Source organism: Gulosibacter macacae (assembly GCF_003865375.1).
GTDB lineage: Bacteria > Actinomycetota > Actinomycetes > Actinomycetales > Microbacteriaceae > Gulosibacter > Gulosibacter macacae.
The window spans coordinates 113,469-171,139 of record NZ_RQVS01000008.1 but is presented as its reverse complement, the minus strand read 5'-3'; the positions used below and the strand labels follow the sequence as shown (position 1 = coordinate 171,139).

General features: G+C 61.9%; 53 protein-coding genes and 1 pseudogene (3 of these 54 running past the window's edge). 18 read left to right on the top strand and 36 right to left on the bottom strand.

Annotated elements, in window-relative coordinates:
* The 4 genes in view from EG850_RS08375 to EG850_RS08360 are tightly spaced (at most 8 nt apart) and all read right to left on the bottom strand, a layout consistent with a single transcriptional unit that may run on beyond the window.
* Nucleotides 1–1,128 carry the 5' portion of an AIPR family protein gene (locus EG850_RS08375; protein WP_124972443.1) on the bottom strand. It extends 969 nt beyond the left edge of the window, so only the first 1,128 of its 2,097 coding nucleotides appear in the window; the start codon lies at nt 1,126–1,128; its stop codon lies beyond the left edge, outside the window.
* Nucleotides 1,125–2,135: a PD-(D/E)XK motif protein gene (locus tag EG850_RS08370; RefSeq protein WP_124972441.1), complete on the bottom strand. Its 1,011-nt coding sequence runs from the start codon at nt 2,133–2,135 to the stop codon at nt 1,125–1,127. Before EG850_RS08370 ends, EG850_RS08375 begins: the two co-directional genes overlap by 4 nt.
* Nucleotides 2,132–4,978, bottom strand: a complete 2,847-nt coding sequence (locus tag EG850_RS08365) for a Z1 domain-containing protein (RefSeq protein ID WP_185714997.1) — start codon at nt 4,976–4,978, stop codon at nt 2,132–2,134. The genes EG850_RS08370 and EG850_RS08365 overlap by 4 nt, the downstream gene beginning before the upstream one ends.
* An 8-nt stretch (nt 4,979–4,986) precedes the next feature.
* Entirely contained in the window at nt 4,987–6,465 is a 1,479-nt protein-coding gene (locus EG850_RS08360; protein WP_268878157.1) for an ATP-binding protein, read from the bottom strand.
* A 200-nt stretch (nt 6,466–6,665) separates the two neighbouring features.
* Between EG850_RS08360 and nucS the strand changes: the two genes are divergently transcribed.
* Nucleotides 6,666–7,361, top strand: a complete 696-nt coding sequence (nucS, locus tag EG850_RS08355; RefSeq protein ID WP_124972460.1) for an endonuclease NucS — start codon at nt 6,666–6,668, stop codon at nt 7,359–7,361.
* Between the two features lie 3 nt (nt 7,362–7,364).
* Here nucS and EG850_RS08350 read toward each other — a convergent pair whose 3' ends face one another.
* On the bottom strand, nt 7,365–8,042 hold the full coding sequence (locus EG850_RS08350; protein ID WP_124972435.1) for a DUF2461 domain-containing protein: 678 nt from the start codon (nt 8,040–8,042) through the stop codon (nt 7,365–7,367).
* Between the two features lie 70 nt (nt 8,043–8,112).
* Between EG850_RS08350 and EG850_RS08345 the strand changes: the two genes are divergently transcribed.
* Genes EG850_RS08345 through EG850_RS08325 form a run of 5 tightly spaced genes read left to right on the top strand, consistent with a single transcriptional unit; the run spans nt 8,113 to nt 12,550 of the window.
* The gene (locus EG850_RS08345) at nt 8,113–8,514 is read left to right on the top strand and encodes a hypothetical protein (RefSeq protein ID WP_124972433.1); all 402 of its coding nucleotides are present in this window, start codon (nt 8,113–8,115) and stop codon (nt 8,512–8,514) included.
* Between the two features lie 10 nt (nt 8,515–8,524).
* Nucleotides 8,525–9,622 (top strand): glycosyltransferase, encoded by a 1,098-nt coding sequence (locus EG850_RS08340; RefSeq protein WP_124972431.1) that lies wholly within the window; start codon nt 8,525–8,527, stop codon nt 9,620–9,622.
* 24 nt (nt 9,623–9,646) lie between these two features.
* Complete coding sequence (locus EG850_RS08335) at nt 9,647–10,678, top strand: HAD hydrolase-like protein (protein ID WP_235829257.1); 1,032 nt, start codon at nt 9,647–9,649, stop codon at nt 10,676–10,678.
* Nucleotides 10,675–11,454, top strand: coding sequence for an HNH endonuclease family protein (locus EG850_RS08330; RefSeq protein ID WP_124972429.1), 780 nt, complete (start codon nt 10,675–10,677; stop codon nt 11,452–11,454). The genes EG850_RS08335 and EG850_RS08330 overlap by 4 nt, the downstream gene beginning before the upstream one ends.
* 28 nt (nt 11,455–11,482) lie before the next feature.
* A complete protein-coding gene (locus EG850_RS08325; RefSeq protein ID WP_124972427.1) occupies nt 11,483–12,550 on the top strand; it encodes a hypothetical protein in 1,068 nt (355 codons plus the stop codon).
* Between the two features lie 24 nt (nt 12,551–12,574).
* On the opposite strand, the gene EG850_RS13270 is transcribed toward EG850_RS08325, so the two are convergent.
* The 5 genes from EG850_RS13270 to dnaK are packed head-to-tail and all read right to left on the bottom strand — an operon-like array spanning nt 12,575 to nt 17,598.
* Nucleotides 12,575–13,504 (bottom strand): M15 family metallopeptidase, encoded by a 930-nt coding sequence (locus EG850_RS13270; RefSeq protein ID WP_185714995.1) that lies wholly within the window; start codon nt 13,502–13,504, stop codon nt 12,575–12,577.
* Between the two features lie 36 nt (nt 13,505–13,540).
* Entirely contained in the window at nt 13,541–14,008 is a 468-nt protein-coding gene (locus EG850_RS08310) for a heat shock protein transcriptional repressor HspR (protein WP_124972421.1), read from the bottom strand.
* 3 nt (nt 14,009–14,011) lie between these two features.
* A complete protein-coding gene (locus EG850_RS08305; protein WP_124972458.1) occupies nt 14,012–15,025 on the bottom strand; it encodes a DnaJ C-terminal domain-containing protein in 1,014 nt (337 codons plus the stop codon).
* Between the two features lie 50 nt (nt 15,026–15,075).
* A complete protein-coding gene (locus tag EG850_RS08300; RefSeq protein WP_124972419.1) occupies nt 15,076–15,723 on the bottom strand; it encodes a nucleotide exchange factor GrpE in 648 nt (215 codons plus the stop codon).
* A 9-nt stretch (nt 15,724–15,732) separates the two neighbouring features.
* Nucleotides 15,733–17,598 (bottom strand): molecular chaperone DnaK, encoded by a 1,866-nt coding sequence (gene dnaK, locus EG850_RS08295; protein ID WP_124972417.1) that lies wholly within the window; start codon nt 17,596–17,598, stop codon nt 15,733–15,735.
* Nucleotides 17,599–17,860: 262 nt separating this feature from the next.
* On the opposite strand from dnaK, the gene EG850_RS08290 reads away from it, so the two are divergent.
* Nucleotides 17,861–18,700: an SDR family oxidoreductase gene (locus EG850_RS08290; RefSeq protein ID WP_124972415.1), complete on the top strand. Its 840-nt coding sequence runs from the start codon at nt 17,861–17,863 to the stop codon at nt 18,698–18,700.
* Nucleotides 18,701–18,704: 4 nt separating this feature from the next.
* Here the strand turns inward: EG850_RS08290 and EG850_RS08285 are convergent, their stop codons facing one another.
* Both EG850_RS08285 and EG850_RS08280 read right to left on the bottom strand, forming a co-directional pair.
* Nucleotides 18,705–19,241, bottom strand: coding sequence for a DUF421 domain-containing protein (locus EG850_RS08285; RefSeq protein WP_124972413.1), 537 nt, complete (start codon nt 19,239–19,241; stop codon nt 18,705–18,707).
* Nucleotides 19,242–19,283: 42 nt separating this feature from the next.
* A complete protein-coding gene (locus EG850_RS08280) occupies nt 19,284–21,431 on the bottom strand; it encodes an HNH endonuclease signature motif containing protein (RefSeq protein ID WP_124972411.1) in 2,148 nt (715 codons plus the stop codon).
* Between the two features lie 330 nt (nt 21,432–21,761).
* On the opposite strand from EG850_RS08280, the gene EG850_RS08275 reads away from it, so the two are divergent.
* The 3 genes from EG850_RS08275 (at nt 21,762) to EG850_RS08265 (ending at nt 24,416) form a co-directional block, all read left to right on the top strand.
* Nucleotides 21,762–22,184 carry an arsenate-mycothiol transferase ArsC gene (locus EG850_RS08275; RefSeq protein WP_124972409.1) on the top strand — a complete coding sequence of 141 codons (423 nt, stop codon included), beginning with the start codon at nt 21,762–21,764 and terminating at the stop codon, nt 22,182–22,184.
* A 121-nt stretch (nt 22,185–22,305) separates the two neighbouring features.
* A complete protein-coding gene (locus EG850_RS08270) occupies nt 22,306–22,935 on the top strand; it encodes a cation transporter (protein WP_124972407.1) in 630 nt (209 codons plus the stop codon).
* A 47-nt stretch (nt 22,936–22,982) separates the two neighbouring features.
* Nucleotides 22,983–24,416, top strand: a complete 1,434-nt coding sequence (locus EG850_RS08265; RefSeq protein ID WP_235829256.1) for an MFS transporter — start codon at nt 22,983–22,985, stop codon at nt 24,414–24,416.
* Between the two features lie 3 nt (nt 24,417–24,419).
* On the opposite strand, the gene EG850_RS08260 is transcribed toward EG850_RS08265, so the two are convergent.
* Complete coding sequence (locus tag EG850_RS08260; protein ID WP_124972405.1) at nt 24,420–25,907, bottom strand: amino acid permease; 1,488 nt, start codon at nt 25,905–25,907, stop codon at nt 24,420–24,422.
* A gap of 106 nt (nt 25,908–26,013) precedes the next feature.
* On the opposite strand from EG850_RS08260, the gene EG850_RS08255 reads away from it, so the two are divergent.
* Entirely contained in the window at nt 26,014–26,904 is an 891-nt protein-coding gene (locus EG850_RS08255; protein WP_124972403.1) for a LysR family transcriptional regulator, read from the top strand.
* Nucleotides 26,905–26,933: 29 nt separating this feature from the next.
* Here EG850_RS08255 and EG850_RS08250 read toward each other — a convergent pair whose 3' ends face one another.
* The 6 genes and pseudogenes from EG850_RS08250 to EG850_RS08220 all read right to left on the bottom strand — a co-directional run bounded on the left by EG850_RS08250 (nt 26,934) and on the right by EG850_RS08220 (nt 33,885).
* Complete coding sequence (locus EG850_RS08250; protein WP_124972401.1) at nt 26,934–27,212, bottom strand: LPXTG cell wall anchor domain-containing protein; 279 nt, start codon at nt 27,210–27,212, stop codon at nt 26,934–26,936.
* A 91-nt stretch (nt 27,213–27,303) separates the two neighbouring features.
* Complete coding sequence (locus tag EG850_RS08245) at nt 27,304–27,810, bottom strand: GNAT family N-acetyltransferase (RefSeq protein WP_124972399.1); 507 nt, start codon at nt 27,808–27,810, stop codon at nt 27,304–27,306.
* Between the two features lie 50 nt (nt 27,811–27,860).
* Nucleotides 27,861–28,673, bottom strand: a complete 813-nt coding sequence (gene pflA, locus EG850_RS08240; protein ID WP_124972397.1) for a pyruvate formate-lyase-activating protein — start codon at nt 28,671–28,673, stop codon at nt 27,861–27,863.
* Nucleotides 28,674–28,712: 39 nt separating this feature from the next.
* A pseudogene (grcA2, locus tag EG850_RS08230) lies at nt 28,713–31,109 on the bottom strand (autonomous glycyl radical cofactor GrcA2).
* 118 nt (nt 31,110–31,227) lie between these two features.
* Nucleotides 31,228–32,856 carry a DUF7059 domain-containing protein gene (locus EG850_RS08225; RefSeq protein WP_235829255.1) on the bottom strand — a complete coding sequence of 543 codons (1,629 nt, stop codon included), beginning with the start codon at nt 32,854–32,856 and terminating at the stop codon, nt 31,228–31,230.
* Between the two features lie 30 nt (nt 32,857–32,886).
* Nucleotides 32,887–33,885 carry an LLM class flavin-dependent oxidoreductase gene (locus EG850_RS08220; protein ID WP_124972389.1) on the bottom strand — a complete coding sequence of 333 codons (999 nt, stop codon included), beginning with the start codon at nt 33,883–33,885 and terminating at the stop codon, nt 32,887–32,889.
* 152 nt (nt 33,886–34,037) lie between these two features.
* On the opposite strand from EG850_RS08220, the gene EG850_RS08215 reads away from it, so the two are divergent.
* The 3 genes from EG850_RS08215 to EG850_RS08205 are packed head-to-tail and all read left to right on the top strand — an operon-like array spanning nt 34,038 to nt 36,906.
* Complete coding sequence (locus EG850_RS08215) at nt 34,038–35,111, top strand: trypsin-like serine peptidase (protein ID WP_124972387.1); 1,074 nt, start codon at nt 34,038–34,040, stop codon at nt 35,109–35,111.
* Nucleotides 35,112–35,119: 8 nt separating this feature from the next.
* Nucleotides 35,120–36,046 carry a hypothetical protein gene (locus tag EG850_RS08210; protein WP_124972385.1) on the top strand — a complete coding sequence of 309 codons (927 nt, stop codon included), beginning with the start codon at nt 35,120–35,122 and terminating at the stop codon, nt 36,044–36,046.
* 17 nt (nt 36,047–36,063) lie between these two features.
* Nucleotides 36,064–36,906: a DUF4333 domain-containing protein gene (locus tag EG850_RS08205; RefSeq protein WP_124972383.1), complete on the top strand. Its 843-nt coding sequence runs from the start codon at nt 36,064–36,066 to the stop codon at nt 36,904–36,906.
* Nucleotides 36,907–36,961: 55 nt separating this feature from the next.
* On the opposite strand, the gene EG850_RS08200 is transcribed toward EG850_RS08205, so the two are convergent.
* From EG850_RS08200 to EG850_RS08155, 11 genes are all read right to left on the bottom strand, one after another.
* Complete coding sequence (locus EG850_RS08200) at nt 36,962–37,597, bottom strand: NUDIX hydrolase (protein WP_124972381.1); 636 nt, start codon at nt 37,595–37,597, stop codon at nt 36,962–36,964.
* A 35-nt stretch (nt 37,598–37,632) separates the two neighbouring features.
* On the bottom strand, nt 37,633–38,742 hold the full coding sequence (locus EG850_RS08195; protein ID WP_124972379.1) for a VIT1/CCC1 transporter family protein: 1,110 nt from the start codon (nt 38,740–38,742) through the stop codon (nt 37,633–37,635).
* An 89-nt stretch (nt 38,743–38,831) separates the two neighbouring features.
* Nucleotides 38,832–39,527 carry a zinc-binding dehydrogenase gene (locus EG850_RS08190; protein ID WP_328588379.1) on the bottom strand — a complete coding sequence of 232 codons (696 nt, stop codon included), beginning with the start codon at nt 39,525–39,527 and terminating at the stop codon, nt 38,832–38,834.
* A 63-nt stretch (nt 39,528–39,590) separates the two neighbouring features.
* Nucleotides 39,591–39,878 carry an alcohol dehydrogenase catalytic domain-containing protein gene (locus tag EG850_RS13700; protein ID WP_328588378.1) on the bottom strand — a complete coding sequence of 96 codons (288 nt, stop codon included), beginning with the start codon at nt 39,876–39,878 and terminating at the stop codon, nt 39,591–39,593.
* Nucleotides 39,879–39,954: 76 nt separating this feature from the next.
* Complete coding sequence (gene dcd / locus EG850_RS08185; RefSeq protein WP_124972377.1) at nt 39,955–40,560, bottom strand: dCTP deaminase; 606 nt, start codon at nt 40,558–40,560, stop codon at nt 39,955–39,957.
* 26 nt (nt 40,561–40,586) lie between these two features.
* Nucleotides 40,587–41,351: a fumarylacetoacetate hydrolase family protein gene (locus EG850_RS08180; RefSeq protein WP_268878158.1), complete on the bottom strand. Its 765-nt coding sequence runs from the start codon at nt 41,349–41,351 to the stop codon at nt 40,587–40,589.
* A 579-nt stretch (nt 41,352–41,930) separates the two neighbouring features.
* Nucleotides 41,931–42,509, bottom strand: coding sequence for a TetR/AcrR family transcriptional regulator (locus EG850_RS08175; RefSeq protein ID WP_124972373.1), 579 nt, complete (start codon nt 42,507–42,509; stop codon nt 41,931–41,933).
* Between the two features lie 88 nt (nt 42,510–42,597).
* A complete protein-coding gene (locus tag EG850_RS08170; RefSeq protein ID WP_214609539.1) occupies nt 42,598–44,577 on the bottom strand; it encodes an acetoacetate--CoA ligase in 1,980 nt (659 codons plus the stop codon).
* Nucleotides 44,574–45,182, bottom strand: coding sequence for a cupin domain-containing protein (locus EG850_RS08165; protein ID WP_124972371.1), 609 nt, complete (start codon nt 45,180–45,182; stop codon nt 44,574–44,576). The genes EG850_RS08170 and EG850_RS08165 overlap by 4 nt, the downstream gene beginning before the upstream one ends.
* Entirely contained in the window at nt 45,179–46,192 is a 1,014-nt protein-coding gene (locus EG850_RS08160) for a fumarylacetoacetate hydrolase family protein (RefSeq protein ID WP_124972369.1), read from the bottom strand. Before EG850_RS08160 ends, EG850_RS08165 begins: the two co-directional genes overlap by 4 nt.
* A gap of 119 nt (nt 46,193–46,311) precedes the next feature.
* Complete coding sequence (locus tag EG850_RS08155; RefSeq protein WP_124972367.1) at nt 46,312–47,088, bottom strand: SDR family NAD(P)-dependent oxidoreductase; 777 nt, start codon at nt 47,086–47,088, stop codon at nt 46,312–46,314.
* A gap of 194 nt (nt 47,089–47,282) precedes the next feature.
* Between EG850_RS08155 and EG850_RS08150 the strand changes: the two genes are divergently transcribed.
* Complete coding sequence (locus tag EG850_RS08150; RefSeq protein ID WP_124972365.1) at nt 47,283–48,887, top strand: FAD-binding oxidoreductase; 1,605 nt, start codon at nt 47,283–47,285, stop codon at nt 48,885–48,887.
* Between the two features lie 57 nt (nt 48,888–48,944).
* Here EG850_RS08150 and EG850_RS08145 read toward each other — a convergent pair whose 3' ends face one another.
* Nucleotides 48,945–49,916 carry a helix-turn-helix domain-containing protein gene (locus EG850_RS08145; RefSeq protein WP_185714993.1) on the bottom strand — a complete coding sequence of 324 codons (972 nt, stop codon included), beginning with the start codon at nt 49,914–49,916 and terminating at the stop codon, nt 48,945–48,947.
* Nucleotides 49,917–49,986: 70 nt separating this feature from the next.
* On the bottom strand, nt 49,987–51,222 hold the full coding sequence (locus tag EG850_RS08140; protein WP_185714992.1) for a substrate-binding domain-containing protein: 1,236 nt from the start codon (nt 51,220–51,222) through the stop codon (nt 49,987–49,989).
* A 158-nt stretch (nt 51,223–51,380) separates the two neighbouring features.
* Between EG850_RS08140 and EG850_RS08135 the strand changes: the two genes are divergently transcribed.
* Genes EG850_RS08135 through EG850_RS08125 form a run of 3 tightly spaced genes read left to right on the top strand, consistent with a single transcriptional unit; the run spans nt 51,381 to nt 54,867 of the window.
* Nucleotides 51,381–52,886, top strand: a complete 1,506-nt coding sequence (locus tag EG850_RS08135; protein WP_124972359.1) for a sugar ABC transporter ATP-binding protein — start codon at nt 51,381–51,383, stop codon at nt 52,884–52,886.
* Nucleotides 52,883–53,842, top strand: coding sequence for an ABC transporter permease (locus EG850_RS08130; protein ID WP_124972357.1), 960 nt, complete (start codon nt 52,883–52,885; stop codon nt 53,840–53,842). Before EG850_RS08135 ends, EG850_RS08130 begins: the two co-directional genes overlap by 4 nt.
* The gene (locus EG850_RS08125) at nt 53,839–54,867 is read left to right on the top strand and encodes an ABC transporter permease (RefSeq protein ID WP_124972355.1); all 1,029 of its coding nucleotides are present in this window, start codon (nt 53,839–53,841) and stop codon (nt 54,865–54,867) included. Before EG850_RS08130 ends, EG850_RS08125 begins: the two co-directional genes overlap by 4 nt.
* Before the next feature lie 67 nt (nt 54,868–54,934).
* Here the strand turns inward: EG850_RS08125 and EG850_RS08120 are convergent, their stop codons facing one another.
* Nucleotides 54,935–55,642 carry an EthD domain-containing protein gene (locus EG850_RS08120; protein WP_124972353.1) on the bottom strand — a complete coding sequence of 236 codons (708 nt, stop codon included), beginning with the start codon at nt 55,640–55,642 and terminating at the stop codon, nt 54,935–54,937.
* Nucleotides 55,639–56,907 (bottom strand): NADH:flavin oxidoreductase, encoded by a 1,269-nt coding sequence (locus EG850_RS08115; RefSeq protein ID WP_185714991.1) that lies wholly within the window; start codon nt 56,905–56,907, stop codon nt 55,639–55,641. Before EG850_RS08115 ends, EG850_RS08120 begins: the two co-directional genes overlap by 4 nt.
* 10 nt (nt 56,908–56,917) lie before the next feature.
* A protein-coding gene (locus tag EG850_RS08110) for an ABC transporter substrate-binding protein (protein WP_185714990.1) crosses the window boundary here: on the bottom strand, nt 56,918–57,671 show its 3' portion. Its footprint extends 14 nt past the window's final position; only the last 754 of its 768 coding nucleotides appear in the window; its start codon lies off the right edge, out of view; it ends in the stop codon at nt 56,918–56,920.
* A protein-coding gene (locus EG850_RS08105; RefSeq protein ID WP_124972347.1) for a VOC family protein crosses the window boundary here: on the bottom strand, nt 57,654–57,671 show its final stretch. The gene runs 924 nt beyond the window's last position; 18 of the gene's 942 nt are visible here — the last part of the coding sequence; the start codon falls outside the window, past its right edge; the stop codon is at nt 57,654–57,656. The genes EG850_RS08110 and EG850_RS08105 overlap by 32 nt, the downstream gene beginning before the upstream one ends.

Sequence of the window (57,671 nt, the reverse complement as noted above, 5' to 3'; positions counted from 1 at the left end):
AGAGAACAAGTCCGACACGCTAACTTTATTCTGACTGTTGGCATATTTCGCAATGAGCGGCACGAGATGCAGAGCGGATTGCTTGGAAACAACAACAAGCTTTACCTGAATGAACACCCTGTCTAGATTTTTCGCCAACTCTGGATTTCTCTTCTTGATTCGATTCAAGAAGTACCACATCGAAGCAGTCGTTTGGCCGCCATTGACGATTTGCCAACCATCAAGTGATCTAAGAACTAGCTTCCCCCCGACGCGGCGAATCGAGACGCCAGTTGCGGTAGTGGTCAACCCATTGTTGAATGCAAGGAATAAATCAGGGTCCGTTTCAAGCGTCCACTGTATTCCCCTATTGACTGCCCCTCGAACACTAAGGAAACCGCGAACGTTTGATTCGAGGACACGAGATCCAAATTCGTCATAAATACTCGCTAGCGTCTGCCCAGGTAATGTGAAGAGATAGGTCGTCGTCCCAGATTCATCTGCAACGCCACCTTCAACAAAAGCCACACCACCACCCGGCAGCCCCGAGAGGTCAATTACGACCGGCTCCATTCCATCCGGTGAACTAATCGCCTTGTGGAGGCGTGCCAAGTCCCAAACTTGAAAGGAAACCGGGATTTCATTGAGCTTCCCACTTGGAATTGACTTCACGCCACTCGAAAGTCGACCATTAGTCACCACGAAAACACGAATCTTCTCAAAGTTCTCGCGAGAGAGCCGATCGGCGAAGTAAGCAGCCAAATCATATTCTGTTGAGCTTTCGTCCAGCCGACCCTGGAGCCATCCGTCGAGCGACAACTGCACGTAATCAAGCGCACCGGAAGTGATCCGATTTATCTCAGTACGCGTCAAACTTGTGTCGAATTCGGGCATGACCTTGGCAATAACAATCGACAAGCTGGCGTCGGCGTCATCCTCACCCACAGCCACAATGTCTAGAGACTTATTGTGCGGACCGCGAGCATGTGCATGGAAGTACTGGAGGTCCGTGACGACCTCAAACTCTTCAAGGTAGCGCGCTAGGACAGTGCCCATCGCATCAGGTGTCGTTAGATTTGCGTCGGCTGCTTCGAGTCGTGACTTTTGCCCCAACTCGGAGAATAGTTCTCGAATTCCAGTCTCGCTCATAATCCCTCCAAGATATCTAATGGCCGACGGCCATGACGAGCCAATTGTTCGATGCTTATTTCGTACCGAACATTCCTCACGCCGGGTGGCAACTCGCCAGAAGTGATTCTTGGGACCCCAGGCTCAATTGCATACCAATCGACACCCGACGAAATGAAGTAGAAATCAAGCAGTTCCGGGCTCTGCTCGTCAATATTGATTGCATGCAATTGCGCTTCAAATTCGGCAAGTCCGGCGGCATCGAACTTTGTTGATAAGCGACGTATTTCGCCCGAAAGCTGCTTCGCATTCGACGCGCTTGGCCTCGCTTCTTGAATTCCCACGTGAAGCAGATAGAGCGGTAGCGCACCTGCTTCGAGCTGAAACTCGTTTGAAATTTGGAGCCTCGCCGATGTTGGGTTAGTCGCTTTTACTTCGAGATCAAAATAACCAGGGATGCTAAAGTCATGGTCAGCTCCCGCAGGTCCTCTCCACCAAGAAACGACTTCAGCAGGACCGTTCCGTTTCACTGTGTCGACCAAATACTCGAGCACGGTCAGTTCACCAGCAAGTCCGATCAATTCCGCCTTCGAAAGTGTCGGCGGCTTCTCCGCAAACGCACGCCGCCACGATTCAAGCGTGTTTCTAACTGCGCGGGCCGCCGCGCGCTCATCTCTAGCGTCACCTAAATTCCGCACTAACGCCGTGAAGAATGGAAGCAGTTTCTCGTCGTCCCGTGAGTGCTCGCTCAAGCGGATGTGGGTGTCATCAGGTCCCGATTGATAACTAATGTCGATCGCGCCGCGACCTTGATTCGCGGGCTTCGGCTGGTCCGCAAGGTCCACGGCCACAGTGAGTCGTTCACCATCGAACAGTTGAATAGCCAGTGACAGGGTCGGATGTGGAATCCTCATGCCCTCCCAATCACGACCGTCTCGAATGAAAGCGGCGATCCTCGCCGTCTCCGCTACGTTCCACTCGCCAGGCACGCGAATCGGCGGGTCGATTGACCGATGCTCGTTGATCACTCCTCATCCTCCGAGGTCCTGTCTCGTTCGGCGAGCCACACCTTGTTGACAACGAACTCTGCGTGCGAGTTTCGTGAGTATTCCGCATCAGGTCCGTCTGGATGTTCTGGAAACGCGACTGCAGCACCAACCAACCCTGCATCGAGATCGGCCGCCTTGCCGACGCCCCGCTTGCTTTCTGGCTTGGTAACAACACGCAATACCATCAGCACCGGCCGGTCGATGTAAGACGGTACCGACCCTTGCCCAAGCCGGGTCTGCCTCGACGCATCAGCTTCTTGCGTAGCTCGCCACCTTGATTCGTCGAAGTTGTCAGTCATTCTTGCCACTTGTTCCAGCGTTGTCGCAGACAGGAGCCGCCTATTGGCGAGTCGATATGATTCCGGCGGTCCTGCGAACCGCTCCATCTTGTTGCGAACAGTGGCCCTCACATTCGCATCGACACACTGCTCAATCATGCGATCTGATTCACCCGAAACGAACGCGACGTCCCATCGTGGGAACTCGTTTCGTTTCCGGCGGATAAAACCAATACCGGCGGGCCCGTCCGTCCCCATATCCACTCCGAAAGATTGGTCCTCCGCGCCAGCACGAAATGTTTCAAAGAACTTTAGAATCGTTTCAACTGGCACATCAGCAAACACTGTCGTTCCCCCTTGAGGCGCCCCGTTAAAACGCTGAACACTCGATACATGCTCAAGTTTGCGACAGTCGTCAAACAATTCACCGTACGCGACAACATTTCGACGTGCACCGACTTCCTCTGCGAGCAGGGTCGTCGACTCGAGCAAAGTGCGATAGAAAGCTACATCTATTGTTGTAGTTTCCGAGTGCCGCATCTTGTTTGCTGCAGTGATCTTCAGCCCTTCGGGGTGCCGCCGCACTCGAAGACCGTATTGTGCAGGAGTCTGCCCGAGCGCCTTCATGGTCACGACTTCACGACGCAAGTCGGCAACAACTCGCCCCGTGTATGCAAACCACGATCGCACCTCTTCGTCAAGCCATACCCGAACCAGCTGATCATAGCCATCCCGATACCCAAACCAGCGACCCATCTGCAGCAAGGTGTCAGATAGTTGGGTTCGTTGATGAAAATATGAAACTAGAAGTCGTTCTAGCGTTACACCGCGGGACAATATAGTTCCGCCAACTGCGATTAGCCGTCGCCGATCGAGACTTCCCCATTTCCGATGACGGAGCGCTGCTTCTTCACGTTCCTTCACCGTATCGCCATTAACTAGCTCAACTTCAAGTTCTTCCACCGCTGCGGGAAGCGACGCTCGGACTTGATCCCAACTAAAAGGCAGGTGCTTGTACTCCTCCTCCCATGCACGCTTCAGGCGAACGAGATCTGAGGTGTCACTGCCAAGGGGTGCGTGCGACTCGATTACCTTTCGAGTCACTTCAACATGAGCAACGACACGATCGTAAACCTGCTTCTGAACCGACTTGTATCGACTCACGTTTACCAACATTGATTTCGGGGCTCTGCTGTGGCCGCTGAGGTCATCGATGGCAGTCGCCACAATAAACGTGTCAATCGCCCTCTCAAGCGAGGCCGGCAACAGCGGGCTTGGGGGCGAGGCTGGCAAACGCCACCCTGAGCGATGCTTGAATGGAAACGATTCTTCAGCACCGGCCATTTTCGTGTGGATTCGCAGACCACTCCTATGTTGGTCGTCTGTTTCTTGCACCACTCCATCGTCCTCATCAAAGAAGCGCGTGGCCCCGTAGTAATTGGAGGGAGTCTCGAGCGCATAGATGAAGTCGCTCGGAAACAGCCCTTGGTCTACATCTGGGTCCATGAGTACATTCGCGAACGGTGTGGCGGTGAAGCCAACATATGAATTCCGCTCACTACTTTCGAGAAGCTCGACGATTGCTTTATTTACGGCAGTGGGATTCTCATCTTCTATCTTGCTTGTGTCCACCGACGCATAATCCGACTCGTCATCAATGACAAGCATTTGCATGGAAGTTCGCTCGTCACCCTTGGTCTGTTGCTTAATCCACTGCCTCAGTGTTCTAAGCACCGTGGCGTTCTTCTTTACAACAAGCACGATCCCACCGGTAAGCGCAGTTTCAAGATCGACATTCAAAGTTCTCGCACTAAACCGAGAGAAGTCCTCATCAACGGTCGTAAAGGAATTCGGAAGCTGCAACGAGGGATCGACCTTTCCAACGCCAATGCGGGTACGCGTAATGTTTCCGAGCGTACCGTCGAGACGCCCTCGACTATCTTGACCCAATAGGCCTTCGTCAGCCCGAATTTGAGTCTGTCGTCGGAGGTCTTCAGTGTGCCCCCCAATAATGACCAACATCTTGTATCCGGCGTCGATGGCCATATTGAGAAGTGCCAAGTAGGTGCCCGTCTTGCCAGATTGCACATCTCCAATAATCAGGCCCCGGCGACGCCAAGCACCTTCTACGGTTGGGTCCCCGACAAGGTCCATGATCTGCTTAACGTCACGTTCTAGTGTGCGGATGACCGCAGGAGGACGGCCGCCACTAATGAGCATTGATCGATAGGCCGCATAATGTGGCCACTTCTGACTATCCCAACGCTCATCCAACCAGGGCTTGAAATCAGCAACGACAGCGTTGCCTTGATCGAGGGTGATGCGGAACCTTTCGAGGAGGCGAGCCGTCATTTCTCGAACTAAGTCATTCTGATCTGCGCTTCCGTCCGGCGGCACCTTGATACCAGGACTCACGCTCTTGACCAGGTCAAAAAATTTCGGGACTTTCTCCCGCAACTCTGCCTCACTCACGGCTTCTTGCTGCAGGTAAGTTGAAACTAGTGCATCAACCTTATCGACATATTCACTATATTCGTCATACATAGTCATCATTAGCCCTTCTCACTATTGATCAAGTCAAGTGCAGTTTGGATAATCTTCTCAAGATCCCGACGCCTATGTAGCTGTTCATAATTGGCGACTTGGACTCGAATCGATTCGACATCTTCAGCAGCAATGTCGAGTGCTCGAATTAGAGCAGCAGTAAACTGTGTAATCTTTTCGTCATTATCACTGGTATCAAATGCCTTGCTGTCGAGAGCCATTCGCTTGTAAATATCTTCAGCAGGTAGGAAATCAGCAATTTTCTCGAGAAGGCTTCGTACCGCCCGTTGCTCACTGCCACTCAATCGAGTCAGCACATCAGCAATGATAGGATGTTTATCATTGATCTCATATCGGAACTTGCCGCGATCTTCAAAGTACTCCCACAGAAAATGAATTCGCTCATCTGATTTCCGACGACCGCGGTAGGTTATGATTTTCTCACCCTTGGCACGTCCAATATCGTGCATTCGCTCCAATACTTTTTTTAGTACCGGTGGCGGTTCGACCTTGCGTTTTTGAACATCCAGCTTCCAGTGTTTGTCAAGCTGGTTCGGCACGTCAATGCGCACTCGGGTGTGCTTGGCCGAGTCAGTTGAACGCTTTCGTATCGCGCCCCACCCTCCCCCGGAGATGAGCCGCCCGTTGCGATAGAAGTAGAACCCCTGCGCATGCCACATACCTTCACCGAGATCCTCGCGTTTTCGTTCCTTTTCACGAAATTTGTCTGCGTGAGGAAGAACGAACCCTTGAATCTTCATGATGTGACCATCGAGTTCAACAGTCTCAACTGGAGTCACCTGTGTTGCGGGGTTTGATTCCAAAAATGGGTCTTCCCCGGTCAGTTGGACACCATTAACGATGAGATTGATCTGATTCGACTGGTCTCCACCTTTTAGAAACCGATGGAATGTGCGCGAGAGGTGGGATTTTGTGGTGGCGACGACTTCGGCGATCCGGCGGCTTGGAATTTCACTACCGTGGAGCAAATCATCCAAGTTCTCCCAAACTACAAGGGTCCCTCGCGCTTGGGTCTTGACCCGTTCATATCCAGGCACCCGCTTCAGGCGAGCTGGTGTGAGGTTCTCAACTTCCCATTCACCGCGATCGAGGTCCCATCGGTAGGCCGATGTTCGGCGCATGTGCCTGCTCACCACCGTGAGAATTCGGGCTTGTGAGAACGACGCGGTCTTCAACCCGAGCCCGAATCGTCCAAGATCGGATTCTGATCGGAAAGTGTCGCTGGACTTGGCTCCAAGGGTCAAGGCAGACAACAATTCTTCGCTTGTCATTCCAGTGCCATCATCGAGGATACTGACGTACTTGGGGTCGTCGGAGGGATCGAATAGGATCTCGATCTCACTGGCACCGGCGCTTATCGAATTGTCCACGACGTCTGCGATTGCAACCTCAGGGTCGTACCCCAATGATCGAAGAGATTCCAGTAGTGCCGCCTGGGGTACTACTGGGACAAAATTCCTAGTCACGTGTCTGCTTCTTTCTCCTGTTGCAACGCTGCATTCGTCAATCCACCAGACATTCTCGAGCGTACCTACGAGCTGGCTAACTTCAGAATTACATCGACCTACGACACTCTTGAGTTGGCAAGCCCGTTGGACACGTCATCGTCATCGCAGTGCGGTAGCGGCCACTAGTCTCCAGGATGCACACCGACTACGCTGTCGGGGTGCGTCTCGTCATTGCTCGTTGTTCGGTTGATTACACCGGTCGCCTCACGGCCCACCTGCCCGAGGCGACGCGGTTGCTCATCCACAAGGCCGATGGATCACTGCTCGTGCACTCTGACGGTGGCTCGTACAAACCGCTCAACTGGATGAGCCCGCCCGCGATCTTCGATCTCGCCGAGCTCACCGAAGAGCAGCAGCTCGCCGGCGTCATCGAGTGCTGGACCGTCACGCACAAGAAGACCGGCGACGAACTCCGCGTCAACATCTTCGAGTGGCTCAGCGATGAGCGCTTCGAGCTCGGCACCGACCCCGGGCTCGAAAAGGATGGCGTCGAGGCGCACCTGCAGGAGCTCCTCGCCGCGCAAATCGAGCGGCTCGGTGACGGCCACACGCTCGTGCGCCGCGAGCATATGACCGCGATCGGCCCAGTTGACATCCTCGCCCGCGATGCCGAGGGCGCGGCAATCGCGGTCGAAATCAAGCGTCGCGGCGAAATCGACGGCGTCGAGCAGCTCACCCGCTACCTCGAACTGATGAACCGCGATCCGCTGCTCGCACCGGTGCGGGGCGTGTTTGCCGCACAAGAGATCAAGCCGCAGGCGCGCACACTCGCCGAAGACCGCGGCATCCGCTGCGTCGTGCTCGACTACAACGACATGCGCGGCGCCGAATCGGGCGAACTCACCCTCTTCTAGCCGCTACCGGCGCCGCCCGCCGGGGCGTGCATCCGGGTCGTCGGTGCCTTCGAGCACGCTGCCGAGCCAATCAACCGCATCGCGCAACTCGTTCCAATCAGCACTTACGCGATCGTAGATCTCGGGCGTCGCGGCGATCTCGTCGTGAATCGGCCGCGAGAAGGTGATCGTCTTGTGCCGCAAGATCTCAATGCGCGGATGCTCCGGGTCAATTCCGCGCGGATGCGTTTTGAGTTTGTCGCCCCCGAGGTTCCAGCCGCGCGACTGTAGCTCGGCGGCATCGGTAACAAATGCATCCCCGGGCAGGTCTTGTAGGCGCGCGCGCAGCTTCGCGAGCCCCTTCGACGAGGCCGCGTAGAAGCCGCCACCGACGAAGACGCCGGTTGCCGACACCTCGATGTACCAGCCAGCCGCAGGGCCCGTCGCGACATAGGCACCCTGGTGCGTCTTGTACGGCGACTTGTCGGCGGCAAAGCGCACATCGCGGTTCGGCCGAAACACCTTTGCGGGGCCGAACTCCGGCTCGAGCTCGATCATGAGCGCTTCGAGCGGGCCGCGCACATGGCGCTCGTAGTCATCCTTGTGTGCCTGCCAGAACTCGCGCGTGTTGTCGGCTTCGAGCGCGCGGTAAAACGCCTGCGCTTCCGGTCCGAAACCGAGTTCACTCGCCGTGCTTGCCATGAGCACGAGGGTACGGGTTCACCTCGTCGATCTACCGTGAAAGCACAAGAGCAGATTGGCGGCGATTCCCGTGTGGCGCATCATCCTAATCATCCTCAACCTCTTCAATGTGCTCAGTTGCGTGGGCGGCTTCACCTACATCGTGCTCGCCGGGGCACCCGAGATGCCGGTGGCCGAAATGACGCGGCCGGGCACCTTCGAGAACCTGACAATTCCGGGCTGGATTCTGCTCGTTGTCGTCGGCGGCACGCACCTCATCGCGGCGATCGCGCTCCTTCGCCGCACCCCGCACGCGGCGCTCTGGAGCGCCATCTCAGGCTTCACCATGGTGATCTGGATCTACGTCGAGGTCGTGCTCATGACCGGCACGAACTGGATGCACCACCTCTGGGGCGTGCTCGGCCTCGCCGAGATCGGTTGCACGCTCGCGCTCCTCGGCGTCTTCAAGGCGGCACCGAAGCCCGCCGGGTAGCCTGGCGAGGATGCGATTTTTCTTCGACGCGCGCTATATCCGCACCGACTTCCACGATGGAATTAGCCGATTCTCGGCCCAACTCGGGGCGGCCGTGCACGCGCTCGCACCCGGCGAGGTGACCTTCCTCATCCACGATGAGCGCCAGCTTGAGCACCTGCCAGCCGACGCGAAGTGGCTCATGTTCCACTCGAACGAGTCGATGCTCGAGCCGATCGCCGCACTGCGCCTGAACAAGTACCGGCCCGATGTCGTGTTCTCGCCGCTGCAAACCATCGGCACCTTGGGCCGCAAGTTCAAGGCGATCGTCTCGCTACACGACCTCATCTATTACCGCCACCGCCAGCCGCCGACGAACCTCGCCTGGCCGGTGCGGCTCGGCTGGCGCGCATATCACCTCACCTACTGGCCGCAGCGCGCGGCGCTCAATGGTGCGGATGCCGTGGCCACCGTCTCTGAGACAAGCAGGCGCGAGATTCTCGCGCACCGGCTGACGAAACGTCCGGTCGTGGTGGTGCCGAATGCGCCGAATGACCTGCGGGCGCTCCTCGATGGCGGCGAAGCGACCGGCACCACCGGTCGCAACCTCATCTACATGGGCTCGTTCATGCCCTACAAGAACGTCGAAACCCTGATCGCGGGCATGGCGCACCTGCCGGAGCACACGCTGCACCTACTCAGCCGCATCCGCCCCGGGCGTCGCCGCGAACTTGAGGCGCTCGTGCCTGCGGGGGCGCGAGTGGTCTTCCACGAGGGCGTCTCGGATGCGGAGTACGCGCAGTTGCTCGCCGACGACGCCACGCTCGTCACCGCTTCGCTCGATGAGGGCTACGGGCTGCCGATTGCCGAGGCGCTCGCGCTCGGCGTGCCGGCGGTCGTGAGCGACCTTGAGATCTTCCACGAGGTCGCCGGTGACGGCGCGCGCTACTTCCCGGCCGAGGATGCGGCCGCGTTCGCTCGCGAGGTGGCGGCGCTGAGTGACCCGGCAGTGCGCGCGGCGACGGCGGCAGCCGGGCGAGCGCATATGGCGCAGTTCAATTGGGATCGTTCAGCGCGCATCCTGCTTGAGACCGCACGCGAGCTTGTTGCACCCAAACAAAGCCGTTAGATCGGCCGCGTTACGCTGTCAGGCGTGACCCAAGCCAACGACCGAGACGCAGAGTTCGACGCCGAGTACGACGACGAGTCGGCACCCGACGCGCCACTGCTTGAAGAGATTGATCCCGCCGCCGAGCAGCGTGACGCTGCCCGCGAAGCCGCCGGTGCTGTTGCCCATGCCGAACCGGACTATGACGAGTCGCGCGGCGCGGTGCGCGAGCGCCACGGTGGCGACGTCGCGATTCCGAAGGATTTGCCTGGGCGATCGGGGCCGAAGGATGCGTCGGGGAGCTTCTCTCCCGCATCCATCAGGGTCGCGCCGCCAGAACCCGTAGCTCCGACGACGGTGTCGGTGAACCCGCAGCCGGGCTTCCGTGCGATCACGCCGACTTCGATGCCGCACGGTACCGGGGTGCCGCCGTACACCGCAGTGCTTTGGGATCTCGACGGCACGATTTCGGACTCGGCCGCGGGTATCGTCACGGCGCTGCGTCAGACCTTTGATGTGTTCCGCATGCCGATTCCCGATGATGCTACGCTCCTCAGCTATGTCGGCCCGCCGATCATCGACTCGTTCAAGGATCAGCACCTCGACGACGCGATCGAAATCAACCACGCGCTCGAGACCTACCGCGAGATTCACGAGGAGTCAGGGCTCATCGACTCCCCCGCCTTCGCCGGGGTACCCGAGATCATTCGCGAGCTGCACGCCGCGGGTATTCCGCAGTCGACGGCAACGAGTAAGCCCGAGTCGGCCGCGCGCATCGTGCTCGGCCACTATGAGTTGCTCGACCAGTTCGAGACGATCACCGGCGCCACCGATGATGAGTCGCGTTCGAAAAAGGAAGACGTCGTCGCCGAAGCGCTGCGTCGGCTCGATGAGATGGGCGTCGACCTCTCAAACGTGATCATGATCGGCGACCGTTTCTACGATGTGCAGGGCTCGGGCGTGCACGGGGTGCCGGCGATCTACGTCACCTGGGGCTATGGCCGCGTTGGTGAAGACGATGGTGCGGTCGCGGTGGCGACGAGCTCGGCCGAATTGCGAAAGCTGCTCGGTCTGTGACTGGCACTCAGTCGTTGACGGGCGCTTGGGCCGGGCGGCAGCAGCGCATCCTCGTTGCCGCGGCGCTGGTGGCTGTGACGGGCTTGCTCGTCGGTTGCCAACCGACGCCGGGCGGTGGGGTGAACGCGCCCGGTTCGAGCGCCGAGGCCTATCCGCTACTCACGAGTGACATTGCCGAGGTCGAGGCTGAGCCGACACCCCAGGCACAGGCTTCGCTTGCCGACAATGCCCTCGCGGTGCTCGACACCATCCCGGTGCAGCGGAAGACCGAATGGGACGGACCCTTTGACCGGGTAGCGAGTTTCGGTGAGGGTTGGGCCGATCTCGACGGCGATGGCTGCAACACCCGCCAGGAGATGCTCGCCGAGGGACTCGGCGACACGAAGCTCAATCGCGACCAGTGCCGCGTTGACACGGGCGTCTTGCACGACCCGTACACGGGCGAAACGGTGCCGTTTACCCGGGGCGAAAACACGAGCGACCGGGTGCAGATCGACCACGTCGTCGCGCTCTACAACGCTTGGCGCACGGGTGCCCAAGACCTCAGCTTCGAGGAAAGGGTCGCGCTCGCGAACGATCCGCTCAATCTGCAGCCGACGGTCGACTGGGCGAACGACGAAAAAGAGTCGAAGGATGCATCGCAGTGGCTGCCGCCGAACGAGGCCTACCACTGCACCTACGTGGCGCGCCAAATCGCCGTAAAGGCGACATACCAACTCTGGGTCACCCCAGCGGAGGACGACGCGATGCGTGAAGTCCTGGCAACCTGCCAGTAAGTTCAGATGAGAACGAAGGAGTGGCAGGATGCGCGGCAGGTTGCACGAACGGCTGGTGGCGATCGCGATCGCTGCCGGAGTCGTGGTGGGAACGCCGGCCGTGCTCGGCGCATCCGTGGCACCCGAGCACACCATGCCGACGACGCGGCCGACGCTGCCAAGCGAAACGCAGCCCGTCGAGTCAAATGCCGGGCCAAGTCTGCCGGATGGTGCGGTACCCGAACCAAATGACCCGAACGCGCAGCCCCCGCAGCTGACACCGTTCAGCGACCCGAGCCTCGTGATCGAGTCGTGGCACACCGATGCGACCTTCTATCTTGACAACGATTTGCCGATGCTCACCGCCACCGAGACGCTTCAGCTCACCTCTTCAGAAGGAAAGGCTGGCCAGGGGTTTGTGCACACGATTGCGCTGGTGCCGAGCCTCGACCCGGCCCAGGAGCTGAATCGCATCGTGAGTTTCAGTGCGGTGGTGCCGGAGACCGGTGAGCAGCTGCCCGTCACGGTGACGCTCGGCGAACCGCGCAACGACGATCTCGTGAGCATCGCGTTCGAAGTGCAAGACGACCGGCCCGGCCTCGATGTGTCGACATACGCCCTCAGCTACACGGTGCTCGATCCATTCATTGAGGTCGCCGAAGATGGACCCGCCGAGCTCGCGTTCTCGCTCGGACCAACCGTGCACGGCGCGACGATCGTGACGTACGACGCGCAGGTGCGGATCACCGATCAGCTCGTGCAGATGATCACGAACGCGCCGAAGTGCATCGTTATCTTCGCTTCGGGCACGGTTGAATGCGGCACCATTGGGCCGATCAACGACGTGGTCTACACCTCAGATGGCGCACCGCTCGGGGCAAACGAGCACTTGCTGCTCACCTTTGCGGTCGACCTCTGGGCGCATGAGCACACGCCCGCACCGACGACCGAGGCGACTGAGATGCCCGAGCGTCAGCCGGAGGACACCGTCATTTCGGAGCCGGCAACGCCGTCGCTCGATGCCCCGGAGTGGACGCGCTATGCCGCGGGCGCCGGGCTCGTCGCGATCGGCGCTGCGGGGCTCTGGCTTTCACGCCGCAAGCCGAGCGTTGGCTAGCGACTTTGGCGTAGCGGCGCCGACTTACGGCGTTGTCGACGCGGCGACGAATTCTTCGTAGGTTGTCGCGCCCGAGGCGGCGTAGGCGGCTGCCGCATCCACGCCGATGAAGCGGAAGTGCCAGGGCTCGTATTCGTAGCCGGTGGTACCCGCGAGACCCTCGGGGTAGCGAAGGATGAAGCCATACTCCCCCGCGTGCGCGGCGAGCCACTGGCCCGCCTGGGTCTGCCCAAAGCAGGTGTCGAGGATGCAATCGGGTTCTTGGTCGGGTGCCGAGATGTCGGCAGCCAGGCCCGTTTGGTGCTCGCTGTGGCCAGCCGGGGCAACGTACTGCTTGGCGTAGTCGGGGCCATCGGTTTCAACGGCGCGGTCATAAAGCTGCTGCTGGAGTCCGGCGTCGCGGTAGCCGCTCGTCATGTCAAGGATGATGCCCTGGGCCTCGGCCGCGGCAAACATTGCGACGATAGCGTCGGCGGCCTCGGCTCGCAGCGAGTGTTCGTTCATCGACGAGATGCCAATGTCGGTCATGGCGACCAGGTTTGCGGGAGCGTAGTCGACCGGATCGAGGCCACGGTCGCGATTGACAAGCACCGTGAGGCTGCTACTCGAAGTGAAGTCGAATTGCGAGGTCGTGGTGGGGGTCGGCGTCGGAGTCGGGCTCGGAGTCGCCGTGGGCGTCGCGGTGGTGGTCGGGGTCGGCGTTGACGTCGAGGTGGGGGTGAGTGCCTCGGGAGTGGTCGCGTCGACGACGGTGAGCGGCGCATCCTTGTTCACGAGACCGTTTGACACTGCGGCGGCAACGAGCCCGGCGGTGCCGAGGAGGAGCACGGCGCTTGCCGCGAGCACGAGGCGATTGGCGGCAGAACCACGTTTCTTCGACGGTGCGGGGTTGATGCCGGCGGATTCATCCAGCTCGGCAGGCTCGGTCGGGCTCGGCCCATCGCTTTCACGCATCAGGCAAGCTTCCCACCGGCGCTCGACGTTCTGCGACTAGCCAGTGGGCGAGTCGTCGGGATCCCCCTGAGTGAGGGCCGGACGGTAAAGCATGACCTCGTTGCGGCGCGTAGCGCGGACGCCGTGGCGAATCGCGACGACTTCGCCGCGACCGGCCGCGAAGACGCGCGGCTTGCCCTGGTGGGCGAGCCGTTCATCCGCGAGCGCCGTTTCGAGCTCGCGCACGCGACGTCGCAACTCACGCACCTCGCGTCGAAGTTCTACGACGCGGGCGATGCCTTCGAGGCCGACACCCGCGTTTGAGAGTTCGCCGATCTCACGCAGGCGCGCGACATCGGCGAGCGAATAGCGCCGAACTCGGCCCGCCGTGCGTTCGGGCACGACGAGGCCGAGTCGGTCATACTGCCGCAAAGTCTGCGGATGCATTTCTGCGAGTTCTGCGGCCACGGCAATCGGGAAGACGGGCGCGTCTTCGTCGAGTTCGCGGCGGTGCTGGCTAGCCATGCTCTACGCCTTCGCCGCTCGAAGGAGGTCGTCGCGCGGGTTCTCGTTGGGGCTCGCAGCAATGAACGCATCGAGTGCCTCTTGCTGCTCCTTTGTGAGCCGGTTCGGGACGACAATCTGCAGGTGGGCGAGCAGGTCACCCTTCTGCGTCTTCGTTTCGACACCGCGCCCCTTGACGCGGAGGGTGCGACCGGTCTGCGAGTGCGGCGGCACCTTCACCTTGACGGTCTTGCCGTCAAGGGTCGGCACCTCAATGGTTGCGCCATTGACCGCCTCAGCGAAAGTGATCGGCACGTCGACGGCGATGTTGTTGCCGTCGCGCTTGAACACCGGGTGCGGGTTGACCGTGACTTCGAGGATGAGGTCACCAGCTTCGCCGCCGTCGGTACCCTTGCCGCCCTTGCCGCGCAGCTTGATCTTCTGGCCGTCTTTCACACCCGCGGGGATGCGCACCGTGATCACGCGGCCGTCGCCAGCCTGCAGATCGATGGTGTCACCGCGGATGGCGGTCATGAAGTTCAATGTGGTCGAGGCGCGCTGGTCGGCGCCGCGACGCGGACCGCCAAAGCCTGCGCCGCCGAAGCCCTGGCCGAAGCCCTGGGTGCCACCGCCGCCGAAGAGGTTGCTGAACATCTCTTCGTAACCGGCGCTGCCACCGCGACCGCCGGTGGTGTAGGTGTAGCCACCGCCACCGCCGCCCTGGTTGAACAGGCCGCCGAAGAGATCTTCAAAGTTGTTCGCGCCGCCGGGGCCACCGGGGCCCGCCGAGAAGCGGGCACCCGCACCCATGGCACGAATTTGGTCGTACTCTTTGCGCTTTTCGGCGTCACTGAGCACGTCATAGGCTTCCGAGATTTCTTTGAACTTCTCTTCTGCCGTCGTATTACCGGGGTTGGAGTCGGGGTGGTACTGGCGCGCCAGCTTGCGGTACGCCTTCTTCAGCTCGGCCTCAGAGATGTTCTTGTCAACTCCGAGCACCTTGTAGAAGTCCTTCTCAAACCAGTCCTGGCTCGCCATACGTTCTTTCACCTACTCCCGATGAGTGTTGTTGTTGGTCTGTTTGGGTCTTAGTTGGCAGGGACGAACACCGCCACCTTGGCCGGTCGAAGTTCGACGTCACCAATGCGGTAGCCGAGTTCGACGACATCAGCGATGGTCTCGCTTTCGACGGCAGGGTTCGGCAGCTGCGCAATAGCTTCGTGGATGCGCGGATCAAACGCTTCGCCCGCGGCACCGTAGGCTTCGACGCCGAGCTTCTCGATTGCGGCGAGGAGCTTCGAGGCGATCACCTGCATGGCGGTGCCATCGCCGAGATCGCCGGCAGCTTCCGCGCGAGCGAGGTCATCGACGACGGGGAGGAGCTGCTTCACCACGCGCGCGGTGACCTGATCGCTGAGTTCTTCCTTCTCGCGATCGGTGCGGCGGCGGTAGTTGGCGTACTCGGCCTGCACGCGCAGGAGGTCGTCGAGGTACTCGTTCGGCGCCTCGGCGCTTTCGGTTGCGGGCGAGTCCGAAGCGGTGGATGCATCCATCGCGTCGGCGAGCAGGTTCTGCAGTTCTTCGTCAGAGATGACAGGCAGGTCGCCCGACTCGTCAGCTGCGTCAGCTGCATCCGATTCGCCACGGCCGGTGGCCGGCGCGGAATCCGCACCGGCCACCTGGTTGTCGTCGCGAACCTTCTCGTCCTCAGGGCCGTTCAGGTTCTCGTCGTTCATGGTTTTTGCCTACTTCTTGTCTTCGTCTTCGTCTTCGACCACTTCAGCGTCGACGATGTCATCATCGTCGTTGCTGCCTGCATCCTCGGTCGGAGCCTGCGGAGCGGCGGCGTCACCTTCAGCCTGCGAGGCTGCGTAGATCGCCTGACCGAGCTGCTGCTGCGACTCGTTGAGCTTGTCGAGGGCGGTCTTCACGGCCGCGTCGTCGTCGCCGGCGAGGGCGGTCTTGAGCGCGTCGATATCTTCCTGCACGGCGTTCTTCACGTCGGCGGGGAGCTTGTCTTCGTTCTCGCTGATGACCTTCTCGACCTGGTAGACGGCCGACTCGGCAACGTTGCGCTGCTCGGCAGCCTCGCGACGAGCCTTGTCTTCGGCCTCGTGCTCAGCGGCCTCGCGGACCATGCGGTCGATGTCTTCCTGCGGGAGGCTCGAGCCACCCGTGATCGTCATCGACTGCTCCTTGCCAGTGCCCTTGTCCTTCGCCGAGACGTGCACGATGCCGTTCGCGTCGATGTCGAAGGTGACCTCAATCTGAGGCATGCCACGGGGTGCCGGAGCGATACCGGTGAGTTCGAAGGTGCCGAGGTTCTTGTTGTCGCGGGTGAACTCACGCTCGCCCTGGAACACCTGGATCTGCACCGAAGGCTGGTTGTCGTCAGCCGTGGTGAAGGTCTCGGAACGCTTCGTCGGGATGGCGGTGTTGCGCTCGATGAGCTTCGTCATGATGCCACCCTTGGTCTCGATACCGAGGCTCAGCGGGGTGACGTCGATGAGGAGCACGTCCTTACGCTCACCCTTGAGGACGCCGGCCTGGAGGGCAGCACCCACGGCGACAACCTCATCCGGGTTGACCGACTTGTTCGGCTCCTTGCCGCCGGTGAGCGTCTTGACGAGCTCGGTGACGGCGGGCATGCGGGTCGAGCCACCCACCATGACGATGTGGTCGATGTCGCTGACCTTGACGCCTGCTTCTGCGATGACGTCGTTGAACGGCTTCTTCGTGCGCTCGAGGAGATCCTTGGTGAGCTCTTCGAACTTCGCGCGAGTGAGGGTCGCGTCGAGGTTGGCGGGGCCGTTCTCGGTGAGCGAGAGGTAGGGCAGCTGGATGGTCGTCTTGGTCGCGCTCGACAGTTCCTTCTTCGCCTGCTCAGCGGCTTCCTTGAGGCGCTGGAGGGCGATCTTGTCGTTCGAGACGTCGACGCCGGTGGTCTTCTTGAACTCGTCCTTCAGGTAGTCAACGATGCGCTGGTCCCAGTCGTCACCACCGAGGCGGTTGTCACCGGCGGTGGCGCGCACCTGAATGGTCGAGAAGTCGTCGTCCTTGCCCACTTCGAGCAGCGACACGTCGAAGGTACCGCCACCGAGGTCAAAGACCAGGATGAGCTCGTCTTCCTTGCCCTTGTCGAGGCCGTACGCGAGGGCCGCGGCGGTGGGCTCGTTGATGATGCGCAGGACGTTGAGACCAGCGATCTCACCGGCATCCTTCGTAGCCTGACGCTCCGAGTCGTTGAAGTAGGCCGGCACGGTGATGACCGCGTCGGTCACCTTCTCGCCGAGGTACTCTTCGGCGTCGCGCTTGAGCTTGCCGAGGATGCGGGCCGAGACTTCCTGGGGGGTGTACTTCTTCCCGTCGATGTCGACGTTCCAGTCAGTGCCCATGTGGCGCTTGACCGAAGCGATCGTGCGGTCGACGTTGGTGACGGCCTGGCGCTTGGCGGTTTCACCGACGAGCACCTCGCCGTCCTTGGTAAATGCGACGACCGAGGGGGTCGTCGGGAAGCCCTCGACGTTGGCAATGACCTTCGGCTTGCCACCCTCGAGGACGGACACAACAGAGTTCGTGGTACCGAGGTCGATTCCAACGGCACGAGACATGTGATGGCTCCTTGTTTGTTAGGGATTGATATGAGTCTTGATCTGGGACTTCAGGTGTTCGGAAGATGATTCGCAAAACCTGAGTCGATCTGGCTCAAGACTACTCTTGAGTCATCGCATGTCAAGTTCACAAAGCTGAGAGTTGAGTGAGAGCGACTCAACTCTTTCAGTCACGTCGTTCGGAATAGATTTAGACAACAGGTGTTGGATAGATCAGAGAGTCGTCCTGCCGGATGCGGGCGACGGGAGAAGGGACGTGAACATGTCTGCAGATGTAACCATGGTCATTGGTAATGGTGGGATGGGTCGCGCGATTGCGCGTCGCCTCGGCGCTGGTGTGAAGTTGCTCATCGCTGATTACAACGCTGACGCGCTCGAGCCGGTTGCCGAGAAGATGCGCGATGACGGCTTCGAGGTCGAGACTGCGGTCGTCGATGTGACGTCGCGAGAGTCGGTTGCCGCACTGGCGAAGCGAGCGTCTGAGCTTGGCCGCGTGACGCGCGTGGCACACACCGCGGGCGTCTCGCCCGAGCAGGCGCCCATTCCGGCGATTCTCGCCGTGGATGTGCTTGGCGTCGCGTACGTGCTCGAGGAGTTCGCTTCGGTGATTGCCGAGGGTGGTGCAGGTGTTGTGATCGCTTCGAACGCAGGTCACATGTATCCCGGCGTTATTTCGTCAGAGGATGCACGCCAGCTCGGCCAGCTTCCGGGAGATGAGCTGGCTGCTTCGCCGCTGGTGTCACCCGATCGCTTTGATGACCGCGCCGTGGCCTATCAGTTTGCCAAGCGAGCAGCGCAATTGCGCGTGCAGGCGGCGGCTGGCGCGTGGGGCGAGCGCGGCGCCCGGATTAACTCGATCAGCCCCGGTGTTATCTCAACGCCAATGGGCCGGGCCGAGCTTGTCGGCGCGAACGAGGGCCTTGTGCGCGGCCTCATTGCATCAACTGCCGTGGGACGCCTGGGCTCGACGGAAGAGATCGCCTCGGCGGTGGACTTCTTGCTCGGTGGCGGATCGAGCTTCATTACTGGTACTGATCTCGTGGTCGATGGCGGTGCGGTCGCGGCGATCATGACCGGTGCTTTCAACCCGTTGGCACCGTAGCGCGCTATTGACGGGTAGCGAGACCCCGGACTCCTTCGAGGAGTTCGGGGTCGATCGCTTCACCAACGCGGAGCACCGAGATGCGACCGTGGGGCTCGAAGACGGCGAGCTGTACTTCGGTGAGGTGCCGGATTCCGGCCACACGTAGGGCGCTCATGAGTTCGTCACGTGAGAGGTGCACAGAGGCGAGTGCGGCATCCTGTGGTTTGCCGTCGATCATGACGGCCGTGGGCGCTTGATTGAGGATGCGATTGCCGAGCGCGCGGGCGCGGAGCTGGCCGAACGTGGCCTCCAGGGTGAAGAGGGTGCCGAGGCCGAGGACGCCGGCCGCGAGCGTCGGCACGTCCATGAGGATGACGCGCGCCGCGAGGCCACCGAGCATGATGACGATGACGCCGTCAAAGGTCGCGAGTGGGGCGAGGACGCGGGCTCCGAACAGCCGCACGTAGACAAGGAACACGAGGTAGATCGCGACGGCACTGACGACGACGGCGAGTGCTTCCCAGGGGGTGATCGCAAAGAGTGCCCAGAACTCATCCATGTTCGCGCACGCTAGCAGTTCGTTGCACATCAGCGCGCGCGGCTATTGCCGATCGACGTATCGCGCTGGCAGCCGGGTCGTGCGCACGGCAATCTTGGTGCGGGACCGGGCAGCAGCGGGTCGCATTTGACGCGGCTTCCGGATGAGTGCGGCATAGGAAATCCGCTTCACGGGGATCGTCCCGATGGGAAGCAATTCTTCGGGACACTCGTCGAGCAAGCGTTCGATCCGTTGCCCCCAGCGCCGATCAACATTGGGAGTTGATCGCTTCGTAGTGAGTTGTCGAGTCAACTTTGGTTCGCGAGCATTGCTGACGACGTACGGAGCTTCGTTGCTCGCCGCTCGTCGCTGTGCTTCGCGCGGCCAGCCCCATGGCACCACCCGCGACTGACTCTCGACTGCTCGTCGGTCGCCAACAGGCATCGCGTCCTGGGTAGCACCCGCCGATCCGCGTGCAATTGCCCCCGGTTCTTCATGCCTTTCCCTATTCGGCATCCACGGATTATCACTTGGTTCGGGAGCTACCACCGAGCTTGATTGCACGACCCGTGGCGGAAGCTTTGCTGGCGAAGGCAACGGAGTCGGTGGGTTCGCCTGCCGATACGCCGGATCGAAGCGCTTCCGGCCACCCAATCGCGGGGTGCGGGCGCCATCGATCAAGCTTTCCGGCACAAACCACACGGTGCCACCCGAGCCGGACTGACCATCAGGGTCGGGCACGATGTGCACATCCCAGCCCTCATGTATCCGGTGGTGGCAAGTCGTGCACAGCAGAATGCCATTGCTCAGATCGGTCGGTCCGTGGTCACGGGTCCACCACTTGATGTGGTGTGCTTCGGCCATGCCCGGCGGGAGTCCGCAGAACGCGCAGCCACCGTCACGCTCGACGAGCGCAAGTCGCTGAGCCGGCGTGAAGAGGCGGCGGGTGCGTCCGAGATCGAGCACGGCACTATCGCCGCCGAGCACCAGCGGAATAATGCCCGCTGCCGCGGCCATCTTGCGGGCAGTCCCTACGTCGATCGGACCTTGCCCGTCGATCTCGCAGTTCGCCGGCCCACCGACGGCACCAATGTCACCCGCAGCTTCGTCACTGAGCGCTTCAATCGGCATCCGCACCACGACAGTCGTCGATGCAGTACCGGCGAGTTCCTTCGCGTCACAGCCGAGTGTGTGGCGGCAAAGTGTCGCAAGTGCGTCGGCTTGGAGCTGCACGATTGAGCGGTGCTCAGCGCCGAGATTTGCTCCCTGAAGATTGTCGTCGACGTCTGGCACGGTCGGCGCGAAATGCACACTCGAGGTGGAGGACTCGCGCTGTGTCGAGGCCTCCGCGGCAGCATCTGCAGCCTCGCTCGCTTCGGCATCCGCGAATCGATGCGGGCCGCGCAGATAGTCACCGGTCGAAAGCTTCACATTGTGCCCCCGCGCGGCGCGAAGCTGGTGCGTCACCATCGCCTCAATCGCAGTCTTGATCGGCGCCGCAGTCTCAGGATCAAGCTTCGCCGTCATGGTGACCATGCCGGTCGCGTCGGTGCCAAACCGCAATCCCCGAGCTTTCCGCTGCTTATCGATCTTCGGCTCAAGCCCGTCCGGATCAATCCATGCCTCGGTGTGCAGGATTGCCTTTCGCAACTCTGGCAAGGTGACCTCAGCCGCAAGGTCGACGAGTACCTCCTCAGCCGTTTCAACGTCGTCGGGATTTGCCACGAACCTAGCTCGGTCATAGAACGACACGATCTCCGAGGCTGCAGCGAGGCCGATTTCTCCGTTACCAATCGCCTCGGCGACGTGGGGCGTTGCCGCCTGCGCCCGCTCCCCAGTGAAGAGCCGCCTACCGCTTGAGGCAGCACCAACCTGAATGAACCGCCGACCCTCAGCGGTGGAGACGCGCACCGTATGCGCTATATACTCCGCGCTCGACCGAAAGCCCTGTGTGCGCGCAATTCCCGTTTCATTCGAGCTGAGTCGCCGTGCTTCAACGTCGGCCGCAAGGGCGGCAATCACCCCATCGAGCTGACGACGCAATCGGCCCGCGGCCTCGAGCACGCGCATGAGTTGCGCATCGGTGAGGAGTTCGACGTCGTCGACGAGCGAGCCAGAAAGCCCGAGCGGCGACCCTGCCTGCCAAGCAGCGTCGTAGTCGTGGATGCGGTCGCCAAGGAAGCGGCCCTGCTGATCGATTGCTGTCGTCACGGTTGTCACCCCGCTCTCGAGTTGTCGATGCTACGTTACAGGTCTAGCATACGCTAAATCTCGAACAAATGTTCTGTTTTGGCTGAATGTTTGCTGAATTTGGTGATAGGCGCGGGTCTCGATACGCCGCTACGCGGCTACTCGACCAACCAGAGAGGCACCCCGCGACGGCCGACTTGGGACCTGCGAGCAGGGTACGACCAGCCTCCGACATCGAGAGGCTCAGGGCAGCGTTCGGAAGCCCACACTCGGCGACCAAGACGACATGCACCCCTGGCACAATGAGCCCACCGCTCGACCTCTTCATCTACCGCTGCCAAGGAGAAAAAGATGCCAACCCCGTCAGTCCTCTTTGTGTGCGTCAAGAACGGCGGAAAGTCGCAGATGGCCGCGGCCCTCATGCGCAAGATCTCCGGCGACGCCATCACCGTGCACTCCGCTGGAACCCAGCCCGGTTCATCCCTCAATGAAGCCTCGCGCGCGAGCGTTGCCGAACTCGGCGCGACCTTCGATGGCGAATACACCAAGCCCATCGACCCGGCCCTGCTCGACAGTGTCGACCGCGTTGTGATCATTGGCACCGAGGCGCAGATCGAGCATCCCGGCGCCGCACCGATCGAGGTCTGGGACACCGACGAGCCATCGCTTCGCGGAATCGAGGGTGATGAACGGATGCGGCTCATTCGTGACGACATCCTCGCGCGCGCGAAGCAGTTGCGCGCGGAGCTGCTTGACGGCGCGCGAGGCGAGTAGGGTCTCGATTCGACCTTCGGCCTGCACCTCGAGAGCCTCAGCGCACCGCTCGACCAGCCAAGAGGGCCTCAGGGCTCGCCTCGACCCACGAAGCAGGTCACTGGCTCAATAGACTGAGCACGTGACCGAAACAGTGAGCACCCGCCTGCGCCGGGCCGTACTCACGGTCGCACTCCTCAACCTCACGTATTTCTTCGTCGAGTTCGCCGTCGCGCTCGGCATTGGGTCGGTCTCACTGTTCGCCGACTCCGTCGATTTCCTCGAGGATGCAGCGGTCAACCTGCTCATCTTCCTCGCGCTCGGCTGGTCGTTACGCACCCGCGCGATCACCGGCAAGGTACTCGCGGTCATCATCCTCATCCCGGCCATCGCCGCAGCCTGGCAACTCATCGCCAAGGCCGCGAATCCCGAAGCTCCCGACCCGCTCTCGCTCGTGATCACTGCGGGCGGCGCCGCAATCATCAACCTCATCTGCTCGCTCATCCTCGCAAGGTTCAGCAAGCAGGGCGGCTCGCTCGTGCGCGCAGCCTTCCTCACCGCCCGCAATGACGTCATCATCAATGTGCTCATCATTCTGCTCGGCCTCGTCACCGCGCTCACTATGTCGGGCTGGCCCGACATCGTCCTCGGCGTCGTCATCATCGCGCTCAACTTCTTCGCCGCCCGCGAAGTGTGGGAAAAGGCGACCGAAGAGCACCTCGAGTCGAAGGCACTTCAAGGCGAGGTCGGTTGCAGCTGCGGGGATGAGTGAATCACTTCCGGCACCATTTGGTGGCCTGCGCGGCTTAGACTCCGGGCGTGAGCGCATCTGATTCCTCGGTCGACCTGCTCGACGGCACCGCTGTCCCCGTCCGTGAACAGCGCCGCCGCGCGTTCGCTTGGCAGCTCTATGACGTCGGCAACTCGGCGTTCCAATCGGTCGTCGTGACGTTCGTGTTTGCGACCTATCTCGCATCCGATCTCTTCCTCGATCCCGCCGTCGTCGCGATCGGCGCCACGAACCCCGATGACCCCGCCTACCTCGCCGCCCAGGCCGGTTCGCAGCAGGTGATGAGCGGCCTCGACATGGTCGCCGCCATCATCGTTGCCCTCCTCGCCCCGGCGCTCGGCCGCACCACCGACGGTTCCGGTCGCCGCAAGTTCTACGTTGCGATCTTCTCGGGCATCACCATCGCCTGCATGCTCGGCATGTTCTTCGTGTTCCCAGATGCACAGTTCCTCTTCCTCGGCGCACTCCTCCTCGCCGTCGGCGTCGTCTTCTCCGAACTCGCCGGCGTCAACTACAACGCGATGCTCTCGCAAGTCTCGAGCGAAAAGAACGTCGGCCGCGTCTCGGGCACCGGTTGGGGTCTCGGCTACATCGCCTCGATTGTGCTGCTGCTGCTCGTCCTCATCCTCTTTATTCAAGATTTCAATGGGGATGCACCGGGCGCGGGAATTCTCGCGATTCCGAGCGGCGCCGACGGGGATGCGTTGAATATCCGCCTCACGATCGTCGTCGCGGCGATCTGGTTCCTCGGCTTCCTCATCCCGCTACTGCGACGGGTGCCCGAATCACGCAAGCATGCGGATGTGCCGCCGATCACCATCTGGCAGGCCTATGTCGAACTCGGCCGCACCATCGGGCACCTCTGGCGCACCGACCGTAAGCTCCTGCAGTTCTTGCTCTCAAGCGCGGTGTTCCGCGATGGCCTCAACGCCGTGTTCGCCTGGGGCGCCGTGCTCGCGGCGCAGGTCTACGGCTTTTCGTCGAGCGAGGTCATGTACTTCGCTGTTGCCGCAAACCTCGTCGCTGGTCTCGGCACCCTCGCCGCCGGCTGGCTCGACGACAAGCTCGGCCCAAAGGTCGTCATCATCGGCTCGCTCGTCTGCCTCATCATCGCCGGCACCGCGATGATGTTCACCCCGAACACGAAGCTCGCATTCTGGGTAATCGCGCTCATCCTCTGCCTCTTCGTCGGCCCCGTGCAGACGGCCTCGCGCACCTACCTCACCCGGTCAATTCCCGAGGGACGCGAAGGCGAACTCTTCGGCCTGTACGCGACTACCGGACGCGCGGCTGGCTGGCTCTCGAACGTGCTGTACTTCGCATTCATCACGTGGCTCGCCGTGCCGAAGGCGGGCGTGTGGGGCATCCTCGTCGTCTTCGTGATCGGCTTGGCGCTGTTCCTCATGGTGCCGGCGAAGCCGCGCGTCGCGCAGCTGCTCCCGCCGAGCAGCGCGCGACGCTAACGCCTAACTCCGCTCGCGCACGGTCGTCACCGCGACCGTGCGCGTCGGCGTTTCCGGGTACTTTCGGCGCACGATGCCACACGCAATCGTGAGTACGACCATCACAATGGCAACCGCAATCGGCGGGTAGTACCAGGTCGGGTTCGTGAAGTTGAACAGCATCCAGAGCGCCATGGCACCGAGGAGTGCGAGGCAAATGTAGTCAACGACCCGACCGCCAGCGCGGAACGTGGGCGCGGGCACGAGCCCCTGATCGACCTGTCGCAGGAAGCCGAGGTGCGAGAGGAAGATGGTGATCCAGCCGAACAGGATGAGCACCGACACCGAGCCGAGAATGAGTTCGAACGCGCCCATCGCACCGAAGAACAAGATGAGCACCACCCCGATCACGAGCACCCCACAGATCACGGTGAGTGCGCCAACGGGCGTGCCGCGGTGGCTCATCTTGCCGGTGAACTCCGGCGCGCGCTTGTTCGCCGAGAGGTTGCGCAGCGGGCGCGCAGTCGCATAGATCGTGGCGTTGAGGCCGGAAAGCGCCGCCGTGAGCACGACGAAGTTCATCACGCCGCTGAGGCCGGTGATGCCAATGCTGCCGAGCGCGGTCACGAACGGCGACTCGTCGCCGCTGTAGTCGCTGAAGGGCAACATCATCGCGAGAATGAGCACCGAGCCGATGTAGAAGAGCAGGATGCGCGTCATCACGCTGCGGATCGCCTTCGGCATGGTGCGCTGCGGGTCCTTGGCCTCACCGGCCGAGTTCGCGACGATCTCCACGCCCGAGAACGAGAACACCACGCCCTGCATGACGAGCACGATGGCAAGCCCGCCGTTCGGCATGAAGCCGCCGTGCTCCCAGAGGTTCGTCACCGAGGCGATCGACTCACCGAGCGGGCGCCCGAACGCGGCCATCAGGATGGCGATGACGCCGATGATGATGAAGACGATGACCGAGATGATCTTGATGCCGGCTGCTCCGAGCTCCATGACGCCGAATGCGCGCACCGAGAGCAGATTCACGCCGATGACGAAGACGATGGCGAGCAGTGCCGGAATCCAGCCCGGCACATCAGGGAACCAGAAGTTGACGTAGACACCGACGGCGGCAATCTCGACGCAGCCAATCATCGCCGCGAGCGTGACGTAGATCCAGCCGGTGAAGAACGAAAGTCGGTCTGAGACGAACTCGCGCGCATACGAGACAAACGCACCGGTCGTCGGGCGATAGAGCACCATTTGGCCGAGAGCACGCATCATGGCGTACACGACCAGCCCGGCGAGGATGTAGCTGATCGCGAGCGCGGGCCCCGCCTGCGCAATGCGTGAGCCGACGCCGAGGAAGAGACCGGTACCCACTGCGCCGCCGAGCGCGATCATCTGAATCTGCAGGTTCGACAGGCCCGGCTTAAAACCGGCATCGCCAGCGTCAACGTACGCGGGTGGTGCGGTTGAAGCGACGGTGGGTGATGAATCGATCGATTGATCCGTGGACATTGGTGACTCCCTTGGCAACTGTCCGTGTGTACGGCAAGTCCAAGCATGTGACTCGTAAGGGATGCAGTCCAATGCCAAATAGTGCGTCAACGTATGCTTCTAGGTTATGAGAGACCTGCAGCGCTTGAGCTACTTCGTTGCCATCGTGGATGCGGGCACGGTTTCACTCGCGGCATCGCGATTGCGGGTGTCGCAGCCAGCCTTGAGCCGACAGCTCGCCACCCTCGAACGCCAAGTTGGCACGGCGCTATTTGAGCGTGAAGGTCGCGGCCTTAGCCTCACCGCGGCCGGAGCAGTGTTTGCCGAAGAAGCCCGGGCGCTCCTGAAACACGCTGAGCGGGTGGAGTCCGCGGCTCGCGATCTGCAATCTGGCCGCCCCTCGGCACTCGTGATTGCCGCGCCGCATTCGACCATCACTGAAGTGGTGGCACCGTTTCTGGCGACGCTTACCGCCGATAATCCGCTGCTCACGGCCCGCGTCGCCTCGTCGCTCACACCCGCCGCCGAGAGTCTCAAGGCGGCCGACCTTGTCTTGAGCGCAGGCCCGCCGACGCGCGGGTTGCGCACAGTGACCCTTGGTCGCGCGCCCGTGTGCGCGCAAGTTCGCGGCGATCACCCCTGGGCACTCGACCAGCGCACCACGGTCGATGTCGCTGAACTCAGCGGCCAAGACCTCGTGATTCAAACCGGTGACAATAGCTCGCGCCAGGTGCTCGATACGGTGCTCGCGCAGCGCGGCATTGCCACGAGTACGGTCACGAGCAGCGAACTCGAACTTGTCGTGCAAGCGCTCGCGGCCGCCGGGCGAGGCATTGGCGTGCTCACCGAGCATCCCCGCTTCGGCCTGCACACGATCCAGCTCACCGATCACGACCGACCCCTCGAGGTCGTGATGCACGCATCCTGGCTCCCCGACCACTACGCCTCAGGCGAGATTGGGCGAATCGTGGGTCTTCTCACCGAGCACATGGATGCGGTGGTGAGGCGTTACTACTGAGTCGCTGCTGCAGAATCGCGCGGCCCTGGCTAGTCGCCGCCACCGCCACCGTCGCCGCCATCGCCGCCATCGAGATCGGTGCGATCAGCCTTGGAGTCGGCGCCGGTACCACTCGCGGCTGTCGCACCGCCCGCATCCGAACCACCGGACTGCGAGCGATCGGCACTGCGCCGACGCAGCAGGAGCACGATGGCACCGAGGGCGAGCAGGCCGGCGCCAATGCCAACGATGAGGCCGAAGTTATTCGCGCCAGTGGTGGCGAGCTCGGCAGCGAGCGAATCTGCGAGTACTGCGATTGCGTGTTCCACGAGAACCTCCGGGCCTCATCAATTCAGTCTCAGGTATCGCTTTCAGTCTGCCGCCGCGCCAAGGCAATGTCCATGCGACGAGCGGCGGACGCTAGCGCACGAGCCGCAAATCGAACGGCGGCGCCGGTCGCGGAGTCCGCAGCACCCGCGGCGTTTCTTCCACGAATCCGAGTTTTCGATAGAACGCAATCGCCCACGCATTCGACTCGAGCACCCAGACGAACGCCGGCCGGTCGCCGAGTGCCGTCTCAACGAGCCCTTGCCCGAGCCCGGTGCCGTGCGTCGACGTCAGTGTGTAGAGCATGAGCAGTTCCAGCTCGCGCGGTTCATCAGCAGCCCGATGCGTTCGAGTCGCAACGAACCCCACGACCACTTCGAGACCAGCTTCGTCAGGCACCGTGCCTACCCAGGCAGGCTCCGGCGCATCCCCTTCGAACCACGCGCGCCACTGCCCCTCACGAATCAAAAGCTCGCCGCGCTCAGCGATCTCCGCATCCGAGAGCTGACCGGTATACGTCGCGTGCCACATCGTGTTGTGCACGTGCGCGATCGCCTCGGCGTCAGCCGCGGTGGCGCGGCGAATCGTCCACGGATGCATGCGCTGAGATTACTGCGCGTGCTTAGTAGACCTTGAGCCCGCGGTCGCGACTAGAACACATTGAGTCCGCGGTCGCGGAACTGCCCCCGCACCCGCTCGAGCAATTCCGGCGTCGGCGGGCGGGCATCCCCGAGCTGATATTCGCGACCGAGGGCGGCCCACTTGTCGGCGCCCATCTGGTGGAACGGCAGCACCTCAACGCGCGAGAGCGACGACCACCGCGCCATGATGTCGGCAACCTGCTCGACGTTCTCGACGTCGTCGGTGAGCCCCGGCACGAGCACGAAGCGGCCCCAGATTTCGGTGCCACGCGCGGCGAGGCGGTCACCAAACTCGATCGTCGGCTGCAATTGGCGCCCGGTGACCTTTTCGTAGGTCTCCTCATTGCCCGACTTCACGTCAAGCAACACGAGGTCGATGTCGTCGAGCATCTCGTCGGTGACATTGCGACCGAGAAAGCCCGAGGTGTCAATGGTCGTGTGCACGCCCAGCTTCTTCGCCTCGTGCAAGAGGCGCGCCGCAAACTGCGGTTGCTGCAACACTTCACCGCCCGAAAGCGTGATGCCGCCGCCCGACACCTTGAACACGGTGCGATAGCGCTTGATGCGCCCGACGAGCTCGTCGAGGGTGACGTCTTGGCCGTCCTTCGCGAGCATCGTGTCGGGGTTGTGGCAGTAGAGGCAGCGCAGCGGGCATCCCGAGAAGAAGATCGTCATGCGGGTGCCGGGGCCGTCAACGGCGGTGACGAGCTCCCACGAGTGCACGGTGGCGAGCTCGCCGGCCCGAATCGCCGCGAGGCGGTCGGGCCGGTCGAGCTCCTGCTCTTCGAGCCCCGCAATGCCAGCGCCTGCGCGCCGGGTCATCGAGCGGGGTTCGCCGAGATTGACCGAAACCAACGTGAACTACGCGCTTTCGTGGAACGTGCGGTCAAGCACGTCGCGCTGCTGCTCGGGGGTGAGCTTCACGAAGTTCACCGCGTAGCCCGACACGCGCACCGTGAGGTTCGGGTAGTTCTCGGGGTTTTCCATCGCATCGACCAGGGTGTCCTTGTTCAACACGTTGATGTTCGCGTGGTAGAGCCCCTGCTCCATGTTGTTCTCGGCGCGGTTCGCCTTCATCGAGGCGAGGCGCTCGTCAAAGCTCTTCGTCGTCATTGCTGCGCTCCTAGGTTCTCTTAAAGCTGGGTTCTCTTAAAGCTGGCTGTCGTCCATGATGAAACCCGCGTCGAGGATGCCGACGAGGTTCTTGACCCGCTCTTCCTTGGTGCGACCAAGGCCCTGCGGGGTGATGGTGTTGGTCAGCGAGATGCCATCGAGCGCGTCGTTGTAGTCGAGCTTGCCGACGCTGAGCATCGAGGCGACCATGCCGTGGGTGTCCATGCCGTTGCCGGGGTTGGCACCGGGCGAGAACGGCGTGCCGCGCTCGTGACCCGAGGGGAACGAGCCGGTGTTCTTGCCGTAGACCACGTTTGAGGTGATCGTGAGGACCGATTGTGTGGGGATGGCGTCGCGGTAGAGCGGGATCTCTTTGATCTTCGCCATGACCGTGTGCACCACCGTCGCCGCGATGTCGTCGGCGCGGTCATCGTCGTTGCCGTACACCGGGAAGTCACCCTCGGTGATGTAGTCGACCACGAGACCGGTCTCGTCACGCACCGGTGTCACCTTCGCGTACTTAATCGCCGCGAGCGAGTCGGCGACGATCGAGAGGCCGGCGATACCGCATCCCATCGTGCGAATGATGTCGCTGTCGTGCAGCGCCATCTCAATCGCTTCGTAGGCGTACTTATCGTGGGCGTAGTGGATGATGTTGAGCGCCTCGACATAGGTGCCAATCACCCAGTCGAGCATCTCTTCGTAGCGGCGCCAGATGTCGTCGAAGTCGAGCGGACCATCGCCCTGCACTGGCTCAAAGCCCTCGACAACCTGCTTGCCGGTCATTTCATCGCGGCCGCCGTTGATGGCGTAAAGCAACGCCTTCGCGGCGTTCACGCGCGCGCCAAAGAACTGCATCTGCTGGCCGACCTTCATCGGCGAGACACAGCAGGCAATCGCCGCGTCGTCACCCCAGCGCTCGCGGATCTGCGCATCCGATTCGTACTGCAGCGACGAAGTCTCGATTGAGATCGCCGAGCAGAACTCCTTGTAACCCTCGGGCAGTGCCGGGTCCCAGAAAATAGTGATGTTCGGCTCGGGTGCGGGGCCGAGGTTGCGCAGCGTCTGTAGTAGGCGGAACGAGGTCTTCGTCACCATCTGGCGGCCGTCGACGCCAAAACCGGCGTCTGACCAGGTGGCCCAATAGGGGTCGCCCGAGAAGATCTGGTCGTAGTCAATGGTACGCAAGAAGCGCACGATGCGTAGCTTGATCACGAGCGCATCGATCATCTCTTGCGCCTCAGACTCGGTGATCACACCATCGGCGAGGTCACGCTCGAAGTAGATGTCGAGGAACGCCGAGAGGCGCCCGATCGACATGGCGGCGCCGTCCTGGCTCTTCACCGCGGCGAGATAGGCCATATAGGTCCATTGCACGGCTTCGCGCGCGTTGGCCGCCGGGCGGTTCAGCTCGAGGCCGTAAATCTCGCCGAGCTTGTTGAGCTTCTTGAGCGACTTGATCTGCTCGGAGTGCTCTTCGCGGTAGCGCGCCCAGTGCTCGCTGAAGCCCTGGCTACCGACCGCGTGCTTCGCGGCTTCTTTGTCGGAGATGAGGGCATCGACGCCATAGAGCGCCACGCGACGGTAGTCACCGATGATGCGGCCGCGGCCGTAAGCGTCGGGGAGGCCCGTGATGATGTGCGAAGAACGAGCCGCACGGATACGCGGGGTGTAGATGTCGAAGACCGCGTCATTGTGGGTCTTGCGGTAGCGGGTGAAGATGCGCTCGACCGCCGGGTCGACCTCTTTACCTGCCTCGCGGATGGCCGTGGCGACCATGCGCCAACCGCCCTGCGGCATCATGGCGCGCTTGAGCGGCACATCGGTCTGCAGGCCCACGATCACATCGTCTTCGGCGCAGATGTAACCGGCCGGGAAGGCATCGATATCGGCAGGAGTGTGCGTGTCGACGTCATAGACCCGACGTTCGCGCTCGACCGAAAGGTAGTCGCGCTCGAGCGTCTCCCAAACCTTGAGCGTCTTGTCGGTAGGACCAGCGAGGAACCCAGCGTCACCGTCGTAGGGGGTGTAGTTGCGCTGAATAAAGTCGCGCACATCGATGCGCTGGCGCCACGCCTCCCCGTCGAATCCGCGCCAGGGGTCCTGGTCTTCACGTTGTTGCACGGCTTCGTTGAGCATGGTCATGCGCTGGTTCACGCCTCCTGATTGAGTCGAAACATGGTGCCAATGCCCTTGTGAGGCGCACCATGGTTTATTCTACGCTCCCGACTGTGAACTGACCCGGGTGATTCTCACTCAGCGGTCATGTCCAGGCGGGCACGAGAAAACCGAGCGCAACCAGGTCGCGAACGTCGCGCAAGAGCGACGCGCCGAGCACCGCATCCTCAATTTCGAGCAGCCCCGAAAGCGCCGCGATGATCTGACCGGCCGTAAGTTCACCGTCGCACACCGACACAAAGGCCGCGAGTTCGGTCGACTCTGGGAAGGTGCGACGGAAACCACCGCCCTGGCGCAGCAGCATGGCGGTCGGATGCTCGTCACCGGGCCGCAGGTGCCGCTCTTCGGTGACATCACCGGCGACCACGAACGTTTCGTCGCTGAGATCGGCGTCGCGATGCGCGCGCAGCCAGTCATCGGCCGAGAACGCGTCGCGGATACGCGCCCCGAGCGGCTGCTCGAGCTGGTGTTCGAGGGTTTCAAAGCGGCGGATGGGGCGACGCAGTTCGTTCGCAGCGGGCTCGCTACCGGGGCGGTGGAGCAGCAGCATGCCCATCCCGACCGAGTCGACCTGGCGGTCAGTGAAGTCGTCGAGGTAGCGAGCGAATTGCTCGCGCCACGAGGTGAGCTCGCGGTTCTCCTGAGCATCGCGCAGCCACATATCGGCGTACTCGATTGGCCTGGCGCGCTCGCGCTGAATCACCCAGAGATCAACCTCGTCGCCGGGCCATGATTCGAGGCGCGAGTGCCAGGATGCATCCTGCTCGTGAATCTCCCAATTGCCGAGCATCACCGCGATGCCGTCGGGTGCGAGCACCTCGCCGAGCCCGCGGATGAGGTCTTCGACAAGACGGTCGCCTGGGCGGCCCCCGTCGCGATAGGTGTACTGATCGGCAGCGCCCTCGTCATCGCGTCGCGGGGTGATGACGAACGGCGGGTTCGAGACGATGAGGTCGAACGTTTCGCCGCGCACGGGTTCGAGGAGGTCGCCCCGGCGCAGTTCCACCCGGGCCTCAAGATTTGCCGGGTCAAGGCCAAGTGCCGCAGCGTTGATGAGCAGATTGAAGCGAGCAAACGCGAGCGCGCGCTCCGAGATATCGGTGGCGACAACGTGGTCGACATGCGCGAGCAGGTGCATCGTCTGCACGCCCATGCCGACGCCGAGATCGAGGGCGCGGCCGACGCGATCGCGCGGGGTGAGTTGTGCAAGGTTCGTCGTCGCCGGGCCAATGCCGACGACGTGGTCGCGACGCAGCGGCCGGTCTGCGGCGATCTGCACGCCGCCGAGATCGCTCGCGACGAAGAGGTCGACGGTACCGGATGCATCCATCACCGCATAGGGACGCAGGTCGACTCGGGCGCGCAACAGGGCGTAACCGTCGTGCCCGGTCATTTTGCCGGGCACAGGCTCGAGGAGGCCCGCGGCGAGGTGGTCTTCGGCGGCGCCGATCGGTAGCTGCCCGGCACTGACTGGCTGAGCCAGCAGGTACACGCGGATGAGGCCAGCGAGGCCATCCGGTGCCGCGCTTTCGAGCGCAAACTCCGCCGGTGCGAGCAGGTCTCGGTGGAGTGCGGCTGCGGCTTCGGCACCGACCACCTCTTCGACACCGTCGACGGTGAAGTTGGCACCGATGAGGGTGGCTCGGATGCGGTCAAGCAACGCCTGGTCAGACGAGATCGGGGCGTCGGCGGGGTCATCAAAGACGAAAGTCACGGGGATATTGTCTCGCATACGTCGCGCCAACTACGGCGCGAGCGCTTCGAGCGTCGCGATGCGGTCGGCGACATCGTGCGCGCTCACCGAGAGCATGAGTTCATCCGCGCCCGTGCGCTCCACGAGTCGCTCGAGCCCCGTGCGCACGACCTCGGCCGTGCCCACAAATTCGTGGCCGCGCGCTCGCCGCCAGATATCCGACTCCCCCACTTGCTGCGCAAACGCCGCCGCCTCAGCCGGCGATTTCACCGGACCGATCTTCCCGGCGACCAACTCGTAACGCCACACGCGCTGCGGCAGGTCGAGCCGCAGCGCATCCTCATGGGTCTCACCGACGAGCGCACCCGCCGACACCATCGCGTACGGCGCATCCAGCGTCGGCGACGGCTCGAAACTGCGGCGATAGTGCTCAAACACCGCCACCGGGTCGGTGCCCATCGCGAAGTGGTTTGCAAACGCGTACCGCATGCCGAGGGCGCCCGCGAGCTCGGCCGAGTACATGCTCGAGCCGAGCAGCCACACCTCGGGCAGGTGGGCAATATCGGCCGCAGCGCGGATGCGGCGCAGATACTCGGGATCGTGCTGGTCGCGCACATCGCCGAGGTAGCCAAGGATCTCAAGCACATTGCGCGGATAGTCGTGCACTGCCTGATGCGTCGGGTCGCGACGCAGCGCCTGCGCGGTGATCGGGTCGGTGCCGGGCGCGCGCCCAAGCCCCAGATCAACACGCCCCGGAAACATCCCCTCCAGCAGCGCAAACTGCTCGGCGACCACATAGGGCGCGTGGTTCGGCAGCATCACACCACCAGAACCGAGCCGGATGCGTTCGGTCGCGGCTCCGAGCCACGCGAGCGCCACCGGCGGTGAGGTTGAGGCGATCGCTTCAGTGTTGTGGTGTTCCGCGAGCCAGAGTCGGTGGTAGCCGAGGCGGTCAGCCGCCTGTGCGAGTTCACGTGACGCACCGAGCGCATCGTGTGTGGACTGGCCTGATGCGAGCGGAATGAGATCGAGCACCGAAAGCAAGGTCATGACGTCTGCAACCCACGAGCGCCGCCACCCATTCCAAAAACTGCAGATTTCACACCTTTGCGACTTCCGCACGACGCAAACGTCACCCGGATGCGCGAAACTGAACCGATGACCGTCACTGAAGCGACCACACCGGCACGGAGGTTCCGTCGATGACCGCAGGCCGCATCCGCCGCCGCCTCACCGCACTCGTCGCCGTTATTGCGACCGGAGTGCTGCTCGCGGGTTGCGCGGTGACCGACCTCGATGTGCAGGCCTCGGAGGCGGGCTACGACCCGTTCCTCCCCGAAGTGCACCTGCCTGATTCGGGCTTGCGCGAAGAGTTCGCCTCGACGCCGCAGGAATCGCACGACTTCTGGAGCGATCCCGACAAGCTCGAAAACGCCGAGGGTATGGAGTTCCAGACACCCGAGAACGGCCTGCCCCCGGGCCCCGGCGACCCCGCCACCGGTGCCTACAAGCCCGCGACCACGGCGATGCCGTCGAACGCACAGGGCTACGGCGTCATCAGCGACGCAGCCGTATACGACCGAGCCGGCCTTGGCGCATCCACCTTCGGCCGCCTCTACTTCACCTTCGACAACGTCTACCTCAACGTCTGCTCGGCGACCGTGATCAATTCGAACTCTGGCGACATCATCGTCACCGCGGCGCACTGCGTCGTCTCGACCGATGGCAAGGGCACGCTCGCGCAATCGGTGGTGTTCGTGCCGGGTGACCGCAATGATGCGCAAGAGCAGCCCTATGGCATGTGGGCTGCGGTGAGCGTGGCGGTGCCGCAGGAGTTCGTCGACAACGCGATCACTGACGAACAGGGGATGCTGCAGTCTGAGAAGGGCTGGAACTACGACTTCGCGTTCATCAAGCTCGAAGAGCGCGGCGGCCAGTCGATTCAGGATGTCACCGGCGCGCAGGGAGTTGCCTTCGGCATCCCAGTGTCGACGCTGACGCAGGTCGGCTACCCCTCGGCGCCGCCCTATGACGGCCGCGAGGAGTATGTCTGCGCCTCGACCTCGTTCTCGTCGAACTGGCAGGGCGGCTACACCCACAAATGCACGATGACGCAGGGTTCTTCGGGCGGTGGCTGGCTCACGAGTTTCGACCGAACCGCCGGTAACGGCTTCGTCGTCGGCGTCACCTCAACCGTGTCAATGGGCACGAACCAAGCAAATTCACCCGTGCTTGGCCAAACGGCGCTTGATCTCTACAACGGAATCGATCAGTAGGAGCGATGATGCGGAAACCTCTCGCCCTATTGACTGCCGCCGCGGCGGCGATCGCCCTTTCAGGATGCGCCACCCAGCTTCCCTTTGAGAACAAGGTCAACCCGTGGGTCGTCGCGAACCACGATGAGAAGGTCGCGTACCACGCGGGTGCGGTATCGTTGCTCGTCAACTTGGATGCGCTTGCCGGTATCGCGGCGCTTCCCGCGTTCCAGGCGGTCGGCTACATGCACATTGAGACCGAGCGCAATGGCAAGCTCAACCTCGAGTACGTCACCTCGGTCGACGGCGAGAGCTACGTCTCGCGGCGCGTGTCGAACGAGCCCGATGACGCCTATGACCAATCGCATGAAGCCGGTTCGTCGGTGACCTATTACCTGCTCGGCGACAACATCAAATCGCAGCTTTCGGGCGGCAAGCGCTGGGTCGAAGTGACCTTCTTGGGCGACCTCAACCGCAGCGTGGATGCCTCGCGTATTTGCGGCCTCTACTCGGTGACGTTCATGTGCGCGCTCACGAACGCGTGGAACATCAGCGTCGACTCGGGCATGAACATCCCGGTGCAGCTCTCGCAGGGCGAGGCTGGCGACCAGCACTTTGCCACCGCGGTGACCTACGAGGCGCTCACCGACGTCTACCTCATTCCGAAGGATGGCGAGTTCGACGGCTTCCTCGACGATGCCGCGCGGAAGACGCTCATTCCGCTGCACTTCTGGGTGTCGGAAGATGGCGTCGTGACCAAGGCCGAGGTGAACGGTGTGCTCACCGGCGCCGACGGACAGCAGCTCAAATTGCAGGTGGGCTTCGAGATCACGAGCCGCGAGCCGTCAACCGAGATGGTGCCGGTGGCATCGTCGAATGTGCCGAACAATGATGTGTACCGCATCACCACGCAAGAGCAGCTTGATAGCTTCCTGAGCCGCTTGGCCGCGCTCTGAACCGCGAAGGATCGGATATGAACAGCAACGAAAGCGGCGGCGGCGAGACCCCGCGCACCCCCGGTACGCACTCGTGGAACGGTTCGCTCCGCCCGGATGCGGCTGGGCAGACTGGGCAGGCTAGGCAGACCAGCTCGGCTAGTTCGGCTAGCTCGGCTGGACAGTCCAAGCAGCCTGGTCAATCAGCACAGCCCGAACAAGCGCCCGGCGCCTCGCCCTATCGGCCGGCGACCCCGAGCCAGTCAAGCGCGCCGCGTCACTCCGCGACCCCGTCCCACCAGGGCAGCTGGCAGTCGATGCCGACGTCCCCCGCGGCGCCCGGCCAGCCGCAGGCCCCGCGCCCACAACAATCGCCACTCGGCGGCTCAAGCGCCCCGAGCATCCCGGCAACTCCGCAATACGGACGGCCGCAAGCACCCGGTGCGGGTAGCTACTCACCCCAGCGCCCCACAGCATCCCCGCTCGGCGGCACCTCGACGACGCAATATGGGCAGCCGCCGGTCGCGAGCTACCAACCCACCTCCTCGAGCAAAAAGAAGAAGTCAGGCCGCGGCGCCATCGTCATGCTTTCGCTGTTGCTCCCCATCGGCATCGCACTCGGCGGTGTCGCCGGGTACTTCCTTGCCCACCAGATCAACAGCCTCGATGAGGCGAAGGTTGAATCTAAGGTCGCGCAGGTGCTCCGCGAAGACTTCGGCATGAGCGACCTCGCGACGGTGAATTGCCCGGCCTGGGTCAAGGTCGAACAGGGTGCGTCATTCCAGTGCGAGTTTGAGTACGCCGGCACCATGCAGACCGTGACCGTGACCCAGGGCGCCCAATCCGGCCAGCTCGTGGTGGGCGCCCCCTCCGCAAACTGACTTCTCGCGGCGCAGGCCGCCTTAGCGCGGGCGAACCACGTCGACGCTCACTGTGTCACGGCGCAACCACAGGGATCACGTCGTCACCATCGCGCAATTCGCAAAGCGGGTCGTTGCCGAGCGCCGCGCGAATCGCATCCCGGTGCACCTCGCGCATCGGCGGCAGGCTCGAGGCCGGCCACCAGCGGGCATCCGTCGACTCATCGTCACCAACACCTGCCTCACCAGCGAGGTAGCGGCAGCGGAACACCAGGCCCGTGTACTGCGCGATATCGCCATTGGGATGCGTTACCTCATCGGTGACGTGCACCTGCACGAGCCGCTCGACCACCGCCTCGATGCGCGCCTCTTCGAGCGTTTCGCGCACGGCCGCAACGGCCGGATGCTCACCAGGGTCGACGACGCCCGTCACCGGTGCCCAGAGGCCGTCATCGCTACGACGCACGAGCAGGATGTCTTCGGGAGCGGCACCGTCAGCCGACCACACCTCTGGAGCGATGGCCCGGGTGCCGACGCGCGGAGCCCGCGCGGCAGTCGCGCTACTGATCGTTGCCACCGCGGCCAATGCATCCTCGCGGCTTGCCGCATCAGCCGCATGCGGACGCACCACTATCGCCGTGCAACCAATCAGCCACAGCGGATCGTGGCCGATCTTGGCGCGCAATAGCAGAACAAACTCGGGTACCGGCATGCCGCCGAGCGTAGTCCGCGCATCCTGCGGGCGAGTTAGGCGACGACCCCGCCAAAGAGCAGGCCGAGCACATAGGTGACCGCCGCCGCCCCGTAGCCGATAAGCAACTGTCGCAGCGCCCGCTTCCACGGGGTCGCGCCCGAGAGCACGCCCACGACGCCACCGGTGAGGATGAGCGCGATGCCGACAATGACTGCCGCCAACACGATCGCGGCGAAGCCGCTCATGCCGAACAGCCACGGCAACACCGGGATGATCGCGCCACCGGCGAAGAAGAGGAAGCTCGAAATCGCCGCACCCCAGGGCGTGCCGAGCTCTTCGTGGTCGGGGTCGACGTGGTCGTCGTGCAGGTGCATCGGGCCCGAGACTGGGTGCGCGCCGATGCGCGCCCACACTTCTGCGGCACATGCGGCGGCTTCTTCGCGGCTCATGCCGCGAGCGCGGTAGACGAGTTCGAGCTCGTTGGCGTCGACGTCGAGTGCGGGGATGCGGCGCGGCGTATCGGGGTCAGGGGTTGAGGCGGCGAGCAATTCGCGCTGTGAGCTCACCGAAACAAATTCACCGGCACCCATCGACAGCGCGCCCGCGAGCAGACCCGCGATACCCGTCGCAAGCACGACGCCGGGCGAAACACCGGTCGCCCCAACCCCGAGCACGAGTGCGAGGTTCGAGACGAGACCGTCGTTCGCACCGAAGACCGCGGCGCGGAAGGTGCCGCTCATCCGGGCACGTGAACGCGTCGCGAGTGAGCGCACGACCTCTTCGTGGATGCGCTCATCGACTTCCATTTGCTCGGTCGCATCCGGGTCGTCGGCGTAGGGCGTGCGTGCCTCGGCGTTCTGCATGAGCGCGAGCGTGAACACCGAGCCAAACTGTCGCGAGAACGCCGCGAACATCCGGGTCGAGAGGTCAGCGCGAGCGCGCCCCTCACCGTGTTCACCGAGGAGTTCGAGCCAGTGCGCCTCGTGACGGCCCTCGGCGTCGGCAAGCGCGAGCAGAATCTCACGCTCCTCACCCTCGCGCTTCGCGGCGATCGCGCGATAGGTCGCGGCTTCTGCCCGCTCATTCGCGAGGTGACGACGCCAGCGACGAATCTGCTGCTTCGTGGGTTCCGCTTGGTGCGGGGAGGCAGCTGGCGCGGTCATTTCGGTGCCTTTCGTGGCGAATCGGATGCGTTCAAGATTACGCGAGAGGGCCCCAGCATCCGCATGCTGAGGCCCTTGAGGTGCGGGGACTACGCCTTGAGAATCACCTTGAGTGCCTTCTCACGAGCCGAGTTCGCGAAGACTTCCCACGCCTGCTCGATGTCGTCGAGCTTGAAGGTGTGGGTGCCCATCTTGTCGCTCGGGAGCTTGCCCGAGGCGACCATCTTGAGCAGGGTCGCGGTCGAGGTGCCGTCAACGAGACCCATGGTGAGGGTGTAGTTGCCGATCCACATGGTGTCGAGGGGCAGTTCGACCGGCTTGCCGTGCACGCCGAGGTTCGCGATGTGGCCGCGCGTGCGCACGAGCGAGGCGGTGAGCTGCAACGTTTCGGGGTAACCAACGCACTCCATCGCGACGTCGACGCCGAGGCCGTCGGTCATGGCGAGCACTTCTTCGCGGGCGTTCGGGCCCGAGACGACCGTGTCGGTCGCACCGAATTCAAGCGCCTTCTCGAGTCGGAACTCGTTGGTGTCGATGGCGATGACCTTCGAGGCACCCCAGAGCGAGGTGGTTAGGATCGCCGCGAGACCAACCGCACCGGCACCGACCACGGCGACCGTGTCGCCAGGGCGCACCTGGCCGGCGAGCACGCCGACCTCGTAGCCGGTCGGCAGCGAGTCGCTGAGGAAGACGGCCTGCTCATCGGTGACGTGCTCGGGCAGGTGGTGAAGCGAACCATCGGCGAACGGCACGCGCACCTGCTCGGCGAGGGTGCCATCGATCATGTGACCGAGAATCCAACCGACGCCCGCTTCGTTCGACTGGCAGTGGTCCGGGAAACCCTTCTGTCAGTATTCGCAGACGCCACACTTCGTGATGCACGACACGATGACGCGGTCGCCAACCTTGAAGTTCTGCACGCTGTCGCCGACGGCGATGACGTGGCCGACGCCCTCGTGTCCGAGGATGCGACCGTCGGTGACGGCAGCAACGTCGCCGCCAAGGATGTGGAGGTCAGTACCGCAGATGGTGGTGGTGTCAATCTTCACGATCGCGTCGGTGGGCGCCAGAATCTGCGGGTCTGGCACCTCCTCCCACGCCTTCTTGCCGGGGCCGTGGTAAACGAGTGCCTTCATGATGTGCTCCAATATTTGAGATTTTTGAGGCACATTCATTTTCGCATCCTGTTATGGCCGGATGCTGAACAAATTGTTACTGCCCGGGCGCTCCGGCATCGGTAATTGATACATCAACGGTCGAAAAGTTCAAGTACGAGCGCGAAGCAGTTGGCCCACGCTGGCCCAGGTAGCGCGATTGATATTGCGCCGAACCGTAGGGGTGCTCGGCCGCCGACGAGAGCCGGAAGAAACAGAGCTGGCCGATCTTCATCCCGGGCCAGAGCTTGATCGGCAGCGTTGCCATGTTCGAGAGTTCGAGGGTGACGTGGCCCTGGAAACCGGGGTCAATGAATCCGGCCGTCGAGTGCGTGAGCAACCCCAGGCGCCCGAGCGACGACTTGCCCTCGAGTCGTGCCGCCACATTGTCGCCAAGCGTGACCTGCTCATAGGTCGACGCGAGCACAAACTCACCCGGGTGCAGGATGAACGCCTGGTCGGGTTCAACCTCAACAAGCCGGGTGAGTTCGGGCTGATCCTCGCGCGGATCAATCGACGGGTAACGGTGGTTATCAAAGAGCCGGAAGTAGCGGTCGATGCGCACATCAACACTCGCCGGCTGCACCGCCTTTGGGTCCCAGGGATGCAGAGCAATATTGCCGGCGTCGATGTCGGCTCGGATGTCACGGTCGCTGAGCAGCATGCATCCAGCCTAGGGCCGTTTGTGGATCAAGCCCTTGATGCTTGCCAAGGCGGCAAGATCCCTGTCGCCGCGCGAACGCGATTGCGTTGCGTTCCGAGCCCGGTAATCGAAGCCGTCATTTCATCGCCATCTTGCAAGAAGCGACCCCAATGCGAGCCGTTTCCAGCCGGAGAGCCGGTGATGAGCAAGTCTCCGGGCTCGAGTCGGGCAATTGAAGACGCGTAGGCAATCAGGCTGGGAATATCGAAAAGAAGGTCGTCGGTCGTGGCGTCCTGCATCATTTGCCCGTTGAGTTGCAATTGAATCCGAAGCGCCTTCGGGTCCGGAATGAACCGAGCCGGAACGAGGACGGGACCGGTTGGGAAAAACGTGGGCTGATTCTTCGCCCGAAACCAATCGGTCCCAATCATTGCCATGTCAGGGCGAGGTACGAGTGTGCGCGCGGTGAGGTCATTCACAATCGTGTAGCCCGCAATCACTTTGCCTGCATCTTGCGCCTCGATCCGGTAGGCGCTGCGCCCGATGACAACACCAAGTTCGAGTTCCCAATCCAGGTCATCGCCGACATCAGGAAGTTGCACGTCATCAAACGCGCCGCAGATAGCCGACGGTAGCCCCGTCCAAATGTATGGATCGCCTGATCGTCGCCGAGCATCATTCTCGGCTGCCGCTTCATCCCAGAGCTCTTCCTCAGTGGCATCAGCACGGCCGAGTTTGTGCGCGACACTCATCTGCAGGATGTGCTCACGATAGTTCGCACCGGCAGCAAGGATCGGACCTACTGGCTGCATTGGCGGCAGCGCGTGGAGGTCACCAATTGCTCGCCACTCGAGACGATCTCGGGATGCTGAATCCGGTTGGGCTATGACCTCAGCGATGGCGTCAAGGTTGCCATCCCAGTCGGAGAGCAGGTCACGCGTGCGTTCGATTCGAGGCAACAAGCTTCGGAGGTCCGCGGCACGGTCATCGACCACGACAGCAGGGAAGGCACCCGATCCCGCATCGAACGTTCCGATTCCAAAGGCTCCCGACTCGAGCCCAAGACCGATTGCTCCCGGCATCAGACACTCCGCTTCGAGCGTTCGGTGACGTAAAGCTGAAGTAGCCGACCGTCGCGTGATTGAGCGTCGCCGTCAGTCTGGCGAAATCGTCGCGCAGGACAACCCTCCTTGGCAACGCACGAACTGGCGCATGCCTGCAAATTTGCGTCCACTTCAGTTCTTGCCGGTGGTGGAGATTGTGGCGGTGCGTACATGTTCAGCTCCTCGCTCGTGCGCAAGACCTCTTTGTCTTGCTGACTCCACAGTCTCGGAACCTCCGCCATTGGGAAAGACGGGATTGGCTATGGCGGTCATCACCTCCAGCAATGGTCAGCGTCGAAGAGCGCCCTGCATCGCAAGATCGAATCCAGAAAGGATCTGTTCCGTATCGAACGTGCCCTCTTGAAAGAGCAGCCGAAAATAGAGCGGCGAGTAGATCCTCTCGGCAATCAATTCGGCAGAAACTTCGCTGCGAAGTGATCCTTCGGCCTGCGCACGTTCAATCAATCGCGTAACCGCTTCTCGCCGGGGACGCCAAAAGTGTCGCTTGAACTCTTCTAGCGTGTCCGCATCGTACTGAGCTTCAGCCAGAAGCTGGGCCATCAAGCGACCCTCAAACCCCGAGTAGACGTTCGCGAGTGCGACGACGTGCTCTCGCATTGCCTCGATCGCTGGCAGATCTTCACGTACCGGTGTCGCCAAGATGTGGTTCTCAAGGAAGGTGTCAATGATCACGGATGCCTTGTTCGGCCACCAGCGATAGATCGTCGTCTTACTTACGCCAGCTTCACGCGCAATCCGCTCAATCGAGAGCTGTTGCACTGAGATCGAGTCGGGTTCGCGTTCATCAATAAGCTTGAGCGTCGCCGAAAGGATGGATTGCCGACTCTGCTCGCTACGAAGTGCCATGGGGTCACCCTAGACCCTATTTATGCGAAACGACCCGCACCGTATGGCGCGGGTCGTTTCGCAGTCACACGGTCACCAGGGCAGCCTTTCAGCCTTCACCTTCGAGGTATGCAGTCGCATAGCGAGCGAATTCGCGAAGCAGCTCCGGGTCGTCGACGGCACCGAGGTCAACCACGTCGCTGAGGCTTTTCCCCTGTATCAATCGCTTCACCGGAACTTCGAGCTTTTTGCCAGTTTTCGTGTGGGGTATTCCGCGCATTGGCACGATTGCGTCAGGGAGGTATCTCGCGGACAGGTCTCGGCGAATCGCTGCGCTGACAGCTTCGATTGCAACGTCCTCCTCAACGCCGACTGCGAGCTTCACGAAAAGTGGCATGAAGTAGCCTTCAGCATCAATTTCTGCGCCCACAACCAGGGCTTCCACGATCTCCGGCAGGGCCTCAACCACCGAATACAAGTCGGCAGAACCTAATCGAATGCCTTGTCGGTTCAGCGTCGAGTCGGAACGCCCAAGAATCTGGATGCCGAGGTCGGAGATCTCGATGAAGTCGCCATGTCGCCAGACGCCTGGATAGGTGTCGAAATAGCTCGAGAAGTACCGCGATCCGCTCGAATCATCCCAGAAGCGAAGCGGCATCGATGGCATGGGCTTGGTGACAACAAGTTCGCCCTTCCCCTTAGCAGGTTCGCCCTTGTCATCCCATGCCTCGACACTCACCCCAAGCGCCGGCGCCTGGATGTACCCAACACGAACCGGTTCAGTTGCCGCGCCACCGACGAAGCAACCAATAATGTCGGTGCCGCCACTCATCGACGCCAGCCAAACATCGCCAACGTGTCGATATACCCAGCGGAAGCCGTCTACCGAGAGCGGCGACCCCGTGACCTGCACTGTGCGTAACGCCGAGAGATCATGGTTGATCTGAGGCTCTAGCCCTGCCTTCGCGCAGGCATGGATGAACCCTGCACCCACTCCGACAACCGTTGCTCTCGTGCGTGCCGCGGTCTCCCAGACACGGTCGAGCGATGGATGCGTCGGATTCCCGTCGAGCAGAACCGGGATAGCCCCGACCGCGAGTGCGCTGATCAGCGAGTTCCAAACCACCCAACTCGTCGATGCCACGAAGAAGAAGCGGTCACCGGGTCGCAGGTCGCCACCGAAGAGCAATAGATTGAGCATCTCCAGGAGTGCACCACCGTGGCCGTGAACGATCCCTTTCGGGACTCCAGTGGTTCCCGAGGAAAAGAGCACCCACAGCGGATGGCTAAATTCGACCCGCTCGAACTCGAGTTCGGCCCACGTCGCGACGGCTTGCTCCCAGGTGATCGTTTCAACGTCAGCGTCGGGACTCGCGATCGTCGGCGTATGCCGCGTTACCCAAATGACCTCGCGCACGCTCGCTATCTCTCCGAGCACCTCCGCAATCTCGTCCCCTCGGTCACGATCGCGCCCGCCGAGCCGGTAGCCAGGGGCGGCGATGAGCACCGTCGGCTCGAGCTGTCGGAACCTCGACACGATCGCGCCGGGACCGAATTCCGGTGAGCACACCGACCACACCGCACCGACGGCCGCCACCGCCAGAAAACTGACGATCGCTTCGGACACATTCGGAAGGATGGCAACCACCCGATCCCCAGGATGCACACCCACTTCACGCAAATGCGCGGCGAGTGCTGCCACTTGGCCGCGCAGTTCCGCTTGCGTCAGCGACTCAACGACGCCATCCTCGCTAACGGCGACGAGCGCCTCACCCTCACTCTGCGTCAGCAGGTGTTCGGCGAAGTTCAGCTCTCGCCCTGGGAACCAGCGCACATCGGGCATAGAGTCGCCCACGCGTGCCACCCCTGTATCGCCATCCATCCGCACATTCGCGAAGTCAGCCAAGGCTGCCCAGAACTCATCGGTGTGGTCGATTGACCACTGCCACAGGGATGCATAGTCGTTGCCGATCTTTGCACCCCGATCGCGGAGGAAGTGCGCAAAACGAATAACCTGCGGCGGGTCACCCTTAGAGAACTCAGGTTCCCAAATGACTTCGCCCTCCGCAGCCGCCACGTTGATGATCACTCGGCTAAACCCCCGTCGCGTGGTGCGCGCAGGGTGGCAATCTCTTCGGGGCTGATCGGCTCCGTGCCAATAAGAACGAACATCATCCGGCAGACGGCGTCAGTTCGATTCGACCATGCGTGCGCGGTCGCGCGCTGAATTGCGACGTCACCGGGCCCCATTGTCACTTCCCCCTCATCGACAAGCAGGGTGATCTCACCTTCAAGCACGACTGCGTAGTCAAGTGAATCTGTGCGATGGAACCAAAAGTGCTTCCCTGCCGAGTGCTCAGTTCCGGCACCCCGTTCATCGTGACCATCAATCTCGTCAAATACCGCATCACCCGCATTCTGCGGATAGACCGCGTCCGGCGGGAAGTCAGCGATCCGCACCACCGTTTCGCCCGGTGCAGGAAAATCGATCTTTGCATCGGCCGGCGCCGCGTCGACGTCACCGACATGATCGATAGTGCCACCGAGCGTGCTCCACAACACAGTTGCGCCGAATCCGGGAATAGTTGCCGACGTGAATGCATTAGGAGCGTCTGCCTCATCGCGCAGGATGATGGCGCGGCCCTTGTCATCATGCCCGGTGACGATCCGGCGAACCGGCTTCCGCGGTGTCATGCCTGGCCCTCCTCGAAAGGGTAGGGCTGAGGCGTCGGCCACCAGGCCGGTGACTCCTTTTCAGCAGCGATCTGATTACGAAGCGTTCCGACTCCCTCGAGCTCGAGTTCGACCACATCGCCCGGAGCGACAAAGCGACCAAGCTCTACGCCCGCACCGAATGCCATGGTGCCCGACCCAATCACGTCTCCTGCTTGGAGACCATTGAGCTCCGATGCGTAGGCAACTGTTTCTCCCGGAGTCCAGATGAAGTCATCCACTTTCGTATCTGACCAAACTTCCCCGTTGACTCGAACCTGCCCCTTGAGGCCAATCACTGACTCAATCTCGTCAATGGTGGTGATCCAAGGCCCGATGCCGTAGGCGAAATCCTTGGAGTGCTGAGCACCCATGCCGATTGGCGACTCAAGCTTCTGCACGTCGCGCAGGCTCCAGTCGTTGAAGATTGTGATCCCGAAAACCTTGCCCCAAGCCTGGTCCGGGGTGAGATTGCGTCCCGGTTTACCGATCACATAACCGATCTCAAGCTCGTAATCGAGCTGCGCTGAAAACGCTGGGTAGGGAATGGTCTCGCCGTGACCGTAGATCGTCGACGTGGTGCCCTTGAAGTATCCGGGTCGTTCGTACACCGCCCGCGTGGGCTTGCTCTTCATGACATTGCCAAAGAAATTCTTAATGTGCCCATTGAAGGTGAGCGCGTCTCGAATCACCGGAGGCTTGATTGCCGCACGCCACGAGACCTCGTCAATGTCGAAGGATGCATCATCGGCCGCAACGAGTGCGTCGTGCGCCGCGTCAAGAAAGAAGTCCCCCGTCGCGATTCCTTGGGTCATGTCGCCGAAAAGCGCGTGCGCAACGTGACGTGAGCCGTCAACGGTGGCACCTCGACGTTGCAGTGACAGCGCGAATGCCTTCTTCAGGTCAATGACCCGCCCGGCATCGGGCTCAACTGCGACAACTCGGATCTGTTCACCGTCCGGGCTTGTAACAGCGATTCGTCCCAGCTTCATTGCTGGCCTCCTTCGTGGGATGATTCTTTTGTAGATACGCTACGCACCGTATCGGAAGGTGTCAATGAGAATGCCCGGGCGGCGATCGAACGACGCGCGGGCATTCCCGATTTGAGTTGCTACATGTAGGCAGCGGCTCCGCCGTCGACAACGATGTTGGCACCAGTCACCCAGGCAGCTTCATCCGATGCGAGATAGACACCGGCCCAGGCAACCGCCTGGGGATCGCCAGGGTGACCACCGAGCACACGCTCCACAATCGGCACCACCGGGGCCTTGTCCCCTAGCTCTTCGTACAATCGCACAATCGGAGGCGTGGACATCACACCCGGACAGATTGAGTTGACTCGAACACCCCGCGCGACTCCTTCGGCAGCTAGCTGCCGGGTAAGCGCAAGCACTCCACCTTTCGCCGCGGCGTGCGCAGCCTGAGTCAATGCTCGCGCGCCCTGGAGACCCGCGACGGAGGCAATGTTTACAATTGCGCCCTTCGATTCAACGAGGTGGGGCCAGGCAAGCTGACAAGCGTGCCAGACCAGGTCTAGTTCGTTCTTGATGGTGAACTCATAATCCTCAACCGGCTGCTCATGGAAGGGACCGAACTTCGGCATGCTCGCATTGTTGTAGAGCACGTCGATGCGACCGTGTCGCTGTTTGGCACCTTCTATCCACGCTGCGACCTGGTTCCGATCTGCCAGGTCGACCGGTGCGGTCACATCAATGCTGCCGCCAGCTGCTTCAATCTGCCGCGCGGTCTCGGCAGAACGCTCAACACTCAGCCCACATCCGACAACAGTTGCTCCCTGGGCTGCGAACAATACTGCAGTTACTCGTCCCATCCCGCTACCGATACCAGTGAGTAGCACCACTTTGCCTTCGAGTCGACCTTTCGACATTAGGACCCTCCTTCACGCTTCGTTGCGATCCATGCATTTCAGTGTGGGTCGCGCACGAGAGGCACCCACGCATCCGTGCCGAAACTGCACGGAACAGTGCCGGGAATGCACTGGATCGAAGTCGCACGCTCGGGCAGGGATAGAACCGGAGAAGTCGTCCGCAACGACCGTTCGCTCAACGAAGAGAAGAGGACATGATGACCACCGAACGACCGACCCCTCCTGGCGTAACCGAGGAACAACTCGATCTGGCGCTTCAAGCCTTCGCCGATGCCATTGGCGCCGAAAAGGTAACCACTGACCCTGAAGTCCTGGCCGAATTCAAAGACCCGTATCAGGTACCCGGCACAGCGACGAACCTCGCCTCGGCAGTCGTCAGCCCGCGTAGCACCGAAGATGTTCAAGTCATCGTGAAGCTCGCAAATAAGCACCGCATTCCACTCTGGCCAATTGGCCGCGGCAAGAACAACGGCTACGGTGGCGCCGCTCCACAACTGCGCGGAACTGTAATGATCTCGTTCAAGGCAATGAACAAGGTCCTCGAGATCAACGAAGAACTTGGCTACGCGATGCTTGAGCCTGGAGTCAATTGGATCGACCTGCACGCCGCTATCAAGGAAGGCGGTCACGACCTAGTCGCCTCGATCGTTGACGTGGGCTGGGGCGGCGTCGTCTCCAACACCCTCGACCACGGCCTCACCTACATGCCGTACTCCATCGACCAAGCCTCCCACTGCGGCTTTGAGGTTGTCCTCCCGAATGGCGATCTCATTCGTACCGGCAGCGGCGCGATGGACAACAACCCCACCTGGCCACTGTACAAGCGCGGCCTTGGCCCCACGTCAACCGAGATGTTTATGCAGTCGAACTTCGGCATTGTCACCAAGATGGGCTACTGGTTGATGCCCAAACCCGAGGTGTACATGCCCCTTTGGCTGAAGCTGTGGGACGACTCACAATTGCCGAGCGTCATCGACGCCCTCCGCGAACTGATGCTGGCTCGCGTCATCGACATGCGACCTCAGTTGTCAAACACGCTCATCATGGCGTCCATGCTCACCACTCGCGCGGAATGGTATGACGGCCCCGGGCAGATGCCAGATGAGATTATTCAGAAGATCGCCGAAGAGATGGGCCTCGGCCGCTGGATGATGCGTTTCGCACTCTACGGGGACGAAACAGTTGTTGACCACAACTACGCTCGCTTGCGCGCGCGCTTCCTTGAAATCCCCACAGTTGAAATCATTGGCGCAAAGTACGGTGCTGATGAATGGGAAACGTTGCCAAACCCTCACGAGCAGATCATGATTGGCGTGCCTAACCTCGATCTTTACAAGATGGCGGCCTGGTCAGGTGGTGATGAGGGCGGCCACGTGGACTTCTCACCGGTCATTCCGCTGACGTCGCGCCACGCTGCCGAAGCACAGAAACTGATGGAAGACATGTGCGCCGAGGCAGGTATCGATTACCTCGGTGGACTGCTGCCCATTAACGCCCGCTCGACGACATTCATCAACGTCATTCCATTCGACACGAAGAATCCAGAACAGGTCGATCGCGCATACGCGGCCGCCAAGAAGATGGTCGCAAGGGCCGGCAAAATGGGATACGGCGAGTATCGCGCCCACCTGTCGTTCATGGACCTTGCTGCCGAGCAGTTCGGCTTCAACGATCACGCTCAGCGCCGCTTCAATGAACAGATCAAGGACTCACTCGACCCAAACGGCATCATTGCTCCTGGTAAGTCTGGTATCTGGGGCTCACGATTCCGCGCAGAGGGATACCCGAAACAGCTCTAGGTCTAGCCGCGAAGAGTGGCCCCCGCCTCCGATTGGGTGCGGGGGCCACTCTTCGCGTCAAGGGCACGAAGCCACGGCTGGGTTGCGGAGAGGCTCCCACAACTGTGCGGCTCGCAGCTCCCGCGGAGAGACCCCGTAGACGCGACGAAACGCGCGACTGAAGCTTGCCGCATCAACATAACCCCAGCGCTCCGCGATCTGCGAAATGGAAACCTGCCCCGCACGTAGCTCGCGCGCGGCCCCTTCAAGGCGTTGCATCCGAATCCAGGACGAGACTCCGCCCTCCGCCGCAAAGAGCTTCTGCACGTACCGCACCGACACAAAGTGCTCTCGGGCGATGCGCTCCGGCCCCAGATTCGGGTCATGAAGGTGATCGAGAGCAAAGCGACACATCTGCATTCGAAGGTCATCGCCACGTGCGAACTGTTGGTCTGAGTCTGAGTAGATGGCTCCGAGCATGGGCAGGAGCATCCGCACTGCAGCGTCCGCTTCTTTGTCGGCCAGTCCGTACGCACCTGCGGTGCGCTCGAGACCCGCAATGAGTGGCGCGGCAAGCCGCAACAGGGGCGAATGGGCGGTCGCGACTCGTTCCGCCGTGCGTCTTCCAGCCGCCAATGCCACATTGCCAAGAAACCACTTCGGCATCGCCAGCATGACCATGTTGAACTCCGTCGATGCCTCGAACTTAGAGGGCCGCGAAGTGTCTTGCGCCGCGAAGTCGCCGCCACGCAGACTGCACCCCCGTCCGTCCTGCTCGATAAAGCATTCGCCGCGACGCACGAAGTAAAACAGAAGGAATTCGGGGTCAGCACTTCGAATCATGCGCGCACTCCGACCTACCCGGTGCGGCCCGCTGCTCAATGCGCATACCAGGACCGGCCCCTGTTCACCGCCAGTCAAACGCGCCTCAAACGCCGACTTCTCGCCTGCTTCAACCTGCATCGGAAATAGACGCTGAGAAATCCCCGCGGCCCAATAGCGTGCGCGCTCGGTGGGCACGACTGTGCGCGTGTCTAGTACCAACGTCATGGCAACATCCTTGTTATGCGAACGACTCGAGGACGGCCGGGCATGGTGCCGGTCCGCCCTCGAGTCAGATTCACTCAGCCGACTGCGGGCCAAGCTCCGGGTTCTTGAAGAACTCGGCCGTCTGCTCGTCGGTGAAGTACACGCTGTCCGAAGTGAGATCCGTGCCATCTTCGGTGCTCCACGACGGGTCAACGAACTCGCCAACAGTGCTCGCGTCAATGATGTGCGGAGACCAGACCACCTGGTTCACCTTCGGCCCCGCACCCTGCAGGATTTTGAGGCCAATCTGCGCAGCACCCTGAGCCATAGCAACCGGCGGAGTGATTGATCCGTAGTAGATGAAGTCAGGATGCTCGGCCGCATAGGCAGCCATACCCTGCGACGCGCCGAGGTCCTGGATCGGCGGCACTTCGTGACCCGATTGGACAAACGCATCGCGGATCGCCCAGCCCATGGTGCCGGCTTGGATAACGCCATCGACGCCAGCCGGATTCGTCGACAAGTACTGCACTACCGCCTGTTGTGCCAGCGGCGGCTGGAACATGCCTTGCACCGAACCTACGACATTGATGTCGGGGCAGAGCGCGAGCGCGTGGTCACGACCCGCATCCCAGAAGATCTGATTTGGGATGCCAGCAACGCCCGAAACTTCGAGCACATCTCCTGAACCACCCATGGCGCCAAACATCGCCGAGGCAGTCGACATTGACTGAAGCACCGCGTTGTACACCACGGAAACGGCGTTGGGGCTGTCAATTGGCACCACGAGCGAGACCACGGGAATGCCAGCGTCGTGGGCTTCGTTCACAAGATCGATGGCAGGCTCCGGGGCGACCGGGTTGAAGAAGATGATGTCGGGCTTTAGCGCCAGCGCCTGACTGAATTGCTGGAGCTGACCCGGGACATCAGAAGGGTCATTTGGTGCCACGTTGAGAACGATGTCGACACCCGCCTTCTCAAGCGACTCGGCAAGCGCGTTCTGATACGCAGCGATGAACGGCGCCGCGGGCGCGGTGCCCACAATTGCAGCGGTGAACCCTTCGGTCTTCTCCGACTTAAAGTCAGCCCACGCCGACTCCTGAATCTCAAAGGGGTAACCGTTGTAGCCGGCTTGAACTTCTGCCGACATATCGGCAAGCAGACCGTTGGGATCGTTTGCGCCGACCTCAGGGACCGCGCCACAGGTACCAGCGGCAGCGGTGGCATCGCCAGAAGGCGCTGGCGAGTCGGTGTTTGCCGGTGTCCCGGACTGCGCGCAACCGGCAAGTACGAGTGCACCGATTGCAGCCATTGTGGCTGCGGTCACTCGGAACCGGCTAGAGCGGGGGTGGTTGGGCATGAGTGAACTCCTCGTTGAGTGTGCGCAACGTTGCGCACACCTAGAGTAGACACATTCGATACGGTGCGTCTAGTTTTGAATGTAGCGCGCGAGGATGCGCGCCCGAAATCAGGAGAGAGACACCCATGTCTAATGCCACCAGAGGCCTCCATCTCGCTGAGATCAGCAAGCAGTTCGGGGCGACCCGGGCACTCGTCGGCGCAAATCTCGATGTTGCGCCAGGCGAAATTCACACGCTGCTCGGCGAAAACGGCTCCGGTAAATCAACGCTGGTGAAGATCATCGGCGGTGTGCACCGAGCTGACGAAGGCGAATTCACCCTCGATGGCAAGTCCATCGATTTTCGCAATCCCCGACAGGCCGGAGAGCACGGAATTGCCGTCGTTTTCCAGGAAGTGCTCACAGCCGCCAATCAGTCCGTACTCGACAACATCTGGCTCGGTTCGGACGGAGTTTTTGCCCGCCGTCGAAGCCGAGCCGAACAGCGGCAGATTGCCGCTGAGACGCTGGGAAGGCTCGTGGACGGCATCGATCTTGACCGATCAGTTGGTTCCCTGTCGTTGTCGGAGCGACAGGCGATCTGCATCGCACGAGCGCTTGTTCGCGAGCCTCGAGTCCTCGTGCTCGATGAATCGACAGCGGCCCTGGACGTCCTCACCCGAGACCGACTGTTCACTGAAATGCGTCGTCTCACCGCGGCTGGCACCAGCATCCTGTTCATTTCACATCGCATGGACGAAGTCGCCGAAGTATCGGATGCCGTGACCGTGCTCCGTAGCGGTCGCACGGTCTCGCAGGTGACGCGTGACGAGATTTCTATTGAGCGACTCGTCGGTGACATGACCGGCACTTCGGGGCGCTTCGAGCGTGAAGATCACCACCGCGAGCTCGGCACCGTGACGCTTCGAGCCGAGTCCGTCAGACTCCACCCCGATGCCGAAGCGATTGACTTCGACCTGCGCAGCGGCGAATTGGTTGGTCTTGCTGGCCTCGAAGGACACGGACAAGACCAATTCCTCAAGAGATTAGGGGGCATTGCCAATGGCGAGGGTTCCGTCGTGCGCATCCTTACACCCGACATCGAGGTGCACCAGGACAACGGAGCAAAGATCGGCGTTGCCTATTTGCCACGTGAGCGTCGCGGAGAATCACTGTTCGAATCGATGTCCATTCGCGAGAACTTCGCACTACCTACGATGCGCCTTGACGCCAATGGGGCATTTCTGAGCAAGAGGCGCATGGCGGAGCGTTTTGCCGATGTCGTCGATGCTTTGAGCATCCGTCTCGGATCGCAGGACGATCCCATATCGAGCCTTTCCGGCGGTAGCCAGCAAAAAGTTCTGCTCGCAAGATGGCTGGCCACCGACCCCAAAGTGCTGCTTCTCAACGACCCCACCCGCGGCGTCGACATCATGACCAAACGCGAGATCTACGCGACGCTCGAGCGACTTTGCGCCAGCGGCATGAGTGTGGTGATGCTTTCGAGCGAAGTTGACGAACTCGTCGAGCTTGTCGATCGAGTGCTCGTGTTCCGCGACCAGACGGTCTTTTCGGAGATTCCCCGCGCGCGGCTCACCACTGAGGCCGTCGTTTCTGCCTACTTCGGCCACGAGAGCGGAGCTGCCGCATGAAACACGTCATCAACTTTCTGCAAACCCGATCGTGGGCGTTCGCCGGCCTCTTGGCCGCAATTCTGCTCATTATCAATTTGATCGTGAGCCCGTCGTTCTTGTCACCGGAGCGACTGCCCGCAACGCTCGCAACGCTCGCCCCGTTTGTGCTCGTCGGGTTCGCCGCCACTCCGCCGATTCTTTCCGGCGGAATCGATGTATCGGTGGGCCCGCTCGCCACCTTCATCAATTGCTTCTTCGTGGCGGTACTACTCCCCCAAGGCTTGGGCGAGTGGTACATCGCCATCCCACTGGTCCTCCTCGTTGCCGCGGCAATCGGAACCGTGACCGGACTGCTCGTGACCGTGGTGCGACTCCACCCGGTTGTCGCGTCGACGGGGATGCTGTTTATCCTCGTCGGCCTTTCCATCACGATCTCAAAGTCGCCCGTTGGCGCGCCCGAGAACTGGTCAATCGGTCTCGCGCAACGATTCGGTTTCTTGCCGGGCGCACTCGTTTCAATCGGCGTAGTTGCGCTCATCTGGTTTGCTCTTCGTCGCACCACCTATGTGCGAAACCTGCTGGCGACGGGCGAGAGCGATAGTTCGGCATTTGGCTCCGGAGTCAACATCAGCTTGGTTCGCACGCTGGCTTACACCGTCGGCGGTTTGTTCGCAGGGGTGGCCGGAATCGCACTCAGCGCGCTCCTGCAGTCGTCGCAATCTTCACTTGCCACAACCTACGCACTGCTTGGACTCGCTGCTGCAGTGCTCGGCGGCACGGCGCTCGGAGGTGGACGCGGCGGACTCCTGGGGACATTCCTCGGCGCACTCGTGCTGTACCTCTTACAGCAGTTGCTCACCGCCTTCGGCGTCGACCCGGCAATGGTGCAGTTCGCGTACGGCGCAGTACTTGTTGTTGGCGTGCTCGTCGGCGCCACCCTCCTCAATCCTCGTCGCGCTAGGAGCCGATCATGAATAAGTTCACGCACGTTACACGTTCACTGACGCTTCCTCGGGAAGAACTTCCACGCGGACAACGCATCCAGCGTTGGGTGCTCGAGACCCCCGTCATTCAGTTCATGATTCTTGTCGTCATGGTGGTCGTGCTCGTGTCCCTCGTGCCGGCGTTCCTGGACCGCCCCATAGCTGCGGTGTCGATTCTCACGATCGCCTCGCTGCTCGCACTTGCCGCGATGGGCCAAACACTTGTGGTTATCCTTGGTGGCCTCGATATGGCAATCGCCGGCTATGTGACATTCGGTGCGATGGTTGCCTCGCAAGCAACCAGCCGCCTCGGCTGGCAAGCACCCCTGGCCATGGTCGTTGTGCTTGCCGTGTGCGGTGGCATCGGCGGGCTAGTCGGGTGGGTGTGCCACCGCTATCGAATCGAGCCTCTCGTGATCACGCTCGGGCTCGGTGTCGCCCTCACAGGCGGATCTCTTTTCCTCGCCGGCGGCGACTACAACGGCCAACCACCTCAGGAGCTCAAGTCATTGGCGCAGCTCACAGGCACGACATTTGGCATTCCCGTGCCGCCGGTCGTCATCATCGTTGCAGTACTCGGAGTCTTGCTTTGGCTCTTTCTCACGAAGACTGTCGCCGGTCGACGCCTCTACGCAACTGGCGTGAATCCGCGTGCCGCGGGCCTTTCACGCATTCGCACCGGAGCAGTATGGGCCGGTGTCTTCGCCGCCTCAGGTGCATTCGCCGGCCTAGCGGGCATGTTCATTGCAGCGTTTGGCTCCGGATGGACCATGTCTATTGGCGAGCCATATCTATTCTCTGGGCTTGCCGCCGTACTTGTCGGTGGCACGACCTTCGGCTCTATCCGAGGCGGCTTCACGAGGACGGCTCTTGGTGCGCTTATCCTCACCGTGCTTTCGACCATCATCATCAGTCAAGGCATGAGCGAGGCACAGACGAGAATTGTCTACGGCATCATCATCCTCGCAGTGGTTGCGCTCTTTGGTCGTGAGCGCCACGTCCGCGATCGCTTTTAGCGCAGTCAGGGAAAACGATGTGGGGGGGGTGGGCGCCGATGCCCACCCCCCCCAACATCGTTATTTCCTACGTAGGTCCAACGAAGGTCGGAGAACCTACAAGGATGTGAGAGTAGCCGATGTCACTGAAACGCGCCGCATCCGGCACAACGACATCACGGTAGTACGCTTTGGCGACCTCATCGGCCAGGGCGGACTCCGCGGCGAACACGATAGTGCCGACGCCGTCGTAGCGATCGACGCTGAAACGCGAGGGTGCGGCGAGCGGTGCTGGCACGAACTCCAGGCGGGTGATCCGCGCGCCCGATTCAAGGCCGCTCGACGCGAGTTCGGCGTGGCGGACGTAGGCTGCAGCGAACTCGTCCTTCCGCCGCGATCGCATCGACGTGGTCAGTGCGATGAGTTGCACCGCGCCCTGTGGGTAGTCTTCGCCGTTCGGCCTAGGCGCCGCCGGCTCCCCGGCAATCGCGTGGGGTCGGCAGGCGAGTAGCGGGAGGCGAGGTGCGAGCCAGTCGTTTTCGAACGTTTGCGAGACGACCCAATCGGCGGCGTCGTTCTTCCGAGTCCACCAGGTCTCGATGGCAGCGTCGAACGGCGACTCCGACTCGGGATCAACAGTGGCGAGCCCCGTCGTGACAACGCGTCTCTGGAGTCCGCCCTTCGATACTGGAGCGGTCGACTCGAGGTCGACGATTCGCCGTGCGAACTCTTCTCGCGTGATCTCCGGGGAACGGGTGAGCAGAATAACTAGTTTGTACGCAGGGTCCTGACTCATGCTTTCACCTTCTTGCTCTTTGCTGATGCGAGCTTGTCGGCGATCCCCATCAGCACGGGACTACCAGTCGCACCCACGACCAAGTTTTGTGGCAGCGTGGCCTTTCGTGCCCCAGCGCCAGACTCCCTGCCGGTCTCCCGGTTCTTCGAGCACGTGACCGGCACGTTGAAAATAAGTCGACGCAGGCAGGAGTTGTTGTGATCGCACCAGGTGATGTCGCTCTCCCTACCCGCGAGAATCTTGTTCGGGAAGTCGGGATCAGCAAGCAACTGTCGCGCCAGCATTAAGCCATCAATGATCCCCTCCTCAACAGCCGTGGCCGCCTGCTCTGGGTCATACGTGCTGCTGATGAGCAACGGCATTCCTGGAAGTGCGTCGCGAAAAATCTGAGCTTCACCGTGAGCAAGGATCGCTCCCGATTCACGCGGGAGGTTCGCATCCATCGACTCGTAGTTTCCGTCGGTGAGCGCGATGCAATCGACGCCAGCTGCTGCAATGTGCTTTGCAACCTCGGCATAGCCCTCCGGACCTTGCCCATCAGGCAGGTGATCGTTGACACTCATTCGCACGCCGATCGGATAATTGTCACCGACTTCCTCACGAATTGCGCGAATCGTCTCAACCAGGATGCGAGCTCGGTTTTCAGCTGAGCCACCGTACTCGTCCGTACGCCAATTTGTGCGCGGCGACAGGAATGATGAGTACAGGTACCGCATGTGAGCGCCAAGCTCGATGCCGTCGAACCCCGCTTCCTTGCAGCGCCGCACTGCGTCGACAGTGGCCCCCTGTACCTCAAGGATTTCTTCCTTGGTGATCTCCTCTGGCGTCGGGTTGGTCCGCCCCCCGGGGATGAAGAAGCCGTTTGGAAGTCGAGGCGCACCCATATGTACGGGCTTCGGGCTCGCGGCTCGGGTCGGACGCCCCTCACCAGGAATGCCCATCGCACCGAAGCTCGGGAAAATCTGGTGAATCACCGGGACTTCATGCTCGTGCACAGCGTCAACGAGCCGCTTGAGATCTGGGATGTATCGATCGTCGTCGGAGCGCATGAGAGGCTGAAACGGCGCCTCGGAAACACCTCTGGATGTGGCTGCACCGCCACCGACCATGAGCAGCCCGGCACCTCCCTGGGCACGCCGGACGAGGAAGGCAATCGACTGATCGCTAGGCCGCCCGTCCTCGGTTGGCTGAAGAACTGCCATCGGGCTGAGCACGAAGCGATTCTTGATTGTCAACCCATTGATCTTCCAAGGGGTGGAGAGCACGGTAGCGGGGCTAGTCATCATTGACCTTCCGATTCGAATTAAGGAGAGGGATCCTTGCGCTTTCGCTGAGCAAGTCGAGGTCACGTCGAATGCGAACTAAGACCTCAAGTCCTTCCGGAACTACGCCGCAAAGGCCGCTTCGTTCCAGTACAGCCAGCACGGTTTGGACGTCGTCATCGTCGAGGCGATCAGCACGCACGATGAGCACTTGACCGGGGTAGGCGGGATAGATCTCCTGCACATTGGCAAGTTGCGTGCATCCGGCATCTCGTGCTCGCTCATCGAAGGGCGGCCCGAGCAAGGTCGCGTCGGTTTCACCAGCGCGCAACGCCTCGTACCGGGCTTGCACGCCGCCAACCTCGTGCCATCTCGGTTTGACGCCTCGCTCGCCGAGCAGATGGCGTGCGATTAGGGCAAAACCGTTGTCAAACGCATCAACTGCAAAACGGTGACCCTCAAGGTCGGCCAGGCTCTGGATGCCCGGTCCAGCAACGATAGTCAGCGGTGTTGTCGGCTCAACTTGGCCAACAAGCACGAATGCTGCGCCCGCATCGGCCCAGTTGAACAAGTTGTCGAGTGCCGTGACGACCAAGTCGAGGCTACCGTCAAGCAGTCCCCTTAGTTGTTCCGGACTACCACTGGTCCGGCATTCGTTGAGTTCGATGCCCTTCAACGCGGTGGTATTCCGCGCCGCGACTATCGGCGCGGGAGCCACGAAATATGAGACGTTGACGCCCAACGCAGCCTCAAACAGGCGGCGCAAC

Coding starts and splice junctions, on each gene's coding strand:
- EG850_RS08365 (WP_185714997.1), bottom strand. CDS start 4,978: ATGTATGACGAATATAGTGAATATGTCGATAAGGTTGATGCACTAGTT.
- EG850_RS08350 (WP_124972435.1), bottom strand. CDS start 8,042: ATGGCAAGCACGGCGAGTGAACTCGGTTTCGGACCGGAAGCGCAGGCG.
- EG850_RS08340 (WP_124972431.1), top strand. CDS start 8,525: ATGCGATTTTTCTTCGACGCGCGCTATATCCGCACCGACTTCCACGAT.
- EG850_RS08325 (WP_124972427.1), top strand. CDS start 11,483: ATGCGCGGCAGGTTGCACGAACGGCTGGTGGCGATCGCGATCGCTGCC.
- EG850_RS13270 (WP_185714995.1), bottom strand. CDS start 13,504: ATGCGTGAAAGCGATGGGCCGAGCCCGACCGAGCCTGCCGAGCTGGAT.
- EG850_RS08310 (WP_124972421.1), bottom strand. CDS start 14,008: ATGGCTAGCCAGCACCGCCGCGAACTCGACGAAGACGCGCCCGTCTTC.
- EG850_RS08305 (WP_124972458.1), bottom strand. CDS start 15,025: ATGGCGAGCCAGGACTGGTTTGAGAAGGACTTCTACAAGGTGCTCGGA.
- EG850_RS08300 (WP_124972419.1), bottom strand. CDS start 15,723: ATGAACGACGAGAACCTGAACGGCCCTGAGGACGAGAAGGTTCGCGAC.
- dnaK (WP_124972417.1), bottom strand. CDS start 17,598: ATGTCTCGTGCCGTTGGAATCGACCTCGGTACCACGAACTCTGTTGTG.
- EG850_RS08290 (WP_124972415.1), top strand. CDS start 17,861: ATGTCTGCAGATGTAACCATGGTCATTGGTAATGGTGGGATGGGTCGC.
- EG850_RS08285 (WP_124972413.1), bottom strand. CDS start 19,241: ATGGATGAGTTCTGGGCACTCTTTGCGATCACCCCCTGGGAAGCACTC.
- EG850_RS08275 (WP_124972409.1), top strand. CDS start 21,762: ATGCCAACCCCGTCAGTCCTCTTTGTGTGCGTCAAGAACGGCGGAAAG.
- EG850_RS08260 (WP_124972405.1), bottom strand. CDS start 25,907: ATGTCCACGGATCAATCGATCGATTCATCACCCACCGTCGCTTCAACC.
- EG850_RS08255 (WP_124972403.1), top strand. CDS start 26,014: ATGAGAGACCTGCAGCGCTTGAGCTACTTCGTTGCCATCGTGGATGCG.
- EG850_RS08245 (WP_124972399.1), bottom strand. CDS start 27,810: ATGCATCCGTGGACGATTCGCCGCGCCACCGCGGCTGACGCCGAGGCG.
- pflA (WP_124972397.1), bottom strand. CDS start 28,673: ATGACCCGGCGCGCAGGCGCTGGCATTGCGGGGCTCGAAGAGCAGGAG.
- EG850_RS08220 (WP_124972389.1), bottom strand. CDS start 33,885: ATGACCTTGCTTTCGGTGCTCGATCTCATTCCGCTCGCATCAGGCCAG.
- EG850_RS08215 (WP_124972387.1), top strand. CDS start 34,038: ATGACCGCAGGCCGCATCCGCCGCCGCCTCACCGCACTCGTCGCCGTT.
- EG850_RS08210 (WP_124972385.1), top strand. CDS start 35,120: ATGCGGAAACCTCTCGCCCTATTGACTGCCGCCGCGGCGGCGATCGCC.
- EG850_RS08205 (WP_124972383.1), top strand. CDS start 36,064: ATGAACAGCAACGAAAGCGGCGGCGGCGAGACCCCGCGCACCCCCGGT.
- EG850_RS08200 (WP_124972381.1), bottom strand. CDS start 37,597: ATGCCGGTACCCGAGTTTGTTCTGCTATTGCGCGCCAAGATCGGCCAC.
- EG850_RS08195 (WP_124972379.1), bottom strand. CDS start 38,742: ATGACCGCGCCAGCTGCCTCCCCGCACCAAGCGGAACCCACGAAGCAG.
- EG850_RS08190 (WP_328588379.1), bottom strand. CDS start 39,527: ATGATCGATGGCACCCTCGCCGAGCAGGTGCGCGTGCCGTTCGCCGAT.
- EG850_RS13700 (WP_328588378.1), bottom strand. CDS start 39,878: ATGAAGGCACTCGTTTACCACGGCCCCGGCAAGAAGGCGTGGGAGGAG.
- dcd (WP_124972377.1), bottom strand. CDS start 40,560: ATGCTGCTCAGCGACCGTGACATCCGAGCCGACATCGACGCCGGCAAT.
- EG850_RS08180 (WP_268878158.1), bottom strand. CDS start 41,351: ATGCAGCCAGTAGGTCCGATCCTTGCTGCCGGTGCGAACTATCGTGAG.
- EG850_RS08175 (WP_124972373.1), bottom strand. CDS start 42,509: ATGGCACTTCGTAGCGAGCAGAGTCGGCAATCCATCCTTTCGGCGACG.
- EG850_RS08165 (WP_124972371.1), bottom strand. CDS start 45,182: ATGACACCGCGGAAGCCGGTTCGCCGGATCGTCACCGGGCATGATGAC.
- EG850_RS08160 (WP_124972369.1), bottom strand. CDS start 46,192: ATGAAGCTGGGACGAATCGCTGTTACAAGCCCGGACGGTGAACAGATC.
- EG850_RS08155 (WP_124972367.1), bottom strand. CDS start 47,088: ATGTCGAAAGGTCGACTCGAAGGCAAAGTGGTGCTACTCACTGGTATC.
- EG850_RS08150 (WP_124972365.1), top strand. CDS start 47,283: ATGATGACCACCGAACGACCGACCCCTCCTGGCGTAACCGAGGAACAA.
- EG850_RS08145 (WP_185714993.1), bottom strand. CDS start 49,916: ATGACGTTGGTACTAGACACGCGCACAGTCGTGCCCACCGAGCGCGCA.
- EG850_RS08135 (WP_124972359.1), top strand. CDS start 51,381: ATGTCTAATGCCACCAGAGGCCTCCATCTCGCTGAGATCAGCAAGCAG.
- EG850_RS08130 (WP_124972357.1), top strand. CDS start 52,883: ATGAAACACGTCATCAACTTTCTGCAAACCCGATCGTGGGCGTTCGCC.
- EG850_RS08125 (WP_124972355.1), top strand. CDS start 53,839: ATGAATAAGTTCACGCACGTTACACGTTCACTGACGCTTCCTCGGGAA.
- EG850_RS08120 (WP_124972353.1), bottom strand. CDS start 55,642: ATGAGTCAGGACCCTGCGTACAAACTAGTTATTCTGCTCACCCGTTCC.